Annotated in this window: 59 protein-coding genes (1 of these 59 only partly in view); 17 read left to right on the forward strand and 42 right to left on the reverse strand. The window is 61.5% G+C overall.

Going from position 1 to position 55,734, the window contains the following annotated elements:
* The 11 genes from PLO63_00005 to PLO63_00055 all read right to left on the reverse strand — a co-directional run.
* Nucleotides 1-233: hypothetical protein (locus PLO63_00005; GenBank protein ID HOI72498.1), on the reverse strand; the 233-nt coding region annotated here is incomplete at its 3' end.
* Nucleotide 234: 1 nt separating this feature from the next.
* Nucleotides 235-594 (reverse strand): hypothetical protein, encoded by a 360-nt coding sequence (locus PLO63_00010; GenBank protein ID HOI72499.1) that lies wholly within the window; start codon nt 592-594, stop codon nt 235-237.
* Nucleotides 595-759: 165 nt separating this feature from the next.
* Nucleotides 760-1,332, reverse strand: a complete 573-nt coding sequence (locus PLO63_00015; protein HOI72500.1) for an isochorismatase family cysteine hydrolase — start codon at nt 1,330-1,332, stop codon at nt 760-762.
* 41 nt (nt 1,333-1,373) lie between these two features.
* The gene (locus PLO63_00020) at nt 1,374-1,829 is read right to left on the reverse strand and encodes a cereblon family protein (GenBank protein HOI72501.1); all 456 of its coding nucleotides are present in this window, start codon (nt 1,827-1,829) and stop codon (nt 1,374-1,376) included.
* A gap of 256 nt (nt 1,830-2,085) precedes the next feature.
* Complete coding sequence (locus PLO63_00025; GenBank protein HOI72502.1) at nt 2,086-3,009, reverse strand: 3-keto-5-aminohexanoate cleavage protein; 924 nt, start codon at nt 3,007-3,009, stop codon at nt 2,086-2,088.
* Nucleotides 3,010-3,058: 49 nt separating this feature from the next.
* Nucleotides 3,059-4,078 carry a 2-dehydropantoate 2-reductase gene (locus PLO63_00030; GenBank protein HOI72503.1) on the reverse strand — a complete coding sequence of 340 codons (1,020 nt, stop codon included), beginning with the start codon at nt 4,076-4,078 and terminating at the stop codon, nt 3,059-3,061.
* Nucleotides 4,079-4,313: 235 nt separating this feature from the next.
* The gene (locus PLO63_00035; protein ID HOI72504.1) at nt 4,314-5,282 is read right to left on the reverse strand and encodes a 3-hydroxyacyl-CoA dehydrogenase family protein; all 969 of its coding nucleotides are present in this window, start codon (nt 5,280-5,282) and stop codon (nt 4,314-4,316) included.
* A 25-nt stretch (nt 5,283-5,307) separates the two neighbouring features.
* Nucleotides 5,308-6,618 carry a hypothetical protein gene (locus PLO63_00040; GenBank protein HOI72505.1) on the reverse strand — a complete coding sequence of 437 codons (1,311 nt, stop codon included), beginning with the start codon at nt 6,616-6,618 and terminating at the stop codon, nt 5,308-5,310.
* A gap of 126 nt (nt 6,619-6,744) precedes the next feature.
* Entirely contained in the window at nt 6,745-7,413 is a 669-nt protein-coding gene (locus tag PLO63_00045) for a response regulator transcription factor (protein HOI72506.1), read from the reverse strand.
* Complete coding sequence (locus PLO63_00050; protein ID HOI72507.1) at nt 7,410-8,918, reverse strand: PAS domain S-box protein; 1,509 nt, start codon at nt 8,916-8,918, stop codon at nt 7,410-7,412. The genes PLO63_00045 and PLO63_00050 overlap by 4 nt, the downstream gene beginning before the upstream one ends.
* A 123-nt stretch (nt 8,919-9,041) precedes the next feature.
* Complete coding sequence (locus PLO63_00055) at nt 9,042-10,643, reverse strand: hypothetical protein (protein HOI72508.1); 1,602 nt, start codon at nt 10,641-10,643, stop codon at nt 9,042-9,044.
* Between the two features lie 360 nt (nt 10,644-11,003).
* On the opposite strand from PLO63_00055, the gene PLO63_00060 reads away from it, so the two are divergent.
* The 3 genes from PLO63_00060 to greA all read left to right on the forward strand — a co-directional run bounded on the left by PLO63_00060 (nt 11,004) and on the right by greA (nt 13,506).
* Complete coding sequence (locus tag PLO63_00060) at nt 11,004-12,101, forward strand: CoA-transferase (GenBank protein HOI72509.1); 1,098 nt, start codon at nt 11,004-11,006, stop codon at nt 12,099-12,101.
* 14 nt (nt 12,102-12,115) lie between these two features.
* Nucleotides 12,116-12,904, forward strand: coding sequence for a CoA-transferase (locus PLO63_00065; GenBank protein ID HOI72510.1), 789 nt, complete (start codon nt 12,116-12,118; stop codon nt 12,902-12,904).
* 119 nt (nt 12,905-13,023) lie between these two features.
* Entirely contained in the window at nt 13,024-13,506 is a 483-nt protein-coding gene (greA, locus tag PLO63_00070) for a transcription elongation factor GreA (protein HOI72511.1), read from the forward strand.
* A 98-nt stretch (nt 13,507-13,604) separates the two neighbouring features.
* Here greA and PLO63_00075 read toward each other — a convergent pair whose 3' ends face one another.
* From PLO63_00075 to PLO63_00135, 13 genes are all read right to left on the reverse strand, one after another.
* Nucleotides 13,605-14,012: a F0F1 ATP synthase subunit epsilon gene (locus PLO63_00075; GenBank protein HOI72512.1), complete on the reverse strand. Its 408-nt coding sequence runs from the start codon at nt 14,010-14,012 to the stop codon at nt 13,605-13,607.
* Between the two features lie 4 nt (nt 14,013-14,016).
* Nucleotides 14,017-15,426, reverse strand: a complete 1,410-nt coding sequence (gene atpD, locus PLO63_00080) for a F0F1 ATP synthase subunit beta (protein ID HOI72513.1) — start codon at nt 15,424-15,426, stop codon at nt 14,017-14,019.
* Between the two features lie 34 nt (nt 15,427-15,460).
* The gene (atpG, locus tag PLO63_00085; protein HOI72514.1) at nt 15,461-16,336 is read right to left on the reverse strand and encodes an ATP synthase F1 subunit gamma; all 876 of its coding nucleotides are present in this window, start codon (nt 16,334-16,336) and stop codon (nt 15,461-15,463) included.
* Between the two features lie 51 nt (nt 16,337-16,387).
* Nucleotides 16,388-17,899, reverse strand: coding sequence for a F0F1 ATP synthase subunit alpha (atpA, locus tag PLO63_00090; GenBank protein ID HOI72515.1), 1,512 nt, complete (start codon nt 17,897-17,899; stop codon nt 16,388-16,390).
* Nucleotides 17,900-17,902: 3 nt separating this feature from the next.
* Nucleotides 17,903-18,448, reverse strand: coding sequence for an ATP synthase F1 subunit delta (atpH, locus tag PLO63_00095; GenBank protein HOI72516.1), 546 nt, complete (start codon nt 18,446-18,448; stop codon nt 17,903-17,905).
* Nucleotides 18,445-19,059, reverse strand: a complete 615-nt coding sequence (locus PLO63_00100) for an ATP synthase F0 subunit B (protein HOI72517.1) — start codon at nt 19,057-19,059, stop codon at nt 18,445-18,447. Before PLO63_00100 ends, atpH begins: the two co-directional genes overlap by 4 nt.
* Nucleotides 19,059-19,487 (reverse strand): ATP synthase F0 subunit B, encoded by a 429-nt coding sequence (locus PLO63_00105; protein HOI72518.1) that lies wholly within the window; start codon nt 19,485-19,487, stop codon nt 19,059-19,061. Before PLO63_00105 ends, PLO63_00100 begins: the two co-directional genes overlap by 1 nt.
* 296 nt (nt 19,488-19,783) lie before the next feature.
* Entirely contained in the window at nt 19,784-20,149 is a 366-nt protein-coding gene (locus PLO63_00110) for a polymer-forming cytoskeletal protein (protein HOI72519.1), read from the reverse strand.
* A 65-nt stretch (nt 20,150-20,214) separates the two neighbouring features.
* The gene (gene rodA, locus PLO63_00115) at nt 20,215-21,324 is read right to left on the reverse strand and encodes a rod shape-determining protein RodA (GenBank protein HOI72520.1); all 1,110 of its coding nucleotides are present in this window, start codon (nt 21,322-21,324) and stop codon (nt 20,215-20,217) included.
* A complete protein-coding gene (gene mrdA, locus PLO63_00120; protein HOI72521.1) occupies nt 21,321-23,243 on the reverse strand; it encodes a penicillin-binding protein 2 in 1,923 nt (640 codons plus the stop codon). The genes rodA and mrdA overlap by 4 nt, the downstream gene beginning before the upstream one ends.
* Nucleotides 23,209-23,721, reverse strand: a complete 513-nt coding sequence (locus tag PLO63_00125; protein HOI72522.1) for a hypothetical protein — start codon at nt 23,719-23,721, stop codon at nt 23,209-23,211. Before PLO63_00125 ends, mrdA begins: the two co-directional genes overlap by 35 nt.
* Complete coding sequence (gene mreC, locus PLO63_00130; protein HOI72523.1) at nt 23,718-24,539, reverse strand: rod shape-determining protein MreC; 822 nt, start codon at nt 24,537-24,539, stop codon at nt 23,718-23,720. Before mreC ends, PLO63_00125 begins: the two co-directional genes overlap by 4 nt.
* A gap of 255 nt (nt 24,540-24,794) precedes the next feature.
* A complete protein-coding gene (locus PLO63_00135) occupies nt 24,795-25,832 on the reverse strand; it encodes a rod shape-determining protein (GenBank protein HOI72524.1) in 1,038 nt (345 codons plus the stop codon).
* 351 nt (nt 25,833-26,183) lie between these two features.
* Between PLO63_00135 and PLO63_00140 the strand changes: the two genes are divergently transcribed.
* Nucleotides 26,184-26,591, forward strand: a complete 408-nt coding sequence (locus tag PLO63_00140) for a single-stranded DNA-binding protein (GenBank protein HOI72525.1) — start codon at nt 26,184-26,186, stop codon at nt 26,589-26,591.
* 13 nt (nt 26,592-26,604) lie between these two features.
* On the opposite strand, the gene PLO63_00145 is transcribed toward PLO63_00140, so the two are convergent.
* Both PLO63_00145 and PLO63_00150 read right to left on the reverse strand, forming a co-directional pair.
* Nucleotides 26,605-26,790 (reverse strand): twin-arginine translocase TatA/TatE family subunit, encoded by a 186-nt coding sequence (locus PLO63_00145; protein HOI72526.1) that lies wholly within the window; start codon nt 26,788-26,790, stop codon nt 26,605-26,607.
* Between the two features lie 79 nt (nt 26,791-26,869).
* The gene (locus tag PLO63_00150; protein HOI72527.1) at nt 26,870-27,745 is read right to left on the reverse strand and encodes a DUF4115 domain-containing protein; all 876 of its coding nucleotides are present in this window, start codon (nt 27,743-27,745) and stop codon (nt 26,870-26,872) included.
* 180 nt (nt 27,746-27,925) lie between these two features.
* On the opposite strand from PLO63_00150, the gene PLO63_00155 reads away from it, so the two are divergent.
* The 4 genes from PLO63_00155 to PLO63_00170 all read left to right on the forward strand — a co-directional run bounded on the left by PLO63_00155 (nt 27,926) and on the right by PLO63_00170 (nt 30,300).
* Nucleotides 27,926-28,711, forward strand: coding sequence for an inositol monophosphatase family protein (locus tag PLO63_00155; GenBank protein HOI72528.1), 786 nt, complete (start codon nt 27,926-27,928; stop codon nt 28,709-28,711).
* 207 nt (nt 28,712-28,918) lie between these two features.
* A complete protein-coding gene (locus tag PLO63_00160; GenBank protein HOI72529.1) occupies nt 28,919-29,359 on the forward strand; it encodes an Hsp20/alpha crystallin family protein in 441 nt (146 codons plus the stop codon).
* An 18-nt stretch (nt 29,360-29,377) separates the two neighbouring features.
* Nucleotides 29,378-29,776, forward strand: a complete 399-nt coding sequence (locus PLO63_00165; GenBank protein HOI72530.1) for an Hsp20/alpha crystallin family protein — start codon at nt 29,378-29,380, stop codon at nt 29,774-29,776.
* A gap of 17 nt (nt 29,777-29,793) precedes the next feature.
* On the forward strand, nt 29,794-30,300 hold the full coding sequence (locus tag PLO63_00170) for an Hsp20/alpha crystallin family protein (GenBank protein ID HOI72531.1): 507 nt from the start codon (nt 29,794-29,796) through the stop codon (nt 30,298-30,300).
* Nucleotides 30,301-30,872: 572 nt separating this feature from the next.
* On the opposite strand, the gene PLO63_00175 is transcribed toward PLO63_00170, so the two are convergent.
* The 4 genes from PLO63_00175 to PLO63_00190 are packed head-to-tail and all read right to left on the reverse strand — an operon-like array spanning nt 30,873 to nt 33,338.
* On the reverse strand, nt 30,873-31,271 hold the full coding sequence (locus PLO63_00175) for a secondary thiamine-phosphate synthase enzyme YjbQ (GenBank protein ID HOI72532.1): 399 nt from the start codon (nt 31,269-31,271) through the stop codon (nt 30,873-30,875).
* Entirely contained in the window at nt 31,268-31,993 is a 726-nt protein-coding gene (locus PLO63_00180; protein ID HOI72533.1) for a hypothetical protein, read from the reverse strand. The genes PLO63_00175 and PLO63_00180 overlap by 4 nt, the downstream gene beginning before the upstream one ends.
* 48 nt (nt 31,994-32,041) lie before the next feature.
* A complete protein-coding gene (locus tag PLO63_00185) occupies nt 32,042-32,743 on the reverse strand; it encodes a YggS family pyridoxal phosphate-dependent enzyme (protein ID HOI72534.1) in 702 nt (233 codons plus the stop codon).
* Complete coding sequence (locus tag PLO63_00190) at nt 32,721-33,338, reverse strand: Maf family protein (GenBank protein HOI72535.1); 618 nt, start codon at nt 33,336-33,338, stop codon at nt 32,721-32,723. The genes PLO63_00185 and PLO63_00190 overlap by 23 nt, the downstream gene beginning before the upstream one ends.
* 103 nt (nt 33,339-33,441) lie before the next feature.
* Between PLO63_00190 and PLO63_00195 the strand changes: the two genes are divergently transcribed.
* A complete protein-coding gene (locus PLO63_00195; protein ID HOI72536.1) occupies nt 33,442-33,960 on the forward strand; it encodes a GNAT family N-acetyltransferase in 519 nt (172 codons plus the stop codon).
* A 31-nt stretch (nt 33,961-33,991) separates the two neighbouring features.
* Here PLO63_00195 and PLO63_00200 read toward each other — a convergent pair whose 3' ends face one another.
* From PLO63_00200 to PLO63_00235, 8 genes are all read right to left on the reverse strand, one after another.
* Complete coding sequence (locus PLO63_00200) at nt 33,992-35,044, reverse strand: AI-2E family transporter (protein HOI72537.1); 1,053 nt, start codon at nt 35,042-35,044, stop codon at nt 33,992-33,994.
* Nucleotides 35,045-35,213: 169 nt separating this feature from the next.
* Complete coding sequence (ilvD, locus tag PLO63_00205) at nt 35,214-36,875, reverse strand: dihydroxy-acid dehydratase (protein HOI72538.1); 1,662 nt, start codon at nt 36,873-36,875, stop codon at nt 35,214-35,216.
* A 105-nt stretch (nt 36,876-36,980) separates the two neighbouring features.
* Nucleotides 36,981-38,033, reverse strand: coding sequence for a ketol-acid reductoisomerase (gene ilvC, locus PLO63_00210; GenBank protein ID HOI72539.1), 1,053 nt, complete (start codon nt 38,031-38,033; stop codon nt 36,981-36,983).
* A 66-nt stretch (nt 38,034-38,099) separates the two neighbouring features.
* Nucleotides 38,100-38,591, reverse strand: a complete 492-nt coding sequence (gene ilvN / locus PLO63_00215) for an acetolactate synthase small subunit (GenBank protein ID HOI72540.1) — start codon at nt 38,589-38,591, stop codon at nt 38,100-38,102.
* Between the two features lie 100 nt (nt 38,592-38,691).
* Complete coding sequence (gene ilvB / locus PLO63_00220) at nt 38,692-40,434, reverse strand: biosynthetic-type acetolactate synthase large subunit (protein HOI72541.1); 1,743 nt, start codon at nt 40,432-40,434, stop codon at nt 38,692-38,694.
* A gap of 268 nt (nt 40,435-40,702) precedes the next feature.
* A complete protein-coding gene (hisF, locus tag PLO63_00225) occupies nt 40,703-41,482 on the reverse strand; it encodes an imidazole glycerol phosphate synthase subunit HisF (protein HOI72542.1) in 780 nt (259 codons plus the stop codon).
* A complete protein-coding gene (gene hisH, locus PLO63_00230; GenBank protein HOI72543.1) occupies nt 41,472-42,110 on the reverse strand; it encodes an imidazole glycerol phosphate synthase subunit HisH in 639 nt (212 codons plus the stop codon). The genes hisF and hisH overlap by 11 nt, the downstream gene beginning before the upstream one ends.
* Entirely contained in the window at nt 42,107-43,054 is a 948-nt protein-coding gene (locus tag PLO63_00235; protein HOI72544.1) for a TIGR01212 family radical SAM protein, read from the reverse strand. The genes hisH and PLO63_00235 overlap by 4 nt, the downstream gene beginning before the upstream one ends.
* Nucleotides 43,055-43,271: 217 nt before the next feature.
* On the opposite strand from PLO63_00235, the gene PLO63_00240 reads away from it, so the two are divergent.
* The 3 genes from PLO63_00240 to PLO63_00250 all read left to right on the forward strand — a co-directional run bounded on the left by PLO63_00240 (nt 43,272) and on the right by PLO63_00250 (nt 47,075).
* On the forward strand, nt 43,272-44,531 hold the full coding sequence (locus PLO63_00240; protein HOI72545.1) for a CBS domain-containing protein: 1,260 nt from the start codon (nt 43,272-43,274) through the stop codon (nt 44,529-44,531).
* Nucleotides 44,532-44,559: 28 nt separating this feature from the next.
* The gene (locus tag PLO63_00245) at nt 44,560-45,843 is read left to right on the forward strand and encodes an Nramp family divalent metal transporter (GenBank protein HOI72546.1); all 1,284 of its coding nucleotides are present in this window, start codon (nt 44,560-44,562) and stop codon (nt 45,841-45,843) included.
* A gap of 200 nt (nt 45,844-46,043) precedes the next feature.
* Complete coding sequence (locus PLO63_00250; GenBank protein HOI72547.1) at nt 46,044-47,075, forward strand: DUF933 domain-containing protein; 1,032 nt, start codon at nt 46,044-46,046, stop codon at nt 47,073-47,075.
* 595 nt (nt 47,076-47,670) lie between these two features.
* Here the strand turns inward: PLO63_00250 and PLO63_00255 are convergent.
* Genes PLO63_00255 through PLO63_00270 form a run of 4 tightly spaced genes read right to left on the reverse strand, consistent with a single transcriptional unit; the run spans nt 47,671 to nt 51,607 of the window.
* Nucleotides 47,671-48,783 (reverse strand): DUF362 domain-containing protein, encoded by a 1,113-nt coding sequence (locus PLO63_00255; GenBank protein HOI72548.1) that lies wholly within the window; start codon nt 48,781-48,783, stop codon nt 47,671-47,673.
* On the reverse strand, nt 48,780-49,754 hold the full coding sequence (locus PLO63_00260; GenBank protein HOI72549.1) for an alpha/beta hydrolase family protein: 975 nt from the start codon (nt 49,752-49,754) through the stop codon (nt 48,780-48,782). Before PLO63_00260 ends, PLO63_00255 begins: the two co-directional genes overlap by 4 nt.
* 10 nt (nt 49,755-49,764) lie before the next feature.
* A complete protein-coding gene (locus PLO63_00265; protein HOI72550.1) occupies nt 49,765-50,412 on the reverse strand; it encodes a zinc ribbon domain-containing protein in 648 nt (215 codons plus the stop codon).
* A 28-nt stretch (nt 50,413-50,440) separates the two neighbouring features.
* Entirely contained in the window at nt 50,441-51,607 is a 1,167-nt protein-coding gene (locus PLO63_00270) for an LL-diaminopimelate aminotransferase (GenBank protein HOI72551.1), read from the reverse strand.
* Nucleotides 51,608-51,888: 281 nt separating this feature from the next.
* On the opposite strand from PLO63_00270, the gene PLO63_00275 reads away from it, so the two are divergent.
* The 5 genes from PLO63_00275 to PLO63_00295 form a co-directional block, all read left to right on the forward strand.
* Nucleotides 51,889-53,595 carry an SUMF1/EgtB/PvdO family nonheme iron enzyme gene (locus PLO63_00275; protein HOI72552.1) on the forward strand — a complete coding sequence of 569 codons (1,707 nt, stop codon included), beginning with the start codon at nt 51,889-51,891 and terminating at the stop codon, nt 53,593-53,595.
* A gap of 100 nt (nt 53,596-53,695) precedes the next feature.
* Entirely contained in the window at nt 53,696-54,028 is a 333-nt protein-coding gene (avd, locus tag PLO63_00280) for a diversity-generating retroelement protein Avd (protein ID HOI72553.1), read from the forward strand.
* A gap of 363 nt (nt 54,029-54,391) precedes the next feature.
* Nucleotides 54,392-54,787 (forward strand): hypothetical protein, encoded by a 396-nt coding sequence (locus PLO63_00285; GenBank protein ID HOI72554.1) that lies wholly within the window; start codon nt 54,392-54,394, stop codon nt 54,785-54,787.
* A complete protein-coding gene (locus PLO63_00290) occupies nt 54,676-55,455 on the forward strand; it encodes an RNA-directed DNA polymerase (GenBank protein HOI72555.1) in 780 nt (259 codons plus the stop codon). Before PLO63_00285 ends, PLO63_00290 begins: the two co-directional genes overlap by 112 nt.
* A 187-nt stretch (nt 55,456-55,642) precedes the next feature.
* Nucleotides 55,643-55,734, forward strand: partial view of a hypothetical protein gene (locus PLO63_00295; GenBank protein ID HOI72556.1) — the beginning only. It continues 121 nt past the right edge of the window; only the first 92 of its 213 coding nucleotides appear in the window; its start codon is at nt 55,643-55,645; its stop codon lies beyond the right edge, outside the window.

The following is a 55,734-nucleotide window of genomic DNA, read 5'->3' on the forward strand; positions in this document are numbered from 1 at the left end:
TCTCTGAGGGTTTTTTGTTTTGTTTGACTTACCCTATTGCGAAAGGCGTGCCAGGAGGGACGAACAGCGGGCGAGATGGGATTATCATATTGATATGAAAGCAGTTTATCTTGTGTCGGGGTGTTTGAAAGCGGGTTTTGGATCCATCGGGACGATGCTTCCGGTTGAATGGTTCTTTCAACCGGTTGAACGGAACGGAAAAGAGGCCCGTCTGATGCCGCCCGTTCGGTCACCCTAACGGATCTCCGGATTGCCGATCCGGATCTGGTTCATGGATGGGCCGGCGGGAGCCGGGGATGCGGGCGCCGGGGCGGGAATCCTTTCCCTGGCCGGGAAATAGGCCTCCAGTCCCGGCGACAGGGGCTTCTTCTTTCCCTGTCCCCACAGACAGTTGAGCCGTGGATAATTGTCGGGGTCGCTGACATGGAGGCAGGACAGCGTCAGACCGTCAGGCTCTTCACCCTGAAAGAGCAGGACATCGGACTCTCCCACGGAGGTCTTCTCGAAGCGTCCGCGGAAAGCCGTCTCCTTCCCGTTCACGATTCTCGTGAGGCAGAGGCCGTCCCCGGAGAGGGAAATTTTCGCGCGGCCCATGTAGGATGCTCCATCATCGGGCATGCTCCCCACGATATCGTAATCGCCTTCAAAGAATTCATATGGAGGAAGACCCGATGGAGAGGCCCATACAGAGAGCGCGACGAGAACAAAAAACGTTGATAAAAGGTTGATTTTCCACATGGAGTTCCCTCTGCCCATCGTTCAGGCTTCCCATCGTCCCTGGAATTCTTCCAGGGTAAGGCATTCCACGCCGATGTTCTTCATGTCCAGGATATTGGCATCACAGATGGCTCGGGTCTCCCCCGCCGTTGCATCCGTGATCAGCGTGACGGCATAGTCCAGGCTGACCGCGTCATAGACGGTCGCCCGGATGCAGTTCGGATACTGGAGACCGCAGATGACGAGCCGTATGATTCCCTTTCTCCGGAGGAGAAGATCCAGCTCTGTGCCCATGAATCCGCTGAACCGCTTCTTGACGATGACAGGCTCGTCCTCTTCCGGGGTCAGATCCTCCACGACTTCGGCCCCCCTTGTCCCCGAGACGGCAATTTTCCGGCCTTGCAGGAAATGGGGGAGCCGGAATGCTTCCACGTCGCTGCCGTCGGGGCGATAGGTCCGGGTCAGATGGACAACCAGACCGTTCCTGCGGCGGACCATATTCCGCAGCTCCGCGACGGACGCGACGATCCCCTCGGCTCCGGGGATATGGCCGGGCGAACCGGGCAGGACGAAATCGTTCTGCATGTCGATGATCAGAAGCGCGGTTTTCTGCACGGGTATCTATCTACTTCTCATATGAAATCAAGCGGTTGCCTTTAGTGCGGAGGATCTTGCCGGACCAGGTTGTCCAGGATGAGCCCGAAGAAGCCCTCCGCTCCCGAGTCGTAATGCCACCCCAGGTGCAATCCGCAGCGCCCGCAGCTGCAGAATCGCCAACGGAATCCCGGAAACCAGGTGTATGCATGGGTGGGATTGCCGTGAAGAATGCAGTTCCAGGCTTTCGAGAAGCAACCAATGCGAAAGCGGTACCCCGCCGGGTTGTCGAAGGTGTGTTCGAAGCCGCCGTGCCATTGGATTCCGAATCCGGCATCCGTGACCTCGCTGCCGCAGGCCCTGCAGCGCAGGGGATCCCGCCGCTCTTCTTTTTCTTCCTCTTCCTCCCGGGTGAGAAACCGGACGTCCGCTTCCTTTTCCCCTGACTCTTTCAGGAGAAGGAAGCCCTTGTGCCCGCCTGATCCCCTGTCGCCAAGGGGGACTGTCCGTCTCTCCATTTTGGGAATTCCCTTGCCCGGAGGGGAGGATACCGTTTCGGCGAACAAAAAAGAAGCTTTTTCGTCGGGAGGGTGTCATGGCCCATGGGCCGGGGCCGGTCGTGCCATGTGGGAAAGGGCATATCATTCCGTTTTAGACCCGGGATGATTCTATGGGAGCGGGAAGTTCTCGGAGGAGTGCCGCACAGAAGAAACGGCTTCCTGGAACAGGGGGGAGGGGGCCGACAATACTCCCGTCGGCCCCCTCCGGGGGGGATCAGTAATTCACGTTGGCAATGCCCTTGAGGCCCAGGATCTGCCTGGCCTCGTCCGGGGTCGCCGGCTCGATGCCGAGCTCCTTGGTGACCCGGACCATCTTGGCCACCTGCTCGGCGTTGCTCTTCGCCATCCGGCCCTTCTCCAGCCACAGGTTGTCCTCCAGACCCACCCGGCAGTTCCCGCCCAGGAGCAGCGACTGCGTGCAGATGGGAACCTGGGCACGGCCGGCCACGCACACGGAGAACTCAAACTCGCCAATGTGCCGCTTCGCATGCTCCACGAGGAACATCAGGTTCTCGGGGCTCGCCGAGAGCCCGCCCAGGATGCCCAGGACGAACTGGATGTAGACAGGCTTCTTGATGTAGCCGGCCTGGATCAGGAAGGCCACGTTGTTCACCATGCCCGCATCGTAGATCTCGAACTCGGGCTTCGTGTTGTTTTCATTGAAGACCGCGCAGTACTCACGCAGGGTCTTGAAGGTATTGGTGAAGATGAAGTCTTCCGTCATGCCCAGCATGATCTTTTCCCACTCGTGCTTCCACTCCTTGTAGCGCGTCACCATCGGGAAGAGGCCCCAGTTCATGGATCCGGCGTTGCAGGAGGCCAGCTCGGGCTTGTATGCCGTAACCGGAGCGACTCGCTGCTCCAGGGTCATGCCGGCTCCACCGCCGGTGGTGATGCAGACGACGGCGTTGCAGCGGCTCTTGATGCTGGTGATGATTTCCTTCATCAGGTTGATGTCCGGGGAAGGAAGCCCGTTTTCCGGATTGCGGGCGTGGACGTGGACCACCGCCGCCCCCGCCTCGTAGGCCCGGACGGCCTCGTCGGCGATCTGCTGGGGTGTGATGGGGAGGTAGTCCGACATGGTCGGGGTGTGGATGCTGCCCGTGATGGCACAGGTAATGACCGCTTTTTCTTTCATGTTTTGAGACTCCTTTCCTTCATTTGCAGACTCTATGGCGCAAGCGCTTCTACTCGGGCAGCTGCGTCAGTTGAAACAAGGACAGATTCCCGAATTCCGCCTTGTATTTTCCCTGTTCAATTCCCTTGACGGTGGCTACGACCGTGTCGTTGATCGGCGTCGGCACACCCGTCTTCCGTCCGTTTTCACAGACAACGCCGTTGATGGCGTCGATTTCCGTCTTAAGCCCCTTCTCGATGTCCTGGAGCATGCTGGCTTTCAGAAGCCGGTGGGGACCGAAGACCAGCTTGTAGATCCCGGCGCGCGCCGCCATTTCGGCCTGGGTCTGGAAGGCCAGGATGTTCAGGTCCGCTCCCTGGATCTTCTCCAGGGCCACGCCCAGCTTTCGGGTGACGGCGATGGTCTCGTTGCCGATCAGCGCAACACAGGCCAGGGCCTTTTCATTGTCGAGAACGTCTCCGAACGTGCAGCCCAGGGAAGCGGACATGCCGCTCAGGGTGGCGTTGATGAGGAGTTTCGACCACCGGATGCCCGGCAGGTTGGTCGTGATCTCCGTCGGACAGATCTTCTCCAGCACGGCCGCCACGGCCTTGGTTCGATCCTTGATCGTCCCGTCCAGCTCTCCCACGTCCAGGGTCATCTTGTCCGATTCGGACGTCAGCTCCGACACACCGGGGCGAAGCCAGGTGGCGCCCCAGCCGACGGCGCAGCCCATGACCTTCTCGCGCCCTACATGAGCCGCCACGGCTTCCTCGGGCACGCCGTTCTGGAGCGTACATACGATGCTGTCCTTGTGAAGATGCGGAACGAGGGCCTTCAGGGCCGATTCGTTATACGTCTGCTTGACCAGGTACAGGACCAGGTCATATGTGCCCGACATCGCGTCCGGCGTGATGGCCTTGACGGGCACGGTGAGGTCCATCTTGCCTGCAATGGTCGCTCCGTTCTTGTTCAGGGCCTCGACGTGTTCTTTGTTGGCGTCGATAAGAACAACGTCTCCCCCGTTTTTCGTAATCAGCGCCCCGGAGATGGTTCCCAGGGACCCTGCTCCCAATATTGCCACTTTCATGTCGACACCTCGCTATCTCCTGCTTTTCGGCAGGCATGTTTCTCTGGATTGGCGGATCCTTCTTCCTCCCGCATCATCCGGTCGGGAGGATGTTCTACCGTCCGCTGGAACGGCCTCCTGGGGCCGCGTTGCGGCGGCCCCGCGGAAGACCGTTTCCCGGAGGCATTCTACCTTTTCCCGCTGTCTGCCCGCCGGGATCCGGCGGATGAACGGGCGGGATTGAATTCCGTTTTCCTTACAGCTTGCCGTGGAACCGGAGCAGGGCCAGCAGCCCGTCGTCCCGCCAGCGGGCGACTTCTTCGCTGGTCCGTCCCTGTTCCGCCGGCCGGTTGGCCATTTCCTGGAGTACGCCCTCATGGGCTGCGTCCAGCCAGTTCTCCGGCCACTTCTTCCAGTCCGCCATGTCTTCCCACCACCACTCCACGGTGGGACCGATATGGTGCATGACGCCTTTGAGCCCGAAGGGGCCCCCGGCCAGGTGGTAGATCATGTTGGGCCCCATGAGCCCGTAACGGAGTCCGGGACCGAAGGTGACGCACTTGTCCACGTCCTCCACGGAGCACACGCCGCGGACCACCAGGTCCACCGCTTCCCGGTAAAGGGCCACGGAGAGGCGGTTGGCGATGAACCCCAGGGCCTCTTTCCGGAGGACAACGGGCTCCTTGCCGAGGGCCTTGTAGAAGGCGACGGCTGTCTCGACGGCTTCCTCGGACGTCTTTTCCCCTTTTCCGATTTCCACGAGGGGAATCAGGTGGGGGGGGTTGTAGGGGTGAGCCCCGAGGCAGCGCTCCGGGTGAGCCGATCCCTTGGCGATCTCCGTGATCAGGAGACCCGACGTGCTGGAGGCAAAAATCGCCTCCGCCGGGGCATGACGATCCACCTCGGCCAGCAGGGCCTGTTTCACTTCGTATCGCTCCGGGGAGGCCTCCTGAATGAACTGGACGTCCGCTACGGCCTCCGCCAGATCGGTCGTGTATTTGGCGAGACCCATGGCGACATGGGCCTTGTCCGCCGTCAGGATGTTCCGCTTCACAAGGAAGTCGAAACCCGCCGCAATCCGGTTCCGGGCGTTCTGCAGGGCCTCGTCGTTGATGTCGAAGATATGGACGGGGTAGCCCTTCCACAGGAAATTCAGGGCCCAGCAGGACCCGATCATTCCTCCTCCGCCCAGTACGGCTGTTTTCTTGATGTCCTTGACGTTCATGATTTCCTCCGCGATCCGGCTCCTCTTAGTAGATCATGATACCCAGGGGGATCACGATCAGGAGGGCGATGATCGTCGCGACGATGTGGCCCCACCAGATGTGCTTGTAGCCGTTCATGTGGGTCAGACCGGTGACGGCCAGGAAGGTGATGACCACGCCGTTGTGCGGCAGGGCGTCGAAGCAGCCCGCCGACATGGTGGCGACCCGGTGAATCAGGTCGGGGGAGAGGCCGAGGGCCAGGTACTTCGGCGCCAGGGTCTCCAGGATGATGCCCAGACCGCCGGAGGCCGAACCGGTGATGCCGGCCATCATGTTCGTGGCGATCGCCAGGGAGACGATGGGATGCATCGGCAGGGTGAGGAGCCAGCCGGCGATGACCTTGAATCCGGCCGTGGCCGCGATGGCCATTCCGTACCCGACGTCCGCGCAGGTGTTCACGATCGGGATGACGGTGTTTACGGCACCCTTGTTCAGGGTCTCCGGGAGGTTCTTGAAGTACTTCCAGAAGAAGACGATGCAGAAGGCGACGCCGCCCAGCAGTGCCCATACGGCGTCGAGCTTGAAGGCATTCAGCATGATGACGACGACGATCATGGGAACGATGCTCAGGAACACGTTGGGAAGCTTTTCCATGGCGACCACTTCGCCGGCCACGACGCCGACGCCGCTCGGGGCCACGTAGCCTTCCCCGCGCGCCTTGGCTTTCTTGAGCTGGTACTTGAAGTAGAAGACGTTAAAGGCCGCCACGACAATCGCACCCAGGATGCCCAGCAGGGGGGCCGACATGGTGGATGAGGCCATGTACTTGGTCGGCATGATGTTCAGGATCTGGGGGGAGCCGGGCATCATGGTCATGGTGATCGAGCCGATGCTGAAGGCATAGGGGATCACGAAGAGGTGCCATGGAAGGTCCAGTTCCTTGAAGATTGGGCGGCCGATGGGGATGAGGGCGAAGATGACGACGAAGAGGCTCACGCCGCCGTAGGTCAGGGCGACGCCGATCAGGGCGATGGCCATGACGCCGTTCATCGGGTTCCCCCGGCCGACCACCTTCAGGATCCCCTCGGCGATGGCCCGGGCAGCACCGCTGTCCTCCATGACCTTGCCGAAGAGGGACCCCATCAGGAAGATGAGGTAGAACTTCCCCGCGTAACTGACGAAGCCCTTCATGTATGGGCCTAACAGGGTGGGAAGAATGTCCAGGCCGGAAAAGACCGCGACAAAGACGACGGCCAGAGGGGCCAGGATGATGATGTGCCATCCCCGGAGGGCGAAGACTACGATGAAGGCCAGGGACAGTACGATGCCAATGATACTGAGGGTACTTGGATCCATGTGCATCTCTCCTTTCTTTGAATTGCTCTGGCGTACGTTTTAGGAGAGATGCGCAGGAAAGAACAATGGGGGGCGACCCCCATTTCGGGAGGGCCGCCCCCCATTCTGTGATGGCAGGGGGAAGGGTCAGCCTTCCCAGAGGTCCGGGTCGGCGACGCCGATCTTGATGGCGTACTTCAGGAGTTCAAGCCGGTCGTGGATGCCCAGCTTGTTCATGACGCTGGTGCGGTGCTTCTCCACCGTCTTGGCACTGACGCACAGGATATCGGCGATGCGGGCGGTCGAGTTCCCCTCCACGACGAGACGGAAGACCTGCTGCTCCCGTTCTGTCAGGAGCTCATAACCCTTGGGGGCAGGGGTCTTTTCCCGGCTTCGCACGTAGCTGCCGATGACATCCGCCCGGATCTTGGAACTGAGAAAGTACTCTCCCCGATAGGCCGCCCGGATCGCCTCGATGATGTCCGAACTCGGCGACGCCTTCAGGACGTACCCGATGGCTCCGGAGGCCAGGGCCTGGTGGACGTAGCTTTCCTTGGCGTGCATGGACAGGACGACCATCCGGGCGGAGGGCAGGGTCTCCCGGATCAGGCTGATCACGTCCAGGCCGCTGAGTCCGGGCATGCCGATGTCCAGTACGATGACGTCGGGATGATGGGTTTTCGCAAACTCCAGGGCCTGGCAGCCGTCTTCGGCCTCACCGATGACTTCCATGTCGGGCTGCGCGTTGAGCAGCTGGCGCAGGCCTTCCCGGATGATGGCGTGATCGTCGGCGATCAGGATACGGATCTTTCTCATGCGGCGCCTCCGTCCTCGGGTATCTCCACCCTGACGGTTGTTCCCCGGCCGGGGGCGGAGGTGATATCGATGGTCCCGCCCAGGGATGCCACCCGTTCCTGCATGCTCAAAAGGCCGATCCCCCTGGGCCTTCCGCCGGGAAGGCCTTCTGCGGCCGTTTCGAATCCCACGCCGTCGTCCCGGATCACCAGAATCGTTTTCGGGTAGCTGTGGGTCAGGAGGATCTTTACGTTTTTCGCCTGGGCGTGCTTGGCGATATTGGTGAGGGACTCCTGGAATATCCTGTACAGGACGATCTCGGCCGCTCCGCCGAGGCGGCGCTTGAATCCCGTAGCCTGGAACTGGATGTCCAGACCCTCGCGATGGCTGAGGAAATCCTGGATATGCCACTCCAGGGTCGGGATGAGACCCATGTGATCCAGCAGGTCCGGCCTCAGGCGGGCGGTGGTCTTCCGGACCTGGTCGGCCAGTTGCTCCACCCGGCGGACAAGCGTCCGGCACCGCTCCTTCCTGTCTCCGCCGCTGTCCCCGAGGGAGGTCTCCAGCGCCTCCAGGCCGAAATGCAGGGACGTGAGAGACTGGCCGAACTCGTCGTGGAGATCCGCCGCGAGGCGCCGGCTTTCCTCTTCCATGACGTCGATCAGGCGCCGGGACAGGAGATGGATTTTTTCCTCTGCTTCCTTGCGGCTCGTGATGTCGATGACAATGGCCACGACGGCTGGCCTCCCCTGATAGATGGCGGGGCTGGCCCAGAGCTCGACCCAGATGATCGAACCATCCTTTTGGAGCGCCCGGAAGATGTACTGGGCGGGTGAGAAGGAGATTTTCTGGCGTTTGATCCCCCTCTTTTTCACCATGTCCCGATCCGCCGGATGAATCACCTCCCAGAACTGCCTGCCGATGATTTCATCGGCGGAATCGTAACCCAGCATGTCGATAAGCCGCTGGTTCACGTACTGGAAGATCCCGTTCTGATGAACGTTGATTCCGGCGATGGAGTTTTCCACCACGGTTCGATACTTCTCCTCGGACTCCTGGAGCTCTCGCTCGGCCCGCTTCCTGTCCGTCACGTCCACGACAAACCCCTCGTATCCCTCGGGTTCTCCCTGCTTGTTCCGCCGGATTGCCGAGGTGATGTGGACGTCGATGACGCTCCCGTCCTTCCGCCGCATCTCCGTTTCGAATTCCCGGACGGAACCATGCCGGCCCATCACTTCCTTGAACCGGAGGCGGCTTTTCGGATCCGTATACAGGGACTTCGTCGAGTCGAGACCGATCATCTCTTCCCGGGAATCGTATCCGAGCATGCGGACACCCGCGTCGTTGATGTCGAGGATAATCCCGTCGAGGTCGGTCAGGTTGACCATGGCCGGAGAGTGTTCAAAAAGATGGCGGTACTTCCGTTCCGACTCGCGGAGGGCTTTCAGCTCCCGCCGGCAGGCCTTCAGCTTTTCTTCCAGTCCGGCAATCCGATCCTCTGCAGACGGCTCAATCGGGGAATTCATGACAAGCGACCTTTCCTGTTCGTTGCATCCCGGGTCGAGGGGTTTTCATTCCGGCACCGCTCGCCTTTTTCCTTGTGTCATACAATCGGGCCGAATCAGGGAACCATTCGGGCAAAGGACGGTTTATCGGATTGTGAATGTGCCTTCTCCGAAGGGTTTCCCGTCGACGAGAATGACGACCCTGTATCGTCCGCCGGGCCATTGGCCGGGTTCATCCCACCCCCAGCTGTGGCTGACCCAGGCGGTCCTCCAGTCCTTGCGGACGGTGAATGGAAGCTCGGCCTCTCCACGGAGGTTGCCGTCCGGATTCAGGTATTGCCAGCGGAAGGTGTAGAGCCGGTTTGTGTCCTGCCACAGGCCGTTCTCCATGTCCACCTGGCACCAGATATATCTGGACGAATCCCGCGGGAATTCCGATGCATAACGGCGGTCGTCCATGGGTATGCTGGTTGTCCCTCCCTCGTAGAAGCGGATTCCCAGCAGGCGGATGGGAAGCGTGGCGGCGGTTTCGCTCTGGGGAGAGCCCGCGGCTGCCCGCTCGATACCGGCGATCCACTCTTCCTGCCAGAAACCAGGCTTTGTCCGGACGACGATCCGGTCCCCGGGTCGAACCGTCCGGAATACGTCGGCGGTGACGGAGAGGCGGTCGGTTTCACCCGGATGCTGCCAGGAGGGAAAGGCAAGGTAGTATGTCAGGCTCTCCTTACTCTTCGTGACATATCGGTCCGTTACGGGAACCTCCCGGGTCGTTTCGGTCCCCTGATCCAGGTATCCGTTCGTGACGACGGCTCCTCCGGTCAGGGCGAGCGGAAATCCGGCAAGAGACAGGATCAGCACGAAAAGAAAAAACCGGTGAGACGATGAACGCCCCCGGATCCAGCGAAAGACAAGATAGAGGAAAACCAGTGCCGCGGGTGCGGAAACGGCCAGGGCATTGAGAATAAGACGGTTGCCGAGGGGTTCGTACTCGCTGAGCCCGACTCCCAGGGAGACGGCTCCTCCCAGGATGAGAATGCCGAGGAGCGAAAAAATCAGGACGAGGCCGGCGGATGATACGGGAGGCCGCGGAGCGTCCGGGAAGAGGGATGGCCCATAGGAAAGGGGGAGGCCTGCTTCGGCCAGTCCGACGGAAAGGGACACCAGGCCATCCAGGTATTGATCCGCCGGGACGGATGCAAAGTTATCCCCCCTGAACGGCGACAGGACGATCCGCACCCCCTTTTTTTTGTCGAAGACGATTTCCCGGACGGGCAATGACAGGGTGAAAAGCTGGTCGATCTTCTGCCGTCGGGATGGATCCGCGAGGTAAGAAAGAAAGAGATCGCCGCGGTCGGTGTCAAAGAAGTAGGCCTTGTCGAAAGAAGGATCGCCCGTCCGGATCTCATCCACCAGGCCGATTTGCTTCGCAAATCGGTCGTACCAGGCCTCCTTCCGGATTGTAAGTCGGGCCGGGCAGGGAGTCTTGATCTGGATGGTCAGGGAAGGGGGGGCGTTCTTGGAGCCCATGAAATATCGACAGGTGAAGGGGATTCCGCCATGGAGACCTTCCATGAGGTCTCCTGAAAAAAGGGATTTCCCGGTGACTCTGCCATGGAGCTTCTCTGCAAGGGCCCGGAAGGCCTGACGGCTTCCGGAACGTTTCCTGCGATAGAAAAACAGGAACCCGAGGAGGATGGCGACTCCGATGAAGATTCCAAGGCCCGCGCCGATGAGGGTCTCGATCATGCTGTCTCCGGTCGTGTTCCCTGCCCGGCCGATCCGGATTCGCTCTACCGGGCTCCGGGCAGGCATGTGTCAGTTGCACAAGATCATAGGCGATGTGTTCCATGGCTGTCAAATCAAACGGGCCCGCCGGAAAAGGCAGCCGAAAACGAAGCGGCGATTCGGAGGGGTCGGACAAACACGCATCCACGGAAAGGAGATGCGGCGTCGCAATTTCAGGCATCCTCCGATATTCACGTTCGGTTTCTTTGATAGGTAAAGCGTTAAAACAATAGGAACGGCCAGCCCGGCACCGGTACGAACCTTCTTCCATCTGTGACAGCGACTGGAGGGATGCCGTTCGGAAAGGAAGGATTCCACCCCATGGGAACATTTTCCTACAGCCATGAGGCTCTGGAGAATCTTCGGATTGCCGACAGCGCGGTTCTCGATCCCCTGGTCGACATCGAGTCCGCCCGGAAGGCCCACCTGGCGAAGGACCATACCAAGCGGGACAAGAGGATGTCCCTGCAGGAGGCCATCGCCGGATTCGTCCAGGACGGCGACATCGCAACGGATTCGGGGTTCGCCTATGTTCGGACGCCGCACCAGGCCTACTTCGAAATGATGCGGCAGGGAAAGAAGGGTCTCCATTTCATCGGTTCCCCCAATACCAACCAGAGCTACCTGATCAACTACGGCGTATGCGCGTACTCCCACAATTCCTATATCGGTGCGGAGATGCGCGGAAGCGACCGGAACTATTCCCGGCAGCTTCTGAACGGCAAGGTCACGATCCTCTCGGAATGGAGCCACGGTTCCATGGCCCAGGGATTCAAGGCGGCGCAGCTCGGCTCCCCCGGCGTCTTCAGCAAGCAGCTCCTGGGATCGGATATCCTGAAGCACAATCCCTATGTGAAGACCATGCAGAACCCCATGCGGGCCGATTCCGACCCGGTGACCTTCATCCCCGCCCTGTATCCGGATGTTACGATCATCCATGTCCACGCCGCAGACAAGTATGGAAACGCCAGGATTTACGGACCGGCGGTGAACGATGTCGCCCTGGCGGCTTCGGCCCGCAAGGTCATCATCACGGCCGAGGAGATCGTTCCGGAAATGGATATCCGCTACAACAACCAGGGAGTGGTGATCCCCTTCGTGTACGTGGATGCTGTCGTCGAGTTGCCCTACGGCGCCGTTCCGGGGAACATGCCGGGTTGCTATTACTGGTCCCGTCAGTGGTGGGAGAAATTCCTTCGCTGGAGCACGCTGTCTGACGAAAACATAAGGGAATTCCTGGACTACTGGGTCATGGACAGCAGGGACCCCTTCGACTTTGTGGAAAAGCTGGGCGGTGCCAAGTGGGTTGCCCTGTCCCGCCGGTTGACGAAGACAGCCGAATACAACAACGAGGATGATGGATATGATTTTTCCTATCAGTCTTACACACCCGGGAACGATCCCGGTATCTACTATTGAGGAGGAGGGATGTAATGGAAACACGAAAGCCCGCTAATCCTCTGGAAATGATCGCATATGTCCTTTCGCTCCAGATCCGGGACCACCAGGTTGTCTATGTCGGAACGGGACTGCCCATGGTGGCGGCGATCCTGGCGAGAAAGACCCACGCTCCCCACATCACCATGGTCTACGAGTCGGGCGGGCAGGACCCCATCCAGGGAGACATGCCGTGGTCCGTCGGGGATCCCTTCACGTGGCGGAAATCAGCGGTGATCCAGGAAATGGCCTATTCCTTCGCCCAGGCTTACAACGGCTATGTCGACATCGCCTTTCTGGGATTCGCTCAGGTCGACATGTACGGAAACGTCAACACCCATCAGATCGGGACGGACTTTCTCCATCCCAAGGTCCGCCTGACCGGTTCAGGGGGGAACAACGATCTCACTTCTCTCACTGAGAATATCGTTCTCGTGGGATTGCACACGCCGGACAAGTTCCCGCCGAGGGTTGACTTTATCACCAGCGTGGGGCACCTGAACGGTGGAGAGTCGAGGAAGGAAGCGGGGCTCCTGGGAAACGGACCCGTGGCGGTGGTGACCAACGCCGGCGTCCTCGATTTTGAACCTGTCACCAGGCGCATGCGAGTTCAATCCCTGCAGCCCGGGATGACCTTTGAATTTGCACAGATGTGCACCGGTTTCGAGCTGCTGAAACCGGATGGAGAAATCCCGGTGACGCCGGTGCCCGATCCGGACATCCTGGAGATTCTGCGAAACGAGGTGGACCCGCACGGCGTCTTCACGAAGATTCCCGGCCTGTAGGACCGGTGCTCCGAGGCCCTGCAAGTCTTGAATCCCCTTGACAGGGGTGTCCATTGACGCTACAAGCGAAGCCTCTTGCCGTTGGGAATCAGGGATTCCCCGGGACAGGGAGGGAGCGCATGGAAAAGGTGCCGATCACCCGGGCCGGGTTCGAAAAGCTGAAGAGGGATCTGGAGCATCTAAGGAACGTGGATCTGCCGGAAAACGTCCGGGATATTGAAGTGGCAAGGGCGCACGGAGATCTTTCGGAAAACGCCGAATACAAATCCGCCAAGGAGCGTCAGGCTTTTATCCACGCGCGGATCAAGGAAGTGGAGCAGAACCTGGCCGCATGCCAGGTCATCGAAGTGAAGGCGGCTGCCGACGGTCGCGCTGTTTTCGGCTGCACTGTGGCCATCGACGACCTCAAGAGCGGCGAAACGACCGAATACCGTCTGGTCGGCCCCTTTGAATCTGATATCGCGGAGAACAAGATATCCGTTACCTCACCGATCGGTCGGGCCCTCATCAGCCGGAAAATCGGCGAGCAGATCCGGGTTCAGGTTCCGGGCGGGGTCCGGGAAATCGAGATCGCGGACATTTTCGTAGAGCCGGAAGAGTGATCGACGGCTCACATTTCATGAAATAAGAAAAGCCGGGAATGGATATTCCCGGCTTTTCTGCATTCGGATCCGGCCCCGAAGGGCCATACCGGCTCGTTTCAGTTTTTCTCCGCCACGCTCAGGCGGATCAGGGCCTTGTCCAGCGATGCCTTGGCCTTGTCATACTCGGGGTCTTCCTTCGGGAGCTTTGCCATCTTTTCCTCGGCGAGATGCTTCGCTCTCTGGGCACGCTCCTTGTCGATCATGTCCGACCGCTCGGCGCTTTCCACCAGAACCGTCACTTTCGTGGCAGTGACTTCCACGTAGCCGTCGGCAACGGCGAAGTTCCGCTTTTTCCCCTCCTGGGTGAGACTCAAGGCTCCGATGTCCACCCCGCTCAGGAGAGCAGCGTGCCCTTTCAGGACCCCGAACTCTCCCTCCGATCCGGGAACGGTGATTTCTTCCACTTTCCCGTTGAAGACCATCCGCTCGGGGGTGACAATTTCAACCATCAACTCATCAGCCATGGAATTATCCCTCAGAAAGTTTCTTCGCCTTCTCGATCACTTCTTCAATGCCGCCGACCATATAGAAGGCCTGCTCAGGCAGGTCGTCGTGCTTTCCTTCCAGGATCTCCTTGAAACCGCGGACCGTATCCGCCACGGAAACGAACTTGCCGTCCGTACCGGTGAACTGGGCGGCCACGAAGAACGGCTGGGACAGGAAGCGCTGAATCTTCCGGGCCCGGCTGACCGTCAGCTTGTCTTCCTCCGACAGTTCGTCCATACCGAGAATGGCAATGATGTCCTGCAGGTCCTTGTACTTCTGCAGGGTAACCTGAACGTTCCGGGCCACCTGGTAATGTTCGAGGCCGAGGACGTTGGGGTCCAGGATGCGGGAGGTTGAGTCCAGCGGGTCCACGGCGGGGTAGATCCCCAGCTCAGCGATGGGACGGGACAGAACGACGGTTCCGTCGAGATGGGCGAAGGTGGTGGCCGGTGCCGGGTCCGTCAGGTCGTCGGCCGGAACGTACACGCACTGGACGGCGGTGATGGAACCCTTCGTCGTAGAGGTGATGCGCTCCTGGAGCTCCCCGAGGTCCGTGGCCAGGGTCGGCTGGTAACCGACGGCCGAGGGCATGCGTCCCAGAAGGGCGGACACCTCGGAGCCTGCCTGGGTGAACCGGAAGATGTTATCGACGAAAAGAAGCACGTCCTGGCCTTCCACATCCCGGAAGTACTCCGCTGCTGCCAGGGCCGTCAGGGCGACGCGCGCGCGTGCTCCCGGCGGCTCCGTCATCTGGCCGTAGATCAGGGCGGCCTGCTTGATGACGCCGGACTGCTTCATTTCCAGGTACAGGTCGTTTCCTTCGCGGGTCCGCTCGCCCACGCCGGCGAACACGGAGATGCCGCCGTGGTGCATGGCGATGTTGTGGATCATTTCCATCATGACGACGGTCTTGCCCACGCCGGCGCCGCCGAACATCCCCATCTTGCCGCCCCGGGGAAAGGGAACCAGAAGATCGATCACCTTGACACCCGTCTCGAGAACGTGAACCGATGTATCCTGCTCAAGAAACGAGGGCGCTTCCCGGTGGATCGGGGCAAAATTTTTGCCCACGATCGGTCCGAGGCCGTCCACGGGCCGGCCGACCACGTTCATGATCCGCCCCAGGCATTCCTGGCCCACGGCTACGGTAATGGGAGCACCCGTATCCTTGACCGGCATACCCCGCACGAGTCCGTCGGTGATGTCCATGGCGATGCAGCGGACCACGTTGTCCCCCAGGTGCTGGGCGACCTCGACGATCAGGTTGTCCTCTTCGTCGTTGATCGCGGGGTTCGTGATGGTGATTGCGTTCATGATGGCTGGCAGCTTTCCCTCCTCGAACTCCACGTCAACCACCGGTCCGATGACCTGTACAATGGTTCCGATATTCATACCCATCTCCTTTGATAATGGTTGGCTTTATCGCTTATCCCTTGGCCAGGGCCTCGGTGCCGCCGACGATGTCCATCAGTTCGGCGGTGATGGCGGCCTGCCGGGCCTTGTTGTACTTGAGGGAAAGGCTGGTGATCAGCTCCTCGCAGTTCTTCGTCGCATTGTCCATGGCGGCCATCCGGGCGCCGTTCTCCCCGGCGCTCGTCTCCAGGAGGGCCCGGAAGAGAAGGACATGGACATACATCCGGAGCATCTTGTCCAGAAGGTACTCCTCGGAAGGTTCGTAAATGTAATCGAGCCGCTTTTCCGGTTCCACCTCTTCCTGCTGCCCGATGGTCGGGAGGGGGAAAAGACGGACGACAGAGGGCCGCTGGACAGACACGTTCCGGAACTCGTTGTAGATCAGGTAGAGCTCGTCGTATTCTTCCGCCAGGAAGGGGGGAATGATGTCCTCGCCGATCTGCACGCCCAGGTTCATGGTGAAGCGGCCGAGCTGGTCCACCCACTCGCTGACGATCTTCTCTTTTTTCCGGAAGGAGTCCCTTCCCTTGCGTCCGACGGACACCAGGGAGACTTCGGCTCCTTCCTGTCTCTTGGCGGCGATGAACTTTTCCGTCGTTTTGATCAGGTTGGTATTGAATCCGCCGCAGAGACCCCGGTCGGAGGTCATGACGATGATCCGGATCCGCTTGGCCGGACGCACCGCCAGGAGCGGATGCGAGGAGGCATCCACACGGAGAGCAAGGCTGCTCATGACGTCCATGAACTTGATGGCGTAGGGTCGGAAATTGTCCATCCGCAACTGCGCCGATTTAAACTTGGAAGCGGCCACCATGTTCATGGCTTTGGTGATCTGCTTCGTCTTCTGGACGGCGGATATCTTTCGTTTGATGTCTTTTAGTGCGGCCACGTCAACGGACTCCCTTTCTGTTTACGGATGCTTTGGTTCTCCCCCGAGGGATCAGGCGACGTAAACCGTGTCAAACTCGGTGAGAATATCTCGCATCTTCTTTTCCAGTTCGGGGCTGATGACCTGCTTCTCGTCGATTTCCTTCAGGACTTCCGGATACTTGCTTTCGACGAAGCTCAGCATCTGCGGTTCGTAGTTTTTCAGCTTGTCTACATCGTACTTGTCCAGGAATCCACGAGTGCCGGCAAAGAGGATGGCGACCTGCATGCCGAGGGACATCGGCTGGAACTGGGGCTGCTTCAGAATTTCCACAAGCCGGACACCGCGGTCGAGCTGGGACTGGGTTGCCTTGTCCAGGTCGCTTCCGAACTGGGCGAAGGCGGCCAGCTCGCGGTACTGGGCGAGGTCGAGCTTCAGGGTTCCGGCCACCTGCTTCATGGCCTTGACCTGGGCGGCGCCGCCGACACGGGACACCGAAAGGCCGACGTTGATGGCCGGGCGGATACCGGAGTAGAAGAGGCTCGGCTCCAGGTAGACCTGGCCGTCGGTAATGGAAATAACGTTCGTCGGAATGTAGGCGGACACGTCGCCGGCCTGGGTCTCGATGATCGGAAGGGCCGTGAGGGATCCGCTGCCGAGATCCTCGCTGACACGGGCGGCACGCTCCAGAAGACGCGAGTGGTTGTAGAAGATGTCGCCGGGGTAGGCTTCACGGCCGGGGGGACGCCGCAGGAGCAGGGAGATCTGGCGATAGGCGACCGCCTGTTTGGAAAGGTCATCGTAGATGATGAGGGCATCCTGTTTGCGGTCCCGGAAATATTCGCCGATGCTGCATCCGGCGTAGGCGGCGATGTACTGCAGCGTGGCGGGGTCGCTGGCGCAGGCGGAGACGACGCAGGTATAGGCCATGGCACCATACTTGCGCAGGTTTTCCACCACCTGGGCGACGGTCGATTTTTTCTGGCCGATAGCCACATAAATACACTTCACGCCCGTGTCCTTCTGGCGAAGGATCGCATCCACGCAGATGGCCGTTTTCCCGATCTGGCGGTCGCCGATGACCAGCTCACGCTGTCCGCGGCCGATGGGGGTCATGGCGTCGACGGCCTTGAGGCCCGTGTACATGGGCTGGTTGACCGGCTGGCGATGGATGACACCGGGGGCGACCATCTCGATCCGGCGGTACTCCGTCGTTTCGATGGGGCCTTTGCCGTCGATGGGGGCTCCCGTACCGTCGATGACGCGGCCGAGGATGGCCTCGCCGACGGGGACCTGGGCGATTTTCCCGGTCCGCTTGACGATGTCCCCTTCCTTGATGTGGGTCACTTCGCCGAGGACGGCCACACCGACATTGTCCCGTTCCAGGTTCAGCACCATGCCGAGAATTCCGCCGGGGAATTCCAAGAGCTCCATGGCCATGGCGTTCTGTACGCCATATACTCGGGCAATACCGTCTCCCACGGAGAGGACCGTGCCGGTTTCGCTGATATCCAGCTTCTTCTGGTAGTCCTTGATCTGCTTGGATATAATCTGACTGATTTCTTCTGCTTTGATGCTCTCCATGCCTTATATTTCCTCCCCTAAGAGATTCCTTATGTTGTTCAGCTGTGTCCGGACGCTCCCGTCATAGACCTTATCGCCCACTCGAACCACAAGGCCGGCCAGAAGGGAGGCATCCTCCGTGATGGTCATGTCCGCCTTCTTCTTTGTGGTCTCCTCCAACTGCTTGAGGAGGCTGGCCTGCTGTTCCGGACTTAGCGGATAGGCGGTCCGAACGGACACCTGGACCCGCATGAGGACCTTGTCCATCATGTCCCGGTAACTGGCGACGATCTCGTCCAGAAGCCCGATCCGTCCCTTGTCCACCAGGAGGCCGAGAAAGTTGGCCGTCAGGGGGGACAGCTCGATCCGCTCGAGCAGATAGTCCATGATCTGCTTTTTCTCGACGTGATTGAAGACGGGATTGGCGAAGAATTCCTTGAGATCCTTGCTGGAGACCAGAACGCCGGAGAAGCGGTTCAGATCCTCGTAGAACACTTCATACTTGTTTTCCTCGCCGGCGAGTTCGAAGAACGCCTTGGCATATCGCTTGGAAATCTCGCTGCCGATCAATGTTTGGTCACCACCTTGTCTAAGTAGTCCCGCACCATTTCATTGTGATCCTGGGCGGTGATGTTCTTTTTGAGGATCTCCTCGGCCATTTCCACGGCCAGCTGCGCCGCTTCCAGTCGGAGTGCCGCGCTTCCCTTCAGGAATTCCTGCTCCATCCGGGCTTTCGTGTCTTCCTGAATTTTTTCGGCTGCCTTCTTGGCGTCGGCGACGATCTTTTCCTTTTCCGCCTGTCCCTGGGTCTTGATCATCTCGGAGATGCCGCTGATTTCGTCGGTCATCTTGGTCAGGCGGGATGAGTATTCCTCATATTTCTTTCGGGCCTCGGCCTTCTGGGCCTCCGTTTCATCGATCTCCGCCTGGATTCCGGCCCGCCGTCCCACAAAGAACTCCTTGACCTTTTTGGCCAGGAGCCACCAGAGGAGGCCTACGAGGACCGAGAAGTTGATGACCTTGAACATGAATCCTTTCATGTCCACGCCGCCTTCTTCGCCGTGCTCTCCACCGCCTGCTGCGAGAAGATCGGGTGACCAGGCGAGAATCAGGAGCCCCGCGAACGCCAGGGCGAGGAAAATTCCATGTGAGCGCATCGTTTCCGTGAACCGAACCTTCATTACTGGAGACTCCTTCCCAACACTTTCTCAGCGATCTCCAAGGACAGGCGCTGCGACTGGTTTTTCAGGACGCCCCGGGCCTCTTCGATCTCACGGTTCATTTTTCCCTGGAACTCTTCCATCATTTTCGGAATGACGCCCCGTACCGCGTCGACGATCTTCCGTGCCTCCTCGGCGCCTTCCTTCACATATTCGGCCTTCTGCTCCATGGCGGCCTGCTTCGCTTTGCGGACGGCCTCCTCATACTCGGCCATTTTCTTCTCCACCGACTCGTGAAGCGTGCGAACCTCATCCCGGGCGCCGTCAAACTGCTGCTTGCGCTTTTCCATGATCCCGAGAATGGGTTTGTAGAGGAGAACGTTCAGGATAAAAATCAGGACGATGAAATTAACCAGCTGGATCCAAAGGGTGTAGTCGATATCAATCACGGCGCCTTACCTCTCTTGTAGCATAAAAAAAGCCGAGTGGAGAAACCTCTGCACCCGGCTACTTTTTTCTTAACGATCTGGCGAGTCGATAATTTAAAGTAACGATCTCAACAGGCTTTACCCTGTATGCCATGTCCCCGAATACAATCACCCAACACCCCTGCGTGAAAGCCCATGGTAGTAAAGCGCGGCTTTCTAATCATACATGGGATGGCTTGTCAAGCAGTTTTTGCCTTGCATGACCCGCGGTCAGTGTTCCGTCCTCCGGGGTGTATCATCTTGACACAATTGATATTTCAGCCGTCGTCCGGGAGGCTGTCACCGGCCTGTTGCATCTGGCAGTGGCCGGTGAAGAACCCCCCCTCTTCGCAGACAAAAACGGCCGTACGGATATCGCCCCGAAGGCTCCCCGTCGGAGTGATGTGGATCGATTCCCGCGCTTCGATGGACCCCAGAACGGTACCGCCAATCCGGACCGACGGGGCTTCGATGTCGGCCTCGATCCGTGCCCCCTCTCCGATTACCAGCAAGCCGTCTCCGGTAATGTTTCCGGACACGTTGCCGTCGACCCGAATGGACCCGTGAAAGGCGAGTTTTCCCTGAAAGGACGAGCCGTTGCCCAGAAATGCCCGGATTTCATCCGCTTTCTTTTTCCCGAACATGGTCCCTCCTGCCGATGATATGGAGTCTCCTCCATGGATTGACGGGGGAATCTCTCCGGCCGCGGTCAGGGCTGGAGGATGTAGCGGCGAACGCTGATATTCAGAAGCAGTCCCACGGCGGTCATCATCACCACCAGGGAGGAGCCCCCGTAACTGAAGAAGGGAAGGGGTATTCCCACCACGGGGAGGAGTCCCAGTACCATGCCGATGTTGATGAACACCTCCCAGAAGAGAAACATCGCGATCCCGAACGCGATCATCATTCCCGTGAAGTCCCGGGCATGGCGCGCGATTTTGACTGCCCAGAGGATCAAGGCCAGGAAGAGCAGCACCAGCACCAGGCCACCCAGGAAGCCCCACTCCTCGGCGAATACGGAGAAGATGAAGTCCGTCTGCTGTTCCGGAAGGAATTTGAGTTGAGTCTGGGTCCCCTTCAGGAATCCTTTCCCGAGAAGGCCGCCGGAACCGATGGCGATCATGGACTGGAGGATATGATAGCCCGTTCCCAGCGGATCCTGGTCCGGATTCAGGAACGTCAGGAGACGCTGTTTCTGGTAGTCTTTCAGAAAAAACCAGGCTGCCGGAAGCAGGGTCAGGAACCCCGCGGCCGCCAGCAGGACGGATTTGAGCCGTACGCCGACAAAAAAGATCATCGAGATGAAGATGATCAGGAGCATCAGGGCGGTTCCCAGGTCCGGCTGCTTGAGAATAATAAAAAATGGGAGGAAAACGATCAGGAACGGGACCGCCAGTTCCCGAAGGCGGTAGGGTCGCGGAAGGCGGTGTTCGTCAAGGTATCGGGCCAGCACCAGGATCAGGGTCAGTTTCATCATCTCCGACGGCTGAAACGAGAATCCTCCCAGGTTGATCCACCGCTGAGAACCCTTGACGGCGGTGCCGAGAATGAAAACGGCGACCAGAAGCGCAATGGAGATCCCGTAGATGACGTAGGCATGGCGGGCAATGAACCGGTAGTCCACGGAGAAGGCGATGAACATGGCAAGGACGCCAATGGCCAGCGACTGCATCTGCTTGATATAGAGCGATGTATGACGTGCGTCGGCCAGGCTGTAGCCCGTGCTGTAGATGTTCATGAGTCCGATGGCACAGATGATCAGAACCATGCCGAACAGCGTCCAGTCAAAATTGAGCAGGAGCCGGCGATCGACCTTCATGGATCCTCCTTCCGGGCTGGATCCGGCCGGATCGCCGCCAGGGAAGGCTTGACCCGGGGAGGCGTATCCGGACGGGCGGTCTGTTCCTTTCCGGGCTTGTTTTTCTGCTCGAAATACGCATCGATCACCCTGCGGGCTACAGGAGCGGCTGCCGAGCCGCCGTGTCCGGCGTTCTCCGCGATAACGGCGACGACGATCTCCGGGTTCTCATGGGGAGCGAAGCAGACAAACAGGGCATGGTCGCGGAATCGGCCGGAGAAGCTTTTGGCCTTCCCGTCCGAGGCATATCCCACGACCTGGGCTGTGCCCGTCTTCCCGGCCACGTCGGCTTCCTTCCGGCGGAGCGCCCCGCCGGTTCCGCCCGGTTCATTCACGACCCCCCACAGGGCATCCCGGAGGAGAAGGCGATTCTTTTCGCTGAGCGGAAGGACGTTTTTTTTCTCCGGCGGAAAGGCCTGGACGACCTTGCCGTCAATGGATTCGATCTGGCGGACGACACGGGGACGCCACACGGTACCCCCGTTGGCCAGGGCGCCGTAGGCCAGGGCAAGCTGCAGCGGCGTTGCGGTGTTGTAACCCTGGCCGATTGCAATGGAGATGGTTTCTCCCGGTTGCCAGGGGGTCTTGAAGCGGGCGAGCTTCCAGTCCCTCGTCGGGATCGTGCCGCCCTTTTCCCGCGGCAGGTCAATGCCGGTAATCTCACCAAACCCGAAGGCGCGGGCATAGTGGGCGATCTTGTCGACCCCGAGGAGCTTGCCGAGGTTGTAGAAATAGACGTCACAGGACGAGACGATGGCCCGGTGGAGCGATACACGGCCGTGGCCGTGCTTCTGCCAGCAGCGGAACGTCCGGTTTCCCAGGGTGAAGGATCCATTGCAGTGGAAAGCGGTATCCGGGGTGACAAGTCCCTCCTCGAGGGCTGCCGCGGCGACGACCAGCTTGTACGTGGAACCCGGCGGGTACTGGCCGGAGATGGCCCGGTTCTCGAGGGGGTGAGCCGGGTCCTGGCTCAGCCTTTTCCAGTCCCTGGCGGAAATCCCTCCCCGAAAGAGGTTCGGATCGAAGGAAGGGGAGCTGACCAGGGCCAGCACGGCTCCGTCGCGGGGGTCCAGGGCGACCACCGCCCCCGGCTTTCCCTCCAGGGCGTTCCAGGCGGCCTCCTGGAGTACGGAATCGACATTCAGGACGACGTTGTGCCCCGCGATGGGCGAGAGCCGGCCCAGGATCCGGACTTCCTTGCCCACCACGTTCACCACCACGTTTTCTGCCCCGTTCGTTCCTCTGAGAGGGCTGTCCAGGTATCGCTCAACGCCGAATTTGCCGACCATGTCGCCACTGGCGTAGCGCATCCCTTCCCTCTCCAGGTCTTCCGGGCTGATTTCCCCCATGTACCCGATGAGATGCGCCATCTTTTCCTCCTGGAGATACTGGCGGACCGGCACGACCTCGGAGACCATTCCCGGCAACTCCAGGGCATGGGCCTCCACGAGGGCCAGCTTTTCGCGGCTGATGTTTCGTTCGATCCTCAACGGCTCCACGGAGCGGGTCTTCCGGATCTCCAGGATCTCTTCCGGATAGGGGAGGGAACGCTCCCTGCAGAGAGCGGCGAAGCGGTGTGTCACATCCCGGACGTTTCCCGCCCGCTGGGGGTGAAACAGAATATCGAAGGCGGCCTGGTTGTCCACCAGCACCGTGCGGTTTCTGTCGAGGATAACGCCCCGTACGGCCCGGATGGTGCGGTTGCGCAGGCTGTTGCTTTCGGAGCGCTGAAACAGCTCGCTTCCCTTGATGACCTGAAGGTGCCACATCCGCACCACAAGAACCGAAAGGGCGCAGACGACGATCAGGAGCAGCAGCCGGAACCGTTTATGGAATTCGGCGGAGTCATGGCCATTGAGCCGGTTGTGCCGACTTGCCATTCCCGTATCCCTCCAGTCGGCGGCAGAGTTGGAACAATATCGGGGAGAGCCCGCTGAGGATGCACGCCTGGGGTAGATAGATCTTCAGTCCCGTAACGAGGACGTTCATTCCATATATTATATAGTAAGCGGAGACAAGGATGATTCCCTCGGCCAGAACGGACAGGAAGGTGACAAAGACCAGGAAAAAGGTCTTTGTGGAATAGACCCGGGCGGAGACGGAAGAAAGGGTGAAGAAGATGATTCCGTAAGACAGGACATAGAGGCCCGGAAAGGGGGCGATCAGGGTGTCCATGAAGTAGCCCATCAGAAACGTCAAAACGGCCCCCCTGCCGGTCTCCATGAACAGAGCCGCATAGATCACCCCGATGGTCGTGAGCTCCAGGCTGAGCCGTTCGGCCGTGAAGAGCTCCACGATGGACGTCTGCAGAATGACAAGGCCCAGAGCCAGCGGCGGAAGGACAAGGTAACGGGTCATTTCTTCTGTTTGTAGTCCAGAATCAGGACTTCTTCCAGCCGGTTGAAATCCGACGCCGGAGCCATGTCGATCTTCTGGAAAAGGCTGTCCGCTTTTTTGTCGAAGGCGGTGACCGAGCCCAGGACGAGCCCCTTGGGATAAAGGCCGGACAGGCCGGACGTGAGCAGAACGTCTCCCGCCTGAACGTCCTCCAGATTGGATATGTATTTCAGGCGGCCGCCTCCGGAGCCGTTGCCCTGGAGAATGCCCTCCGCACGGGTCCTCTGGATCAGGGCGTCGATGTTGCTTTTCTCGTCCGTGATCAGGAGCACCTTGGAAATGTTCGGTGACGCCTCGATGACACGTCCCACCACTCCCCTGCTGGAGAGAACGGGTTGCCCCGGCCGGACGCCACGGGTGGTTCCCCTGTCCAGGAGGATGGTCTTGAAGAGGGTGCCCTGGCTCTTGTCGATGACCCTCGCCGCCATGGCCGGAATCTTCAATTCCTGCTGCAGGGACAACAGGGCCTGGAGCCGCTGGGCCTCCAGGTACCCTTCCCGGTAGCGGTTCAGTTCCGTGGTCAACTCATCGATTTTTTTCCCCAGTGCCCGGTTCTCCTGCCGGAGACCGATCAGGTGCAGGTAGTCCGTCCATGTGTCTCGCAGGGAGTGGAAGGATGCCATCAGGGTGGACTGAACGGGGCCGGTGATCTCCAGGACGGCGATGCGGATCAGGCCCGGACGTTCGGGGTACCGCAGGTGGTAGGAGATCATGGCCAGCGTCAGCAGGAGAAAGACGGCCAGGATGATCAGGTTCTTTTTTCGTTTCGATGCGCTCATGTCCATCCCACGGTCACGGCGGAATGGAAGTGCCCTGCATCGCAAGAGCCGGTTTGTTCCGGTCAGGATGCGAAGAACAGATCCCGTCTCGGTTCCGGTGGAAGAGTAAGAAAATACCCTGGAAAGCCGCCTGGTGCCTCCGGCAGGAAGTGATGGCTGCGTTTTTGATCTTACCCGAAAGCCCGACCGGGACGCGTATCGACTTCAAGAAGGCTCCAACCGTCACGGGACCCTGATTTGCCGGGGAGCCGCTGCCTACGGCTGGACGGCCACCTCCTTCAGAAGATTCATGTGATCCAGGGCCATGCCGGCGCCGCGGACAACCGTGGACAGGGGGTCCTCCGCCACCGTCACGGGCAGTCCCGTTTCCTCCTTGAGAAGGAGATCGAGGTTTCTAAGCAGGGCTCCCCCGCCGGTTAACGTGATGCCGCGATCCACGATATCTCCGGCCAGTTCGGGAGGCGCATTTTCGAGGGCATCCTTGACGGCGTCGACAATGAGGCTGATGGGTTCCATGATGGCTTCCCGGATTTCCTCCGAGTTCGCCTCGATGATCTTGGGAATCCCGGAGATCAGATCCCGGCCTTTTACGTCCACCTTGCGGATCTCATTGTCCGGAAAGGCGGAGCCGATGGTGGTTTTGATGATTTCACCGGACCGCTCCCCGATGAGCAGGCTGTATTTCCGTTTCAGGTACTGGACGATTTCCTCGTCGATCCGGTCGCCCGCGCACCGCACGGACTTGGAGTACACGATGCCGGCCAGGGAGATGACGGCCACTTCGGTCGTCCCGCCGCCGATATCCACGACCATCGAACTGATGGGGTCCATGATGGGAAGCCCCGCGCCGATGGCGGCGGCCATGGGTTCCTCGATCAGGTAGACTTCCCGGGCTCCCGCCGATTCAACGGTCTCCCTGACGGCCCGCCTCTCCACCTGGGTGATGCCCGACGGGATGGAGACGATGATTCGGGGGCGGATCAGCGTCCTGCGGTTGTGAACCCTCTGGATAAAATGCCGGAGCATGACCTCGGTAATGTCGAAGTCGGCGATAACCCCGTCCCGGAGGGGACGGACGGCTTCAATGTTCCCGGGGGTTCTGCCGAGCATTTTTTTCGCTTCCGCGCCGACCGCCAGAACCTTTTTGGTTCCCCGTGCATCGCGATGAACGGCCACGACGGACGGTTCGCTCAGAACGATGCCTTCTCCTTTTACATAGACCAGCGTATTCGCTGTGCCCAAGTCTATAGCCAGATCGTTGGAAAACTTCCCCAGAATGAAATCAAACAGCAAGGCAGGACCTCCTGGTTGTTTGCTTTGAAATAACGGACACTTATACCCGATATCCCGTAAGGACAGACCCTTATACTGTATTTCGACACCCGAATCAAACCATTTTTCAATTACTTTGGCGTGGATCACCTCTCCGGAACAATCCTCCGGAAGGTGCGATGAAGCGGGACCTGCAATCGGGATTCCGGTCGTTTATGGATGGATGGTATACGGCAGGGATGCCTACGTATTTACCCCTATTGCATCCAGACTCCTGCAAAGATGCAACAATTGGTTTTTTCTTGAAAAATACTGTTGCCTGCGGGTCGTCCCTTGTGTATAAAAGCCCATCTCATGACGGGAGGGACCGGCATGCTCAACAAGGTGATGCTCATCGGACGGCTGGGAGCGGACCCGGAGGTTCGCTATACCCCGGATGGCGCCATGATCACGACGTTCCGGCTCGCAACGGACGAGCAATGGAAGGACAAAAGCGGCGAAAAGGTCCAGCGGACCGAGTGGCACCGCATTGTCACCTTCGGCCGGCTGGCGGAAATCTGCGGAAACTACCTGAATAAGGGCAAGCTGGTTTACGTGGAAGGACGGATCCAGACGCGCTCCTGGGAAGACAAGGAAGGTCAGAAACGGTACATGACGGAGATCGTCGCCGCGAGCATGCAGATGCTCGACGGGAGGGGCCAGGGGAAACCCGCGACGGGGGACGAACCTTCCTCCGGTGCGCCCGACGGCGGATATCCGGAAGACGACGTGCCGTTTTGAGGCGGAGAGGGGATTATTTCGGTTCGACCTTCTTGTTCTGGGGGGTCACATCGATTTCGTCGGGTTCCCGGGTTGCCTTCTTGAAGTTCCGGATCCCCTTTCCCAGGGCATTGCCGATTTCCGGAAGCTTGCCGGCGCCGAAGATGATCAGGATGATCACCAGGATGATCAGCAATTCTGGAATACCGATACCAAACATGATTCTTTACTCCCTGTGGGGTTTTTCATCTCCATAGATCATCGTATGGAGGTTGTCAAACCTATCTTTCGAAAGCGCTTCAGGGAAGCCGAAGGTGTACGACCTGCCCCGGTGCCCCCAGGGGGCCCAGGGGTTTTCCCTGAAATGTCAACTGGGTTCCCCCGGCGTTTCCCACATCGATGTCAAACGAGCGGGATGCCCGCCGCTCCAGCCTTTCCCCCGGCTTCAGCAGAACCTGGTACGGCTGGCTCTGGTCTTCGCTGAGGCGGATCCAGGTGTAATCCCGGGCCTCGATGACCAGGGAGTATCCATCCGTCGCTGCGGGTGCGGGTGCAGCCGTCGGCGCGGAGGGCGGTCGGGGTTGGGGTGTCTCCTGGACAACTGCCGGAGTCGGAGCCGGAGCGGATGCGGAAGGTTCGGGAGCCGCCGGCGGGGATCCCGGTGCGCCGGCAGGGGGCTGCTGTGTGGCCGGGGCGGGTGTTGCGGTTTCCGTTGGCTGGGCGGGCGGGGCCGCGGCGGAAGGGACCGATGGCGCGGATGGCGCCGGAACCGGCTCCCGGAGCATCAGAACGGCCGCCGCAATGATCAGGGCCAGCGCCAGGCATGAAATCGTGACGATCCATTTCTTGAGGGACTTTTTTTTCGGTGGTATGAGTACCTCCTCCAGGGAGGGACCTTCGGACTCCGCCAGGAACCGGTTGTATCGCTCCAGCAGTTTGCCCTCATCGGCGCCGATCGACCTGGCATACGACCGGATAAAGGAGCGGGCGATAACCGGTGCCGGCAGTTTTCCGAAACGGCCGGTTTCAATCGCTTCCAGGTTGATTATGGTAATCCGTGTGGCCTCGAAAATGTCTTTCAGCTGAATCCCCTGCGATTCCCTCAGGGATTTCAGATCCTGGACAGGAAATGCCTGATCCGGTGCCGTGTTCCGGGTGGTTTCTGCATCTTCCATGGCTGCTCCGTTTTGCCCCCAAGGATGGAATGATGGGGGACCTTACCATTCTCGGCAGCATCCATGCAACCGGAAATAGTAGAGATTCGGCGAAGAAACGGTTTCCTGCGGTGATTGGTGTCCCGATGCCGCAGACGCGGAGCGTGAACGTACAATTCATGATGGGAGAGATAAAGAGCGATGGATTCCCCTGGTGCCTTCATGAAGGATGTTGCCCGGAAGGCAGGCGATTGGTTGAAGAAGAGGCTCGGCGAAGAGCACACCGTTGACTACAAGGGCGTCATTAACATCGTTACGGAGGCGGACCGCCAGTCGGAGGAAATGATCGTATCGGCGATTCTCGACCGGTATCCGGACCACGACATTCTGGCGGAAGAGGCGGACAGGGTTCCCAAGGGGTCGCCGTACCGGTGGATCATCGACCCTCTCGACGGGACGACGAACTATGCCCACGGCTATCCGGTGTTCTGCGTGTCCATTGCCCTCGAGGAGAACGGCGTCGTCCGGTACGGCGTGGTTTACAATCCGATGTTGAAGGAGATGTTTTACGCCTGCCGGGGCGGGGGGGCCTTTCTGAACGAACGCCCCCTTCGCGTTTCCGGGACAAAGGACCTCTCCCGCAGCCTCCTGGCCACGGGATTTCCATATGACATCCGGGATAATTCCGACAACAACATGAATTATTTTCAAGTAATGGCCAGAAGCGCCCAGGCGATCCGGCGGGCCGGATCGGCGGCGCTGGATATGGCCTATGTGGCGGCCGGCCGTTTCGACGGATTTTGGGAGCTCCGCCTGATGCCCTGGGACACGGCGGCCGGATGGCTCCTGGTGGTCGAGGCCGGCGGGCAGGTCACGAATCTCTCGGGGGCGCCCTTTGCGCTCAATGCACCTCATATCCTCGCTTCGAACGGGCGAATTCACGAGTCCATGATCGCTGCCCTCCGTCTTGCCCCCTCCCCGGCCTGACCAGAAGGGCACGGCACGACAGCCTGTTCCATCCCTCGGGACGGTCTTCCCTTGACAATGCCGATACGGTGTTTATATTAGCGCCAAAAGGTGTGAATGTGAACAATATTAAATGGTTGTCGTCTTTCCGGCAACCGGGTCCGTGTGCCCGGCGTTCTGGATGATCGGGAAGGGAAGACGGCCAAACCGGAAAAGGAGGTTGTGGACATGTTCGGACCGGTCTGGAGATTTGGAAGAATCGTGGATCTCATGCCGGAGGTACAGCGCCTCCAGCGGGAAATGAACCGGCTGTTTTCGGGCGTCAGCCAGCCCTTCAGCCAGGATTTCCCGGCGATCAACGTCTGGAGCGGAGAGAATGAGATCGTTGTCTCCGCGGAGTTGCCGGGAGCGGATCCCGACGGCATGGATATCTCCGTTGTGGGGGAAAGCCTGACCCTCACCGGTGGACGGAATCCGGAGACCCTGAAAGAGGGCGAGAATTACCATCGCCAGGAAAGGAGCAGCGGGCGCTTCAGTCGAACCCTGCAGCTGCCGTTCCGGGTGGATGCGGGAAACGTGGCTGCCCGTTATGAAAAGGGTGTTCTCCATATAACCCTGCCGCGGGCAGAGGCGGACAAACCCAGAAAGATCAGCATCAAGGCGGAGTAGAAAGGGGGGACGACCAAGATGAAGGAACAGGAACTGCAGAAACAGACGGCTTCGAACCCGGTGGAAATGGAACGGACGAGAAACCGCAAGGTGTATGTTCCCCGGGTCGATATCTATGAGACAAAGGAGTCCATTGTGCTTCTGGCCGACATGCCGGGAGTGGACGAGAGTTCCGTGGACATCATGCTGGAAAAGAATGTGCTGACCATCAACGGAACGGTGGAGCCTGTCGCCTTTCCCGGGCACAACCTCGTGTATGCCGAATTCGATACGGGAGACTATCAGCGGGCTTTCACCCTTCCCGAGGAGATCGACCAGAACAGGATCGAGGCCACGGTAAAAAACGGTGTTCTCCGTCTCGTTCTCCAGAAGGCGGAGAAATCGAAGGCCAGGAAAATCGCCATCAAGGCGGAGTGAGAAAGGAGGTGGAAGCGATGGCATTCCGAAAGTTGTTGCCATCACTCTGGGGAGAGCGTGCGGTTCCGGCCGGCCAGGAAGGAGATCACCCCTTTTCCGCTTTGCAGCAGGAAATGAACCGGGTTTTCGACGATTTCTTCCAGGGGACGGCTTTTGCCCCGTTTCCCTCTGCAGGCCGCCGCGCCGGAGGTTTCCATCCTTCCGTGGACGTGAAGGAGGGGGCGAAGGAGATCGTCGTTCAGGCGGAGCTTCCCGGGATAGAAGAGAAGGACGTGGAGATTCTCCTGGAGGAGTCGGCCCTCGTTCTCAAAGGCGAAAAGAAATTTGAAAAGGAAGACAAGGGTGACGGTTACCATACCATCGAGCGGAGCTACGGGTCGTTTCAACGGGTCATTCCCCTGACCCGGGAGATCGATCTGAACAAGGTCCAGGCCCGGTTCAAGAATGGCGTTCTGACGGTAACCCTGCCGAAACTGGAGCAGGCCAAGGCGAAGGAAAAGAAGATTTCCATCCAGTCGGCCTGATCGCGGAAACACGGGGCTTCGGCCGCCGTATACAAAACCTCAATTCGTTTTTCAGGAAGGCAGACAGCCGCAAAAGAAGGGGGAGCGGATTTCAAGTCCGTTTCCCCTCTTTTTTTATTAACGTTCGGGCGGCGGGGGCTGCCACGGGGGCTCCCGCCGTCGCGAAAACGTTTCCGCTCTTCGCCTTCTGAAACCGGAGAGCCTGGGGTCCGGAAACGTTTCCCAATTGCTCCTCTGGGAACCCCCGGTCGCGCCCCCGCGAAGGTCGGTCGAGGAGAGGGGGCTTCCCGGAGCGCGAATAGCGGCTTTTTCGGGGCACCCTGCCGTCGCAGCGCAGCGCCCGCAAAGTCATCTGTCTGAGCGCCCCTGGGCGCGAGTTATGACTTTGCAGCGGAGCGAGACGTTGTAGGGTCGAAAAAACGCTCCTGAGCGCGAGGGAAGCCTTCGCTCCCACATGCCCGCCTCCCATCCGCGCCTGAATCTTTTTAAAAAGTGAAAAAAAGAAGGAGGGCGGACTTGAAATCCGCTCCCCCTTCCTTGTTCCTGATGCATGTAGGAACCGGGGTTTCCCGTCAGGAATCCGCCACCAGCTTCACCAGAACGTTGCGTGTCCTCGGCCCGTCGAACTCGCAGAAAAAGACGGACTGCCACGTACCGAGCACGAGCCGTCCCCCTTCGATGATCACGGTTTCCGAGGCTCCGAAAAACGAGACCTTGATGTGGGCGTCCGAGTTGCCCTCCCGGTGGCGGTAGGGACCGTCGGCGGGAACGATCCGCTCCATGGCGGACGTAATATCCCGCACGACATCCGGATCGGCGTTCTCGTTGATTGTCACTGCCGCCGTTGTGTGGGGGACAAAAACCGTGCAGATACCCTGCCGGACACCCTGCTCCCGGACCAGGGACTGGAGAGAACCGGTGATGTCGATCATCTGGATCCGTGCTGTGGACTTGATGCTGAGGGTTTTCATGGCGCCTCCGTATCGCCGGATGCCGTGAGGGCGGTGTAGAGCCGGTGGCCGATGACAAGCCCCCGATCGATGAAATCCGGTCCGTAGAGGCGCCCGGTTTCCGTCCGGAAGGTCTCCCGGATTTTCCGGAGGCTGTCGAGTCCCTGGAGAAACCGGGGAAGAACAACCTTCAGGGGGATCCGGCGCGGCGCGAGCATGGCCCAAAGGGTTTCCGTGAAATTGTCCGGTCCCCAGCGGAACTTGTCAGCATCGTACAGGGCGTTCGAGATCAGCCGGGCCGCCGGATCTTCCGGTTCCTCGTGGGGCTGGAACGCTTCATGGTTCCGGATGGCCAGGGTGATGGCCCGGCGTTCCTCCTCCAGGAGGGCGAACGGGCCGAGGACCCGATCCGCCTCTTCCGCACCCCGCTGTGCGTGCTGCCGCTCCATCCGCCGGATGTCGTGCAGGACGCCGGCGAGATGGGTCAGGAGGGCGATCCGCCGCAGCTCCTCATCGTCCCATGGCCGGCCGTCCTCCAGGAGGATGATGGCCCCTGCATCGACGGCGACTTTCTGCACGTGGGCCAGTCCGTGGCCGATCGGATCGTCCTGGTCGGCGATGATGCGGATCGCCTCCCTGGCCATGGCCTCGGAGGAAAACAGCTCCTTCGACAAATCGACGGCCCCTTCGCCATCCCGATAGAAGAGAGGGACACCCGCCTCGTCGGCGAATTGCTGCGCCATCTCCCTTGCTCTGCGATACGGGTCTTCCAAAGCTGTCGCCCTCCCGTGTCACACCGGCCGCTCGCCGAAAATCGCTCGGCCGACCCGTACGATGGTTGCCCCTTCCTCCACGGCGATCCGGTAATCATTGGTCATGCCCATGGAGAGCTCCTCCATGTGTACGCCTTCGATCCGTTCCCGGCGGATGGACTCCGCAAGCTGCCGGAGAGTTGAAAAATGCGGCCGGGCCTCCTCGGGATCGTCGAACCAGGGAGGCATCGTCATCAGCCCCCGGATGGACAGGCCGGGCAATTCCGCCAGGCCGCGGATCAGGTCCAGGGCATGGACGGCCGGAATGCCGCTCTTGCTGGCCTCGCCGCTCACGTTGACCTCCACGAGAATCCTTAGGGGCGTTCCCGCTGCAGCGGCCCGGCGGTCCAGCTCCCTGCCCAGTTCCATCCGGTCCACCGAATGAATCAGGTCGAAGAGCCGCACGGCATACTTGGCCTTGTTCGTCTGCAGGTGCCCGATGAAGTGCCACGGAAGCGGCCTGCCCAGGAGTTCGATCTTGCGCCGGGCCTCCTGGACGTAGTTCTCGCCGATGAGGTCCACGCCCGCCGCGATGGCCTCCCGGATCCGGTCGTCGTCGACGGTCTTTGTGACCGCCAGCAGGCGGACCTCCGCCGGCGAGCGCCCGGCCTTCCGCGCTGCCCGGGCGATTTCCTCCGTGACAGAGGCGATATTTTCGCTAACCGATCGGATCGTTTCCATTGGTCGAAAACCGGATGGCCCCCGCCTCGCGGAGGACGTCGATAACTTCGCAGAGGGGGAGGCCCATGACGTTCGTGTAAGATCCCCTGATTTCCTGGATGAAGAAGGCTCCCATTCCCTGGACGGCATACCCCCCCGCCTTGTCGTAAGGCTCGTCCGAAAGAACGTACCAGTTCATCTCCTCGTCTGAAAGGTCCTTGAACAGAACGGCTGAGGAGATCGCCCGGGAGATCGCGCGGTTTCCGCCCCCGGACAGGACGGAAAAGCCCGTGTAGACCGTGTGTTCCCGGCCGCTGAGCGTCCGGAGCATGGCCTTTGCCTCCTCACGATCGGCGGGTTTTCCCAGCACCCGTCCGTCGATGACGACGATCGTGTCGGCGCCCAGCACCCAGGCGTCCGGATTCCGCCGGGCAAGGGCACCTGCCTTGGCCGCCGAGAGCCGGAGCACATGCCCCTCCGGGGATTCCTCGGGTCTCCCTTCCTCCTCCACGCCGCTGGGGAGCACCTGGAACGCCAGGCCGACCCTCTTGAGCAACTCGATCCGCCGCGGTGATGCGGATGCCAGGATCAGTTTGTTTTCTTGAATGATTCCCATCTGTTCGAACTCAACTTTCTTCAAGATGCATTGGCTTTGTAACACAGTTCGTCTCGCCTTGACGACGGGATTTTGATATGGCTCGCGGGAGCGGGAGGTATGCATGGGGGGACATTCGCTTACGTGGCGTCATGACGTGGAAGTCGCCGACCGGGTTCGGATCCGGGAACTGGTTGTTTCCACGGGGGTGTTCTCAGAGGAAGAGGCCGATATTGCCGTGGAGCTGGTGGAGGAGCGCCTGGCCCGGGGCGAGGCCGGCGGCTACGAGTTTCTTCTGGTCGAAGTGGAGGGGTGTCTGGCCGGGTACACCTGCTTCGGCCGGATCCCCGGGACCGTCTCCAGCTTCGACCTGTACTGGATTGTCGTGGCCCCGGAATGGCAGCGCACCGGGATCGGAGTCTTGCTGCTCGCTGAAACGGAGAGCAGCTGCGTTGCATCCGGGGCTTCCCGGATGTATGCGGACACCTCTTCCCTTTTACGCTACGAGGCCGCCCGCCGCTTCTACGAGGCGAACGGCTACCGCCGCGAAGCCTTCCTTCCCGATTTTTACCGGCCCGGCGATGGCAAGGTGATTTATGCCAAGGTCCTGCCGGGGGAATGCAGATGTGGAAAAAGTTCCTGAACTGCCGGAGGGAGGGGATTTCCCCCGCTGCTCAGGGGTTTTCCGGCGGGCGGAGAGAGCCTTCGTACATATCCAGGATGGACAGGAGGAGCGAAGCCACAATCGGCCCGATGACGAAGCCCGAGATGCCGAACAGGGCGATCCCTCCCAGGGTGGACAGGAAGATGAGGAGCGGGTGCATCTGCACATCCCGTCCCAGGAGAACGGGCCGGAAGAGATTGTCCACCATGCTGATGACCAGCGCGCCCGTAAGAAGAACGACAATCCCTTCCCACATGTGTCCCGTCACCAGGAGAATCAGCCCGGCGGGTGCCCAGACGATGGAGCATCCGACACCCGGGATGATCGAGGTCAGGACCATGACGACCCCCCAGGTGAGAGCGCCATTGATTCCCACCAGGTAGAACAGAATCCCCCCGAGTAACCCCTGAATGCCGCCGATGATCAGGGTGACCTTCAGCGTCGCCCGGGCGGTGATGACGAACCGGTCGTACAGGACGGACTCCCTGTCCTTGCCGAGGGCGAAGAGGACCTTGCCCCTCTGGAGCATCCGGTCCCCGTCGCGGATGAAGAAAAACAGGGCATAGAGCATCACGGCAAATTTCACGAGGAACATCAGGGTGTTCTGCGTGAGGCCCGTGAGGGTTTTGACGATGGCGTTCGCCAGGTTTTTGACCACCTCGGTGAAGCGTTCGATCATGGTGTCGCTGTTCAGGTGGAGCCGGGCCGTCGTGGGGTGGGCGGCCAGGCGGTCCGCCCACTCGCGGACCTTGTTTTCCAGGTTTGTGATGTCCGAATCGATGGAAGTGTAGATCTCGATGGACTCGTTCACCAGCAGGGTGGCGAGGATCCCCGCCGGGATGATGAGGATGATGAAGATCAGGACCAGTACGGCGGCGGCATGCAGGGAAGGCATGTTCCGCTTTTGCTGGAGCCTGCGATAGAGGGGCTGGAACAGGCCGGCGATGACGACGGCCCAGAAGAGCGGGAAGAAAAAGGGCTTCAGGAGATAAAGGGACAGAACGGCAACCACGCCTGCCAGGGCGATGAAGAGGGTTCTGCGCGCCTTTACGGGATCCAGCATACCGGCCTGCCGCCTTCGTTGCGATCTGCTGAAATGCATCCCTTCCGGGGATAGGCTGAATGTGCTCCGGGAGCGCGCTTCCACGCTCCCGGGGAATGAGTAAACGAATAATGGATTTCCCCGGCTCCGTCAACCGGGAACCATGAGACAGGAGGAGGCGGAAGGGAAATCAGTCCCTGAAAATCGCGCCGGTGCTGGCGGAGGTGACCTGGCGGGCGTATCGGGCCAGGTATCCGCTGGTTACCCGTGGCCGGAAGGGCTTCAGGGCCTTGCGGCGCTTTTCCAGCTCCTGCTTTCCGACCTTCAGGGTGATCGTTTTCTTCGGGATGTCGATGGCGATGCGGTCGCCTTCCCGGACGAGGGCGAGGGGGCCGCCCTCGGCCGCCTCCGGCGAGATGTGCCCGATGGCGGCGCCCCGGGTCCCGCCGCTGAAGCGGCCGTCCGTGAGAAGGGCTACGGACTTGTCCAGACCCATCCCGGCGATGGCGGAAGTGGGGCCCAGCATCTCCCGCATTCCCGGACCGCCCCGGGGACCCTCGTACCGGATCACGACGATGTCCCCCGCCTTGATCTTTCCCCCCAGGATGGCCGTGATGGCCTCGTCCTCGCTGTCGAAGACCCTCGCGGTTCCCTCGTTGACCAGCATGTCCTCCGCTACGGCGGACTGCTTCACCACCGCCCCGTCGGGAGCCAGGTTGCCCCTGAGGACGGCCAGGCCGCCTTCCGGAAAATAGGGATTCTCCAAGGGGCGGATCACCTCGCGGTCGAGAATCCGCGCCGTTTTCAGGTTGTCGCCCACCTTTTTGCCGGTCACCGTCATGGCGTCCCTCTCGACGACGCCCAGTTCGCTGACGGCCAGGAGGACTGCCTGGATTCCCCCGGCCCTGTGAAGGTCCTCGATATGATGGACGCCGGCGGGGCTCAGTTTGCAGAGGTTCGGTGTCCGAGCGCTGATCTCGTTGAACAGGTCCAGGTCGAGCCGGATTCCCGCCTCATGGGCGACGGCAGGGATGTGCAGGACCGTGTTGGTCGAGCAGCCCAGGGCCATGTCCACGGCAATGGCGTTCCGGAAGGCCTTCAGGGTGGCCACGTCGCGGGGCCGGATCTCCTTCCGGACCAGCTCCATGACCTTCATTCCGGCCTCCTTGGCCAGCCGCCGCCGGGCCGCCTCCACGGCCGGAATGGTCCCGTTGCCGGGAAGCCCGAGGCCCAGCGCCTCGGTGACGCAGTTCATCGAGTTGGCCGTGTACATCCCCGAGCAGGAGCCGCACCCGGGGCAGGCGCAGTCCTCCAGGGCCTTGAGTGTCTTCTGGGTCATCCGGCCGGCCTTGACGGCCCCGACGCCCTCGAAGACGGTGATCAGGTCCGCCGCCTTGTCTCCCAGCCGGCCCGCCAGCATGGGGCCGCCGCTGACGAAGAGGGCGGGAATGTTCAGTCGCAACGCCGCCATGAGCATCCCCGGAATGATCTTGTCGCAGTTGGGGACGAGAACCAGGCCGTCGAAGGGATGGGCCATGGCCATGACCTCGACGGAGTCGGCGATGAGCTCCCGGCTGGCCAGGGAATATTTCATGCCCGTGTGGCCCATGGCGATGCCGTCACAGACGCCGATGGCGGGGAATTCGACAGGGGTGCCCCCGGCCAGGCGGATACCCGCCTTGACATCCTCGGTGATCATCCGGAGGTGCACATGGCCCGGGATGATTTCGTTGAAGGAATTCACCACGCCGATGAGCGGGCGGGAGATCTCCTCGTCGGTGTAGCCCATGGCCTTGAACAGGGACCGGTGGGGGGCCCGCTCCAGGCCCTTCTTCATCAGATCGCTCCGCATCGTTTCTTTCCCCCTTGTTCGATGGCATGCAGCGGCATGAGGCGGGCCCTCCCCGGCCTTCCGGGGCCGGGGAGGGACGGTGAATGGCAAGTCGGCCGCAGCCGCTTATTTTTTGCGGTTTTCCGGGCGCAGGGACCGCACCGCCGAGCCGGCGCGCCACATCTCCGAATCGCGCATTGTGGCCAGCTCCTTGTTCAGCTTCTGGCGATAGTCCGGGGCGCTGTTGGCATCCAGGACGATCTGGGTCTCCTCGCCGTTGATGACGCGCGCGTAGAGCTCGTCGAAAACGGGGGCGACGGCATCGCGGAAGCGTCCCTTCCAGTCGAGGGCGCCCCGTTGGGCGGTGGTGCTGCAGTTCGCGTACATCCAGTCCATGCCGTTGTCCGCCACCAGGCGGATGAGGCTCTGGGTGAGCTCCTCGACGGTTTCGTTGAAGGCCTCGCTCGGGCTGTGGCCGTGCTTCCGGAGAACGTTGTACTGGGCCTCCATGATCCCCGCCAGGGCGCCCATGAGAACCCCCCGCTCGCCGGTGAGGTCGCTGTAGACTTCATTGGCAAAAGTCGTGGGGAAAAGGTAGCCGGACCCGATGGCGACCCCGAGGGCCAGCGTGCGCTCCAGCGCCCGGCCGGTATAATCCTGGAAGATGGCATAGCTGGAATTGATGCCGCTCCCGGCCAGGAAGTTGGTCCGGACGGTCCGGCCCGACCCCTTGGGGGCCACCAGGATCACGTCCACGTCGGGCGGCGGGATGACGCCCGTCCGCTCCTTGTAGACGATGGAAAAGCCGTGGGAGAAGTACAGGGCGTCGCCTTTGTTCAGGCAGGCCTTGATGGCGGGCCACATGGTCTTCTGTCCCGCGTCGGACAGGAGGTACTGGATGACCGTTCCCCGCCGGGCCGCCTCCTCCGGCGAAAACAGGGTCTCGCCGGGAACGAAACCGTCCGCGAGGGCCTTTTCCCAGGAAGCGCCCCCTTCCCGCTGGCCCACGATGACCCGGATTCCATTATCCCTCATGTTCAAGGCCTGTCCCGGTCCCTGGACCCCGTAGCCTACGACGGCGACGGTCTCGTCTTTCAGAACCTGCCGGGCTTTCTCCAGCGGAAACTCCTCCGCTGTGACCACCTCTTCCAGGACGCCGCCGAAGTCAATCTTTGCCATGGAACTCCTCCTGTTTCTCTCGAATATTCGAATGGGCCGTTTCCGCCCGCCCGGGCGGTTCCGGACTCATTCGGGTTTGAATTTTTCCAGTGCCACCATTCCCGATCGGGAAAAATCCTCGAGCCCGAGGGGATCGAGAAGCTGGATCGCCCGGTCGATGCTGTCCTTCCGGCCCGATACCTCGATGACGCAGTACTTGTCGTCCATGCAGACCACCTTCCAGTTGTACAGGTCGACCGCGGCCATGATCTGGACACGGGTCTCGTCGCTCCATCGCATGCGGAACAGGACGAGCTCCCGCCGGGAGGCCATCCTTCCCGTGAGGTCGTCTACGGATAGCACGTCCACGAGGCGGTTCAGCTGCTTCTTCAGCTTTTCCATGGTGGACGCCGATCCCTTGGTGGTGATGATGATCTTCGTCGTCTCTGGCGTCTTGGTGATGTTGGCCGTGATGCTCTCAATGTTGAATCCTCCCCCGCTGAAGGTGCCGGCGATGCGCGCCAGGACATCGGGACGGTTGCGTACGAGGAGGGCGATGGTGTTTTCCTTTGCTTTCATTGTCTCTTGAACCTTTCTCGAAATGGATCCCGGACAGCACCGGCGGAAGGCCCGTCTGCTCCTTCCCTGTCTGTCCCCGGCGGTTGTCCGGGACCGCTTGTCAGTTGAAGCTGCGCGTCCCGGGATCCTCCCCGCCGTTGGTCGGGGCAGCGGGAAGCTCTACGCCCAGTTCCATGTCCGCGATGGAGGCCCCGGGGCGGACCATGGGGTAAACACACTCCTCTTTTTCCACCCGGATGTCCATGACCACGACCCCCGGGGTTTCCAGCCCCTTCTTCAGGACGGCTTCCAACTCCTCCGGGCGGCTGGCCCGCAGGCCCGTGGCCCCGTAGGCCTCGGCGATCTTCACGAAGTCGGGGGCGTAGGTCATGTCGGTGTGGGAGTAGCGCCGCCCGTAGAACATCTGCTGCCACTGGCGGACCATTCCCAGGTACTGGTTGTTCAGGATCACGATTTTGACCGGGATGTTGTACTGCACCGCCGTGGCCAGTTCCTGGATGTTCATCTGGATGCTGCCGTCGCCGGCGATGTCTACCACTGTCTTGTCCGGCTTCGCCACCTGGGCGCCCATCGCGGCGGGGAAGCCGAACCCCATGGTTCCGAGGCCGCCGGAAGAGATGAAGGCCTGGGCATGGTCGTAGGTGTAGTACTGGGCCGCCCACATCTGGTTCTGGCCCACCTCGGTCGTGATGATCGCCTCCCCCCCGGTCAGCTCGTAGAGCTTCCGGATAACCTGCTGCGGCTTGATCCGGTCCGTTCCCTCGTCGAAGCGCAGAGGGACCCGCTTCTTCCAGGCGTCGATCTGTTCCAGCCACTCCCGGATCGGTTCCGACGGGACGGGTCCTCCGGCGGCGAGGGCCTCATTCAGCATGCCCAGCGCCGTCTTGGCGTCGCTGACGATGGAAAGGTGGGAGCGGACGATTCGGTCGATGGAGACGGGATCGATGTCGATATGGATGATCTTCGCGTTGGGGGCGAAGGTGTCCACCTTGGAGGTTACCCGGTCGTCGAAGCGCATCCCCACGGCGATCAGCAGGTCGCTGCCGGTGATGGCCATGTTGGCGTAGTACGTGCCGTGCATTCCGGGCATTCCCAGCCAGAGGGGATCCGAGCCCGGGTAGGCGCCGAGGCCCATCAGGGTGGAGGTGATGGGAAAGCCGGTCCGCCGGACGAACTCACGGAGCTCCTCCGAGGCCTTCCCCAGGAGCACTCCTCCTCCGGAGACAATCACAGGTTTCCGGGCGGCCCGGATCATCTCCACGGCCTTCGCGATGTCCTCCTGCTGCGGCTTCTCCAGTCCGTTGAGCCTGTTGAAGTCGTCGCGGATGTCTTCTTCTTCGATGGTTGCCTGTGACACATCCCGGGGCAGGTCCACCAGCACAGGGCCGGGGCGCCCGGAGCGGGCGATGTGGAACGCTTCGTGGATGGTTGAAGCGAGGTCCTCGATCCGCCGGACCAGGAAGTTGTGCTTCGTGCAGGGCCGGGTGATCCCGGTGATGTCGACTTCCTGGAAGGCGTCGCTGCCGATCAGGCCCGTCGGCACCTGGCCCGTGAAGATGACCACGGGGATGGAGTCCATATAGGCGTTGGCAATGCCCGTCACCGTGTTCGTGGCGCCGGGGCCGGAGGTGACGAGGCAGACACCGACCTTGCCGGATGCCCGGGCGTACCCGTCGGCGGCGTGAATGGCGCCCTGTTCGTGCCGGACGAGGAGATGGCGGAAAATCTCCTTGTACAGCTCGTCGTAGATCGGAAGCACAACCCCGCCGGGATAGCCGAAGATGACGTCCACGTTTTCCCGGCGAAGCGTTCTCAGCAATACCTGGGATCCAGTCAGTTTCACAATGTTCCTCCTGCAAATTGACAAGTGCGTTGACCAGCGGATTCTGAAAACAAAAAAACCGTTACCCGGGAGCCGAGTAACGGTCTGTTGCTGTTTGAAAGTTTCTTACAAGTGCACCATTACCCGGCCCCCATATGAATGGGGATGATAATTATGCCGATGATGCCGATTACGTTTCTCCTCATGGTCATTTCAAACCTTTTCCCTTGAAACGAAGGCCCCTCTTAACAGCGGAAAAATTCATTGTCAAGCGTTTTTAGCCCGATTTTCACCAGTAACGCCGGGTTTTCACGCCGTGCTCGCCGAGATAGGCCTTGATCCCGTCGATGGTGTACGTCCGGTAGTGGACCATGGAGGCGATCAGGGCTGCATCCGCCTTACCCGCCGTGAGCACGTCCACGAGATGCTGCGGTGTGCCTGCTCCGCCGGAGGCGATGACGGGGATGCCGACGCAGGTTGAGATCCGTTCCGTCAAGGTCAGTTCGTAGCCGTCCTGGGTCCCGTCGGCGTCGATGGAGTTCAGGCAGATCTCGCCGGCGCCCAGGCGCTCCGCCTCCCGGGCCCACCAGAGCGCGTCGATGCCGGTGTACCGGCGGCCGCCGTGGATGACGATCTCATATCCCGACGGAGTCGCCTGCGACGGCTCCACGCGCTTCACGTCCATGCCCAGGACGATGCACTGGCTGCCGAAGGCCCGCGCCCCCTCCGTGATGAGGGACGGATTCTCCACCGCCGCGGAGTTGACGCTCACTTTTTCGGCTCCCGCCAGGATCACCTCCCGCATGTCCTCCAGGGTCCGGATGCCTCCACCCACGGAGAAGGGGATGAAGATCGTCTCGGCTACCCGGCGGACTACATCGATGAGGATATTCCGGCCGTCGGAGGAGGCGGTGATGTCGTAGAACACGATCTCGTCCGCCCCCTGCTCGTAGTACTCCCTGGCCGCCTCCACGGGGTCCCCGATATCCACGTTTCCTTCGAACTTGATTCCCTTGGTCAGCAGCCCGTTGCGGACATCGAGGCAGGGAATGATCCGTTTACTCAGCATCGCTTCCCCTCCAGCGGCTGAAATTTTCCAGAATCTGAAGCCCCGGCCGGCCGCTCTTCTCGGGATGGAACTGAACGGCCACGAGATTCCGGTATGCAACGGCGGCGCTAAAGGGGATTCCGTAGCGGGTCTCCCCGACGATCCGTTCCCGGTCCGCCGGATCCGGATAGAAAGAGTGGACGAAATAGAACTCCGCCTCCGACGGGATTCCCGCGAACACGGGATGGCCTTTCAGGAAGTGCACGGAGTTCCAGCCCATGTGGGGGATCTTGAGCTTTTCCCCGCCCTCCTGCAGGCCGGCGGGAAAGCGGCGGACGACGCCGGGAAGGATTCCCAGGCAGGAGGTTCCGCCGTCCTCTTCGCTCTTGTCGAAGATCACCTGGGTGCCCAGGCAGATCCCCAGGACCGGCCGGCCGTCACCGACCCAGCGGTGGATCCACCCGTCCAGTCCGGAGGTCCGCAGGTTGGCCATGGCCTCCCCCGCGGCGCCCACGCCCGGGAAGATGATGCGCTCCGCCCGGTCCAGCCGGGCCGGGTCGCTGGTCACCTCGCAGGGCAGGTTCAGGGAGTGCAGGGCCCGGGCCACGCTGGTGAGGTTTCCGGCCCGGTAATCCACGATGCCGATCATGTGTTTTCGTCCTTACAGCGAATTCCCTGATGGGTGTTCCGTCGCTCCAGTTCGCGATCGATGGCGCCCAGAACGGCCATCTTGTTGACGGCCCACCCGGGGGCGAGGAATATATCCCGGTACCCGTCCGCGGTCAATCGCTGGATGACCATCCGCGGCGGCAGGATCTCCAGGACGTCGCAGACGGTCTCCACATACTGTTCCCGGCTCCATAGCGGAAATGGCTCCCGTTCGTAAAGCGTTCCGAGAGACGTTCCCGAAAGCACCAGGAGGCAGTGGATCTTGATGCCGTCGATGGGAAGGGCTGCCAGGGTCCGGGCCGTTTCGAGAACATCCTCCCGGGTCTCTCCGGGCAGTCCGGCGATGATGTGCGCGCAGAGGTGAATGTTTCTTCCGGAGGCCCGGCGCACTGCATCGAGGAACTGCTCCGCCGGGTGGCCGCGGTTGATCCGGGCCAGGGTCCGGTCGTGGATCGACTGGAGACCCAGCTCGATCCAGACGTGGCGGTCCCGCGCCAGCTCCTCCAGGATATCCAGGACTTCGTCGGGCAGGCAGTCGGGGCGGGTTCCGATGGACAGTCCGGCCACGTCCGGCAGGTCCAGGGCCTCCCCGTAGAGGCGGCGCAGACGCTCCACCGGGGCATAGGTGTTCGTGAAGGTCTGGAAATAGGCGAGGAACCGGGCAGCCTGGCGATGCTCCCGGTAGTACGCCATTCCCTTGAGCAACTGGTCCGTGACGGACGGCAGGGGGCCCGCCATGCGGAGCCTGGAGCCGCGGCCGTCGCAATACACGCAGCCGCCCGAGGCGACGGATCCATCGCGGTTCGGGCAGGTGAATCCGGCGTCGACGGGCAGCTTGTAAACCCGGCAGCCGAACCGGTTCATCCAGTAGCTTTTCAGGTCATAATAGCGCTTTGTGTTTTTCCAGAAATCCGGTTTGGTCAATGGCAGCTCCGGGGACCGGGCCGCTTTCCGGCGGTTCCGGTTCGGGGGATTGAAACGGATAAATCGATTGCCATTATTTTGAAATGTAGTATAGCAATTTTTTTCCCGGGGCGACCGGCGGGGACGGAAGAATCCGCCGGCGGACGTTTTCCGGTCCGGAAGGTCCGCCGCGTTCGGAACCGGGGAAAAGGATATCCCCTGCGGGAGGATTCCCGGCATGACCGTGCAAGCCGTTCAGGAACCGGATGTTTTCGTCTATCTGAGCCAGATTCTTGGCCGGCCGGTTCAGGATGGTCAGGGCCGGGAACTCGGGTCAATCGCCGATGTGTCCGCGAACCTGGCAGAGCTGTATCCCTCCGTCGGTACCCTCCGGATCCGCCCGCGGGGGGGAAAATCAGCCCTGTACATTTCCTGGCAGGACGTAACCCAGGCCAATGGATCCATCCTGAGCGTAGGATCGTTGAAGGAGGCGCCCGGCCTGGGCGAGAACGAGCTGTTTCTACGCGACGCCCTCTTGGACAAGCAGATCGTCGACACGAACGGCGCCAAGATCCGGCGGGTGAACGACCTGCAGTTTCTGCGCTCCCACGAGCGCCTTCATCTGGTGCACGTTGACGTGGGATTCCGGGGGCTCATGCGGCGGGTGGGCCTGGAGAGGGCCATGGATTTTCTTCTCCAGTCCCTTTTCGATTACGAGCTGCCCAACCAGTTCATCTCCTGGAAATACGTCCAGCCCGTATCCTCGCCGGACCTGCTTCGGCTCTCCATCACCCAGAACCGTCTGGCCCAGCTGCACCCGGCGGATCTCGCGGACATCATCGAAGATCTGGACATTCACCAGCGGGCGGCGGTTTTTCAGTCCCTGGACGTCGAGACCGCGGCGGAGACCCTGGAAGAGACGGATCCCAAGATCCAGGTCAGCCTGATCGAGACGGTGGCGGCGGACAAGGCCTCGGACATCATCGAAGAGATGTCTCTCAGCGAAGCCGCCGACCTCCTGGGGGACCTGCCAAAAGACAAGGCGGAGGGGATCCTCAAGGAGATGGAGCAGGAGATTGCAGAGGACGTAAAGGAGCTGCTGGCCCATCCCGAGGAGGAGGCCGGCGGGCTCATGACGACGGCGTTCCTCAGTGTCCCGCCGGAAGCCACAACGGCGCAGGTCCTGGAGATCCTGCACCGGGAGGCCATGGATCTGGATTTTGTCTATTACGTTTATGTGATGGACCCGCAGGAGCGCCTGCTGGGCATGTTGAGCCTCCGGGAGCTCCTGGCGGCCGCGCCGGAGGCGAGGGTCGCCGACCTGATGGATACCCGCTTCGTTACGGTCCGCCTGAACGAGGAACCCGACGAGATCGCGGAGCAGTTCGCCAAGTACGCCGTCATGGCCGTCCCGGTCGTGGACCGGGAGCAACGGATGAAAGGGGTCATCCCGTTCCGGAATCTCCTGGAACTGGTCGCCCCGAAACTGGGCAAGTGAGACCGATGGAAGAGGACGGAGACCACGCGTGTTTGAAAGGCTGTTCGGCAGGTCGGCGGGGAGCGTGTTTGCGACCCTGTCCCGCGGAGGCGCATGGCGGCGCTTTGCGGTGTTCTTCGCCCTCATCGGCCCGGGGATCATCACGTCCAACGTGGACAACGATGCCGGCGGGATCACCACCTACTCGCTGGCCGGGGCGGAGTACGGCCTTTCTCTCCTCTGGACCCTGATTCCCATCACCGCGGTGCTCATCATCATCCAGGAGATGGGGGCCCGCATGGGGGTGATCTCCGGCAAGGGCCTGTCGGACATGATCCGGGAGCGCTTCGGGGCGAAGGTCACCTTCTACCTCATGATCGCCCTCCTCCTGACCAACCTGGGCAACACCGTTTCCGAATTCGCCGGCATCGCCGCAAGTCTCGAGATCTTCGGCATCAGCAAGTACGTGTCCGTTCCTCTCGGGGCGGCGTTCGTCTGGTGGCTTGTGGTGAAGGGGAACTACAAGTCCGTCGAGAAGGTCTTCCTCTTCGCCTGTGTGTTCTACCTGGCCTACATCGTTTCGGGATTCATGGGGAAACCGGACTGGGGAAAGGTCGGGTCGGCGCTCCTCACACCCTCCATCCGGTTCGAGCCGGGGTTCCTGACCATGGCGCTGGGTCTCATCGGGACCACCATCGCCCCCTGGATGCAGTTCTACCTCCAGTCTTCCGTGGTCGACAAGGGCCTCAAGGCGGAAAACTATCCCTATGCCAGGATGGATGTCATCGTCGGCTCCGTCATGGTCAACGTGGTGGCCTTTTTCATCATCATGCTCTGCGCCATCACCCTCCACACCAGCGGCGTGAAGATCGAATCCGCCAAGGACGCCGCCCTGGCGCTGGCCCCCCTGGCCGGAGCCTACTGTTCCTGGCTATTCGCATTCGGCCTCTTGAACGCATCCCTTTTCGCCGCCTCCATCCTGCCCCTCTCCACGGCCTATACGGTCTGCGAGGCCTTCGGCTGGGAGTCGGGACTGGACCATAAGTTTATGGATGCACCCCAGTTCTACGGGCTCTATTCCCTGATGATCCTCCTGGGTGCCGGGATCATTCTCCTGCCCGACATCCCCCTCATCGCCATCATGTACTACTCCCAGGTCATCAACGGGATCCTCCTGCCGGTGATCCTCGTGGCCATGCTGCTCCTCGTCAACGACCGCAGCATCATGGGCGAGCACGTCAACGGCCCGGTGATGAACGTCATATCCTGGGCCGCCGTGGCGGGGCTGATTGTCCTCTCGGCGGGCCTCCTGGTGTCGTCCCTCTTCTCCTGAGGGTTTTCCGCAGACAGGTGACGGGTTCCGTACCGGCCGCCTTGGCGAAGCCCCCGATGGTTTCCGGGATTCAGCCGGGCGTCCGGGACTGCCCGGCCGAATCCGGAGCTGTTTCCAGGCGTTGGTGTTCCCCGGCCGGGTTTCCCCTTGCCAGGGGGCCGGGGGGCTTGCTATAAGGTCGGGAAAACGGGGGTTTCACGATGGAAATCGGCATTGTCGGACTTCCCCAGAGCGGAAAGAGCACCCTCTTCGAGATCATGACCGGGACGAAAAGTCGGGATCTCCACGGCGAGACGGTCGTCCGGGGGCAGGCGACGGTCCCGGACGCGCGCTTCGACCGGCTCGCCTCCGCCTTTCCCGACCTCCGGGCCGTTCCGGCCCGGATCCCCGTGACCGACGTCCACGCAGCGGGCGAGAAGGCCTGGGAAACGCTCCGGCAGAGCCTGAGCGGGGCCGACGGCCTCCTGCACGTGGTGGACGGCTTTACGATTCCCGAGGTCGACGAGGTCATCGCCTCCTACCGCCGCCTCGAAGACGACCTGGTGCTCTCGGACCTGATGGTCGTGGAAAACCGCATCGAGAAGCTCCGGAAAATGTCAAGGACGGCCATGAAGCCCCTGGACCAGCTCCACCTGGCCATCCTGCCCCGGGCGCTGGAGCGGCTGGAGGCGGGCCTTCCGCTCCGGGAAGCCGGATTCTCCGAGGAGGAGGCCTTTTCCCTCCGCAGCTTTTCCTTCTGGACGATCCGTCCCGAGCTCGTCGTGATCAACACCGCGGAAGACAATCTGGCCCTGGCGGAGGCCTTCCGGGAGAAGGCGGCCCTGTCGTCCCCGGTCATCGGGATCTGCTGCCAGCTCGAGGCCGACCTGACGGGCCTCTCGCCGGAAGAGCAGAAGGAGTTCCTGGCCCCTCTGGGACTGGAAGAGCCGGCCTTCGGGCGCGTTATCCGGGCGGCCTTTGCGCTCCTGAACCGCATCTCCTTCTTTACCATCGGCAAGGAGGAGGTGAAGGCCTGGGTTATCCCCGCGGAGACGAAAGCGCCGCGGGCCGCCGGGACGATACACAAGGACTTCGAGCGGGGCTTCATCAAGGCCGAGGTCATTCACTTCGAGGAGTTCGAGACCTCCGGGAAATCCTGGGCGGCCGTGAAGACGGCGGGAAAGCTCAGGCTGGAGGGGAAGGAGTATGTCGTCCGGGATGGGGATATTATCCAGTTCCGCTTCAACGTCTGAGGGCGGATCTGGAAAATGCCCGGATGCTTCGTTGTGCCGGCTCCAATGATCGAAAGGGGAGCGGATTTCGAATCCGCTCCCCCTTTTTTCTTTTTCTTTCTTTTCTTCGTATCAGGGCGCGGGGGCTGCCACGGGGGCTCCCGCCGTCGCGGAGACTTTTCCATGGAGCGCATCGTCTGGCCGGAAGTCCGTCCGGATGGAAAAGTCTCCTGATTGCTCCTCTGGGAACCCCCGGTCGCGCCCCCGCGGATGCAGAGGAGAGGGTGAAAACAACCGGAATTCGCGTCTCGTGTGGACCTGTCCCCGGCGAACGTTGGTCGGGGAGAGGGGGCTTCCCGGAGCGCGAATAGCGGCTTTTTCGGGGCACCCTGCCGTCGCAGCGAAGCGCCCGCAAAGTCATCTGTCTGAGAGCCCCCGGGCGCGAGTTATGACTTTGCAGCGGAGCGAGACGTTACAGGGTCGAAAAAACGCTTCTGAGCGCGAGGGAAGCCCTGCTCCCATATGCCGGCCTCCCATCCGCGCCTGATTCTGTATAAAAAAGAAGAAATAAAGGGAGGGGGAACAGATTCGAAATCCGTTCTCCTCTTTCGCATGTTCAGACGAACCGCTTCACCACCGGCCGGAGCATGCGGCCCATGAGGGGTTCCGCTGTCCGGAGGGCGCCGCGCGGGCAGACCTCGATGCAGCAGTAGCAGCGGATGCAGGCGTCGTAGTCGAAGCGGAGCCCCGCTTCTTCAACCGCGATGGCCTTTACCGGACACATGTCCCGGCAGATGCCGCAGAGCGTGCAGGATTCCGGAGCGCATACGGGCCGCTGCAGCAGGTGGCGCCGGACAAGGCTGTTCATGGATGCGTTTCCGAAGAGGAGGGGCTCCGCTCCGGGGATCCGGAATCCCCGGACCTCTGGCGTTTCCCCGTCGATGGCGACCTCTTCCCCGGGCAGTCCCGCCTCCTGTCCCGCCCGCCAGGTCGGGAGCTTCTCCGGCGGGAGCCCCACGATGCGGCAGACCGCCTCGTCCAGGGCGAAGGGGTTCTCCGAGGCCAGCAGAATCCCGAGCGCCCGGGGCGTGCCGCTCTTGCCGGGCCCCTCCCCCTCCATGGCGAGGATGCCGTCCATGACCGTGAAGGCCGGCCGGACGGTCCGGGCGATCCCGACCAGGAGCCGGGCGAAGACGTCACGGTCCACCCCCGCCCGCAAGTGCCACTCCGCCTTGCGGTACCCCACGACGCAGCCGAAGAGGTTCTTCACCCCCAGGGTCATGGCCATCTGGCTGTGGGTCTTGAGCTTCGGCAGGTTGAGAACCGCGTCGGCCGTCAGGACCTCCCGGGCCAACTCGATCTTTCCGAAGGGAGGTCCCACGTCGACGGGGACGGAATCGCGAAACTCGCGGACAGTCACGGGAAGGCCTTCCAAGGCCTGGTCGATCCCGTTTTCCCGGAGGATCCGGTCGAAGGAGCCGATGGCCTGGCTGTCCCCGACCTCGGGACGGGCGCCCCGCTCCAGGATGTACTCCACGGCGGCCCGGACGACGAGCGGATGGGTCAGGACGGCCTGGCCGGGTTTTGCCGCTGACAGGAGGTTCGGCTTGACGAGGACGCGCATCCCTTTCCGGATGGCCTCCCGGCCGCCAAGGCGGTCCATCAGGGCGTCGAATTCCCCCTTGAGGTGCGGCCAGTCGTAGGATGCCGGTCGGACGAAGACGTTCATAGCCGGGCAAAGGATTTCCGGACGGCCCCGACCCAGAGGTCCCGGTGGAACAGGAAGGCCCCCACGTGGCCGCTCGGCACCCAGGTCAGGGACGAGCCGGGCCAGTGACGGTGGACGTTCTCGACAGACTCCCGGGAGATGTAAGCGTCAGCCTGGGCGCCGACGAGAAAGGCCGCCTCGGGCCGGCGAAGCGGCGGGAGGCGCCGGATGTCGGTATGATCCAGGATTTCCCGCATCCGTTCCAGGGCGTTCCCGTGCCCGTCCAACTGGCGGTTCAGGACATCCCAGGCGCAGTAGTTTTTCAGGAGCCCCTCGGTGAACACGGCGGCGGCCGAGTGGGGGGTGATCAGCGCCGTTACGGCCAGCGGCTCCGGGTCCAGGGCCGCCGTCCGGGCGGCCATCGACCCGCCCATGCTGATGCCGCATACCCCCAGCCGCTCGAATCCCTCGCGTCGCAGCCAGTCCACGAGCGACCGTCCTTCGGCGATCGTGGCCCCCGCCATGAGCCAGAGGTCGGAGAAGACGTTCAGCATCTTGCTGTGCTGGCCCGGCGGGCGGCGGCGTCCGTAGTAGGGGTTTTCCAGGATGAGGGAGCCGATCCCGGACCGGGTCAGGGGCAGGGCCAGGGCCTTGCGCCGGCGCTCGAAGCCCTCGTCGCCGGTGGCGGCGAAGTGCAGGCAGATGGGTGTGTGCCGGCTCCAGTCCCGGGGCAGGACAAACTCCACATGGGCCGTCCGGCTTTCGGCGGGAAGATTGGGATGGAGAAACGGGCTGGGAAAGGATCCCTGCTTCAAAAGGGCTTCGCCCTCCTCGCGGACGTCCTCCCAGGCGGGGTGAATGGCGCTCACGGGCCCGGGGTCGTCGTCTTCCCGGAGGGCTTCCTCCAGGAGGGCGAGATCCCCCCAGCCTTGACGGAAGAAGAGCCTCCGGTTCGACCAGGCGGCGTAGGTCCGGTCCAGGAGACTCGCCATGGGGTCCTCCTCAGCCCTGCTTCGCGCCGCACTCGGGGCAGAACTTCACCGGTCCGGACATCTCGGCCCCGCAGCCTGTGCAGAACCGCTTTGTCTTCACCGCGGCACCGCATTCGGGGCAGAATTTGACGTTTCCCGACAGGGGCGCCTCGCACTGGGGACAGGTGGCCCGGATGCCCTCCCGCCAGTACTCCTTCCCCAGTTTCTTGTCTTCCTCCGCCATGGCGGCGTGGGCCCAGACCTCCTCGACGGACTTGCTCGCCTGGGCCGCGGCCATCTCGACCCCCAGGTCCGGGGCGCAGTGCTTGCAGAGGCCTTTTTTCACGTTCCAGCAGCCCTGCCGGCAGATCCAGGAGGAGCAGCGCGGGCACTGGACGAACTGGGGCTTGATCTCGTTCACGGCCTCCTCGAAGGCCTCGTCCCGGGCCTTTGTCCAGGCGGCGGACCGCAGGTCCTGGGTCAGGTTCGCGGCATTGCCGAGAAGGCCCCCGAACAGGCCGCCGACCTTGTCGAGCATGCCCGAGGCCGTTCCGACGACGGAGGAGCGGAACTCCGTCCGGAAGCCCTTGCCGCACCGGTCGCAGGCGAACTCGAACTGAAAGCCGTTTTTGGTGCTGTGGTCCTCGTAGTTGCGTACGAATTCGATGATCTTGCTCATGGCGCGCCTCCCTGCACCGGTGATCCGGTCACGCGAACTCCCGGACGATCCGCTCCATCGCCTCCTTGAGGCGGACGTTGGGGACGGTCAGGGAGATCCGGACGTACCCTTCCCCATACTGGCCGTAGGCCGTTCCGGCGGCCACGACGACGGCGGTCTTGTCGAACAGCCGGTTGGTGAACTCGATGGACGTCATTCCCTCCGGGACCGGCACCCACAGGTAGAACGTCCCCTTCGGGGCGTCGAAGCGGATTCCGATTTTCGCGAGGGCGTCCAGGACCATCTGCCTCCTGAACCCGTAGACGTCCAGCATGTGCCCGATGGAGGACGCCTCGTGCTTCAGGGCGCGGATGCCGGCGAACTGGACGGGATTGAAGATCCCCGAGTCGGTGTTTTCCTTGACCTTGCTGATGGCGGCGAGGATCTCCCGGTTTCCCATGGCCATGCCGATCCGCCAGCCGCACATGTTGAAGGGCTTGGAGAGGGAGTTGAGCTCCACGCCCACGTCCTTCGCGCCGTCGGCCATGAGGAAGCTGATGCGTTCCTGGCCCTCGAAGAGGATCTCGCTGTAGGGGTTGTCGTAGCAGACGGCAATGTCGAAGGAGCGGGCGAACTCGACGAGAAGCCCGAGGAACTCCCGGGTGGCGCAGGCCCCGGTGGGGTTGTTCGGGTAGTTCAGGAACATCCCCTTTGCCCGCTTCGCTACGTCGGTGGGGATGTCCTCGAAGGCCGGCAGGTAGCCGTTCTTCCGGAGGATCGGCACGTTCCAGGGCTCGCCTCCCCCCATGAGGATGCTCGCCCGGTAGGCCGGGTAGCCCGGGTCGGTCATGAGGACGATGTCGCCGGGATTGATGCAGGCCAGGACGAAGTGGTGGCACCCCTCCTTGGAGCCGATGAGCCCCAGGACCTCCGTTGCCGGGTCCAGGGTCACGCCGTAGCGGTCGGCATACCAGCGGGCGATTTCCTGCCTGAAGGCCAGCATGCCCTTCTCCTCGTCCGTCGGATACCGGTGGTTCTCCGGGTCCCGGGCGGTCCGGCACAGCTCGTCGATGATCGGCTCCGGCGTGGGCTCCACGGGGTCTCCGATGGCCAGGCTGATGACGTCCACGCCGTCGGCCTTGGCCTTGGCGATCTTCTTGCGGAGCTCCATGAACAGGTACGGGGGGATCTTGGTCAGTCTCTCGGCGGTCTGCAAGGGTTCTCTCCTTATATGAAATGGTTTGGGTGACTTCGTGGGGCAGGCCTTCCAGATAATCGACTTCGTCCTTTTCTTCAAGCCTGATTTTCAGCGGCTGACCTGCAGGGATTCTCTTTTGCCGCAACGGCCCGGAGGTCGGCCATACGTTGAGCAACCTGTTGAATGAATATCAGAAGCATGCTAAAAATGCGCCGCGTGAAAACATGCCGTTCCCGGGGAACGACCGTTTCGCCCTTCTCAATCACCGCATCAAGAACATGGATGAGGAGAGAACCGGAATGAAGCGAATTACCGTTCTGCTGATCGCGCTCGCCCTTGCCTGTTTGCCCTCCTTTGCTTCCGCATCGAAAGCAGTCCGGATTGCCGAGGCCCGCCACGCTTTGGTTATCGGGAATGGTGCCTATGCGACGGGACCCCTGAAGAACCCGGGCCACGATGCGTCGGACATGGCCAAGCTCCTGAAGGAACTGAAATTCTCCGTTACCCTGCTCCGGGACGCGGACCAGCGGACCATGGAGGAGGCCATCCGGAAATTCCAGAGGACCCTGAAGCGCGGCGGGGTGGGGTTGTTCTATTTCTCCGGGCACGGGATGCAGATCGCCGGACGGAACTACCTCATCCCCGTCAAGGCGGGCATCTCCCAGGAGTCGGACGTGAAGTACGAGGCCGTGGACGCGGGCCGCGTCCTGGACGCCATGGAGACGGCGGGGAACGGCATGAACATCGTGATCCTGGACGCCTGCAGGGACAACCCCTTCGCCAAGAGCTTCCGTTCCGCCTCCCGGGGCCTGGCCAAGATGGATGCCCCCAAGGGCACCTTCATCGCCTACTCCACCGCCCCGGGAGACACGGCATCGGACGGATCCGGGCGGAACAGTCCCTACACCCGGGCCCTCCTGAAGCACGTGCCCGCGGCGAACCTGCCCATCGAACTGGTCTTCAAGAAGGTCCGCCAGGAGACGGACCGCCTCACCCGGGGAAAGCAGGTCCCCTGGGAGTCCACCTCCCTGACGGGGGACTTCTACTTCCGGGGAGGCGGGAGCGGGACGTCCGCCGCCGCCCCTGCGCCGGAGGAAAGGGAGGAGGTCGCCATGGCCCGGCCGCCGGCGCCCCCGCGGGAGGACCGGTTCACGGACGCCGCGACGGGGATGGAGTTCGTCCTCGTGAGGGGAGGCTGCTTCCGGATGGGGGACACCATGGGGGACGGAGATGCCGACGAGAAGCCGGTCCACGAGGTGTGCGTCGACGATTTCTATATGGGGAAGCACGAGGTGACAGTGGGCCAGTTCCGGCGGTTCGTCGAGGATACGGGCTATCGGACGGACGCGGAGAAGAACGCCGGCGGGCTCACCGGCTGCTGGGCCCAGGATTTCGACGACCGGGAAAAGGAGTGGAACTGGCGCGGCTGGGCCGACTGGCGGAACCCGAACAAGTACCAGGCCAACCGGGACGACCACCCCGTGGCCTGCGTCAGTTGGAACGACGCCCAGGCCTTCGCCGGGTGGCTGTCCCGGAAGGAGGGGCGCTCCTACCGTCTCCCCACGGAGGCGGAGTGGGAGTACGCCGCCCGGGGCGGGACGTCGTCCCGGAATTACTGGGGGGCGGGGAAGGACGACGCCTGCACGTACGCCAACGTGGCGGACCGGACGCCGCTGGGCCAGGGGCGAAATTGGACCATCAAGCATGAATGCTCCGACGGCCACGCCTTCGCATCCCCCGTGGGGCAGTTTCGCCCGAACGCCTTCGGACTGTACGACATGATGGGGAACGTCTGGGAGTGGTGCGCCGACTGGTACGGGGACAAGTATTACGGGGAGAGCGGCAGGAGCAATCCCGGGGGGCCGGCCTCGGGCCAATACCGCGTCGCCCGCGGTGGTTCCTGGGGCACCAAACCGGCGTTCCTGCGGGCGTCCGACCGCGACAGGAACGGACCCGTCAAGCGAAACAACTACTACGGGTTTCGTCTTTTGTTGCCTGCCCCATGATACACGTTTTCTGAGTTCTGAAATTCTGTTTTCTGGATCGGGGTACAGGGGCGGAGCCCCTGTCGTCGGCTGAATTTCCTTTGCGATCAGGAGGAAGCCCATCCGGGAATCGCCGCTCTTCGTCAAGACCTATGACTTCACGAAATGGCTCCTGGAGGCGACGGCGAAGTTCCCCCGGAACCAGCGCTTCGTCATGGCCCGGAGGATCGAGGAGGCGATCCTGGATTTCTATGACTGCCTCCTCCTGGCGGTCAAGCGCCCCGGCGAGCGGCAGGGGGCGCTGGAGCGGGCGGATTTCGAACTGGAGAGAGTCCGCCACTACTTGAGGCTGTGCAGCGACATGGGGCTCATCAGCCTCCGGCAGTACGAGTTCACATCCCAGTCCGTCGTGGAGATCGGCCGTCTCCTGGGCGGCTGGAGGAAGAAGGGTTGAGGGGGCGGGGCCGGCGTCGCCCGCGGTGGTTCCTGGAACAACAAACCGGCGAACCTGCGGGCGTCCAACCGCAACAGGAACGAACCCGTCAAACGAAACAACAACAACGGGTTTCGTCTTTTGTTGCCTGCCCCAGGATTCTTTCGCGAATGCCGGGATGCCGGCTCTTCACGGAGGGCCGGCCGGGCAGAGATAATCCATGGACCCCGCCTCCCGCGCCGGAACATGATCCGGACGAATAGCGAAGAGGCCGGGCGGGTTTGGTAGCTTCGGCGAAGATCCTGCCCGGCCGTTTTCCCGTGCCGATTCCGCTGGCCGTCTTGCAGTCCGTCAAGACGGATCTGTTCTCGTAACCGCTGCCTCGTGAAACGCCACGGCAACCTCTTCGAGAAGATCGCCTCCTTCGACAACCTCTATTGGGCCAGCCGCGAGGCCCGGCGGGGAAAGAGGATGAAGGAGGGGACGGCGGCGTTCGAGATGAACCTCGAACAGGAACTGGTTTGCCTGCGTGAGGAGTTGCTGGAGAAGCGTTACCGGCCGGGGCCCTACCGGGAATTCACCATCTATGACAGGAAGCAGAGGAAAATCAGCGCCGCCCCTACCGTGACAGGGTCGTTCATCACGCCATCTGCCAGGTTGTCGAGCCGATCTTCGACCGGACCTTCATCCACGACGCCTACGCCTGCCGGGTGGGAAAGGGGACCCACCGGGCGGTGGACCGGTTCACCGAATTCGCCCGGCGGAACCGGAACGTGTTGAAGACGGACCTGCGCAAGTACTTCCCTTCCATGGACCACGTCATCCTCTGCGGGAAAATCGAGCGGAAGATCAAGTGTCCCGGAACCCTCTGGCTGATCCGCCTTATCATCGACGGGAGCAATCCCCAGGAGGAGATCGTTCAGTATTTCCCCGGCGACGACCTCTTCGAGCCGTTCCGGCGGCGGCGCGGAATCCCCATCGGGAACCTGACGAGCCAGTTCTTCGCCAATCTCTACCTGAACGATTTCGATCACTTCGTGAAGGAGTCCCTCCGCTGCAGGCATTATCTCCGGTACGTGGACGACATCACCGTCTTCGGCGACGACAAGGCGTGGCTGTGGGATATGAAGCGACGGATGGAAGACTTTCTGGATTGTGAAAGACTGTCTCTCCACGAAAACAAGACCTTCGTGATCCCGGTTGCCGAAGGGGTGGATCACCTGGGGTATCGCGTGTTTCCCGATCACCGGAGGCTCCGGAAGGACAACGGTTATCGGTTTGCCCGGAAGTTGAGGAGGATGCGGTTGCTTTACGGCGAGGGACGGGCGACCTTGAAAGAGATCGACGCCTCGGTGCAGAGCTGGATCGGCCATGCCCGCCACGCCGACACGTGGGGCCTCCGCCGGCGGATCCTGGAGGAGGTGTCTTTTTCGAGGCAGGTGGAATAAACGTTTAGGGCGGTTCCAGAACCGGGATCAGAGTGAGGCATGGTCTCCTCTCCCGGAAATCCGAAAAAGTGAAACAACCCTTTGAAATAAAATCGGAATTGTGATACATGAAATGCCGCAATCAGCCGCTCAGAGGGACCGCAAACGAAGATACACACCTGTCACCGGTGGGAAAAGGGAAGGACTCATGAAACGAAACGACGCCTTCAGGAAGTTTTCAGACCGACTTTCCCGGCAAGAGGGGCCGCTTCCCCTCGACCGGTCCTACAGGATCCTGGA

The sequence above is a fragment of the Syntrophales bacterium genome, assembly GCA_035363115.1.
Taxonomy (GTDB): domain Bacteria; phylum Desulfobacterota; class Syntrophia; order Syntrophales; family PHBD01; genus PHBD01.

Excerpts from the sequence above, each read along its gene's own strand:
- PLO63_00100 (HOI72517.1), bottom strand. The coding sequence starts at position 19,059 with ATGAAGGTTCGGTTCACGGAAACGATGCGCTCACATGGAATTTTCCTC.
- PLO63_00060 (HOI72509.1), top strand. The coding sequence starts at position 11,004 with ATGGGAACATTTTCCTACAGCCATGAGGCTCTGGAGAATCTTCGGATT.
- PLO63_00125 (HOI72522.1), bottom strand. The coding sequence starts at position 23,721 with ATGACCCGTTACCTTGTCCTTCCGCCGCTGGCTCTGGGCCTTGTCATT.
- PLO63_00140 (HOI72525.1), top strand. The coding sequence starts at position 26,184 with ATGCTCAACAAGGTGATGCTCATCGGACGGCTGGGAGCGGACCCGGAG.
- PLO63_00190 (HOI72535.1), bottom strand. The coding sequence starts at position 33,338 with ATGGGAATCATTCAAGAAAACAAACTGATCCTGGCATCCGCATCACCG.
- PLO63_00255 (HOI72548.1), bottom strand. The coding sequence starts at position 48,783 with ATGAACGTCTTCGTCCGACCGGCATCCTACGACTGGCCGCACCTCAAG.
- hisF (HOI72542.1), bottom strand. The coding sequence starts at position 41,482 with ATGCTGAGTAAACGGATCATTCCCTGCCTCGATGTCCGCAACGGGCTG.
- PLO63_00170 (HOI72531.1), top strand. The coding sequence starts at position 29,794 with ATGGCATTCCGAAAGTTGTTGCCATCACTCTGGGGAGAGCGTGCGGTT.
- atpD (HOI72513.1), bottom strand. The coding sequence starts at position 15,426 with ATGAATATCGGAACCATTGTACAGGTCATCGGACCGGTGGTTGACGTG.
- PLO63_00065 (HOI72510.1), top strand. The coding sequence starts at position 12,116 with ATGGAAACACGAAAGCCCGCTAATCCTCTGGAAATGATCGCATATGTC.
- PLO63_00010 (HOI72499.1), bottom strand. The coding sequence starts at position 594 with ATGGGCCGCGCGAAAATTTCCCTCTCCGGGGACGGCCTCTGCCTCACG.
- PLO63_00275 (HOI72552.1), top strand. The coding sequence starts at position 51,889 with ATGAAGCGAATTACCGTTCTGCTGATCGCGCTCGCCCTTGCCTGTTTG.
- PLO63_00150 (HOI72527.1), bottom strand. The coding sequence starts at position 27,745 with ATGGAAGATGCAGAAACCACCCGGAACACGGCACCGGATCAGGCATTT.
- hisH (HOI72543.1), bottom strand. The coding sequence starts at position 42,110 with ATGATCGGCATCGTGGATTACCGGGCCGGAAACCTCACCAGCGTGGCC.
- PLO63_00055 (HOI72508.1), bottom strand. The coding sequence starts at position 10,643 with ATGATCGAGACCCTCATCGGCGCGGGCCTTGGAATCTTCATCGGAGTC.
- PLO63_00240 (HOI72545.1), top strand. The coding sequence starts at position 43,272 with ATGACCGTGCAAGCCGTTCAGGAACCGGATGTTTTCGTCTATCTGAGC.
- PLO63_00195 (HOI72536.1), top strand. The coding sequence starts at position 33,442 with ATGGGGGGACATTCGCTTACGTGGCGTCATGACGTGGAAGTCGCCGAC.
- PLO63_00200 (HOI72537.1), bottom strand. The coding sequence starts at position 35,044 with ATGCTGGATCCCGTAAAGGCGCGCAGAACCCTCTTCATCGCCCTGGCA.
- PLO63_00250 (HOI72547.1), top strand. The coding sequence starts at position 46,044 with ATGGAAATCGGCATTGTCGGACTTCCCCAGAGCGGAAAGAGCACCCTC.
- PLO63_00145 (HOI72526.1), bottom strand. The coding sequence starts at position 26,790 with ATGTTTGGTATCGGTATTCCAGAATTGCTGATCATCCTGGTGATCATC.
- PLO63_00185 (HOI72534.1), bottom strand. The coding sequence starts at position 32,743 with ATGGAAACGATCCGATCGGTTAGCGAAAATATCGCCTCTGTCACGGAG.
- mrdA (HOI72521.1), bottom strand. The coding sequence starts at position 23,243 with ATGGCAAGTCGGCACAACCGGCTCAATGGCCATGACTCCGCCGAATTC.
- ilvC (HOI72539.1), bottom strand. The coding sequence starts at position 38,033 with ATGGCAAAGATTGACTTCGGCGGCGTCCTGGAAGAGGTGGTCACAGCG.
- PLO63_00180 (HOI72533.1), bottom strand. The coding sequence starts at position 31,993 with ATGGCGCAGCAATTCGCCGACGAGGCGGGTGTCCCTCTCTTCTATCGG.
- PLO63_00175 (HOI72532.1), bottom strand. The coding sequence starts at position 31,271 with ATGAAAACCCTCAGCATCAAGTCCACAGCACGGATCCAGATGATCGAC.
- ilvD (HOI72538.1), bottom strand. The coding sequence starts at position 36,875 with ATGCGGAGCGATCTGATGAAGAAGGGCCTGGAGCGGGCCCCCCACCGG.
- mreC (HOI72523.1), bottom strand. The coding sequence starts at position 24,539 with ATGAGCGCATCGAAACGAAAAAAGAACCTGATCATCCTGGCCGTCTTT.
- PLO63_00155 (HOI72528.1), top strand. The coding sequence starts at position 27,926 with ATGGATTCCCCTGGTGCCTTCATGAAGGATGTTGCCCGGAAGGCAGGC.
- PLO63_00040 (HOI72505.1), bottom strand. The coding sequence starts at position 6,618 with ATGGATCCAAGTACCCTCAGTATCATTGGCATCGTACTGTCCCTGGCC.
- atpA (HOI72515.1), bottom strand. The coding sequence starts at position 17,899 with ATGGAGAGCATCAAAGCAGAAGAAATCAGTCAGATTATATCCAAGCAG.
- PLO63_00020 (HOI72501.1), bottom strand. The coding sequence starts at position 1,829 with ATGGAGAGACGGACAGTCCCCCTTGGCGACAGGGGATCAGGCGGGCAC.
- ilvN (HOI72540.1), bottom strand. The coding sequence starts at position 38,591 with ATGAAAGCAAAGGAAAACACCATCGCCCTCCTCGTACGCAACCGTCCC.
- PLO63_00035 (HOI72504.1), bottom strand. The coding sequence starts at position 5,282 with ATGAACGTCAAGGACATCAAGAAAACAGCCGTACTGGGCGGAGGAGGA.
- PLO63_00050 (HOI72507.1), bottom strand. The coding sequence starts at position 8,918 with ATGAATTCCCCGATTGAGCCGTCTGCAGAGGATCGGATTGCCGGACTG.
- PLO63_00045 (HOI72506.1), bottom strand. The coding sequence starts at position 7,413 with ATGAGAAAGATCCGTATCCTGATCGCCGACGATCACGCCATCATCCGG.
- PLO63_00025 (HOI72502.1), bottom strand. The coding sequence starts at position 3,009 with ATGAAAGAAAAAGCGGTCATTACCTGTGCCATCACGGGCAGCATCCAC.
- greA (HOI72511.1), top strand. The coding sequence starts at position 13,024 with ATGGAAAAGGTGCCGATCACCCGGGCCGGGTTCGAAAAGCTGAAGAGG.
- PLO63_00160 (HOI72529.1), top strand. The coding sequence starts at position 28,919 with ATGTTCGGACCGGTCTGGAGATTTGGAAGAATCGTGGATCTCATGCCG.
- PLO63_00260 (HOI72549.1), bottom strand. The coding sequence starts at position 49,754 with ATGGCGAGTCTCCTGGACCGGACCTACGCCGCCTGGTCGAACCGGAGG.
- PLO63_00110 (HOI72519.1), bottom strand. The coding sequence starts at position 20,149 with ATGTTCGGGAAAAAGAAAGCGGATGAAATCCGGGCATTTCTGGGCAAC.
- PLO63_00030 (HOI72503.1), bottom strand. The coding sequence starts at position 4,078 with ATGAAAGTGGCAATATTGGGAGCAGGGTCCCTGGGAACCATCTCCGGG.
- PLO63_00265 (HOI72550.1), bottom strand. The coding sequence starts at position 50,412 with ATGAGCAAGATCATCGAATTCGTACGCAACTACGAGGACCACAGCACC.
- PLO63_00075 (HOI72512.1), bottom strand. The coding sequence starts at position 14,012 with ATGGCTGATGAGTTGATGGTTGAAATTGTCACCCCCGAGCGGATGGTC.
- rodA (HOI72520.1), bottom strand. The coding sequence starts at position 21,324 with ATGAAGGTCGATCGCCGGCTCCTGCTCAATTTTGACTGGACGCTGTTC.
- PLO63_00165 (HOI72530.1), top strand. The coding sequence starts at position 29,378 with ATGAAGGAACAGGAACTGCAGAAACAGACGGCTTCGAACCCGGTGGAA.